Origin of the sequence: Vibrio sp. bablab_jr001 (assembly GCF_016464285.1) — a bacterium.
In the GTDB taxonomy this organism is placed as follows: Bacteria; Pseudomonadota; Gammaproteobacteria; order Enterobacterales; family Vibrionaceae; genus Vibrio; species Vibrio fluvialis.
Genome location: NZ_JACDWZ010000039.1, coordinates 346,030 through 401,734 on the forward strand (window position 1 = coordinate 346,030; position 55,705 = coordinate 401,734).

The window sequence follows — 55,705 nt, forward strand, 5'->3', positions numbered from 1 at the left end:
GGTGACATTTCGCCGATTTCATCGAGCAGAATGGTGCCGCCGTTGGCCTCTTCAAACTTACCGCTTTGCGACGCCAGTGCGCCGGTAAACGCGCCTTTGACGTGACCAAACAGCACCGCTTCCAGCATCGACTCCGGAATGGCGGCGCAGTTGACCGCCACAAACGGACCGTCTGCACGGTTAGATTGTTGGTGCACGTAACGCGCCAGCACTTCTTTACCTGTGCCGGACTCGCCGGTGATGAGTACGCTGGCGCTGGTGCAGGCGGCGCGATGCGCCAGTTGCAGCACCTGCTTACTGCGCCAGGATTCAGCGACGATGTTGGCCATCGGTTTACCAAGCGCTTCCACGCGGCGCAGCAGATTCAATAACTGGTTGGATTCAAACGGACGCAGCAGATAATCGGTCGCGCCCGCTTTCATGGTTTCTGCCGCCAGAATGCCCTGATCCTGATCGACAATCGCAATTGCCACCCCCGCGCCTGCTTGCTTCTGATGACACGCGACCCACTCACGCACGCCCATGTCCGGTAAGTTGGCACTCACCACAGTGATGGCGGCGGGCTCCTGTAATAACGCACTGCGGCCGGTACGTGCATGGCGCACGCGGTAGCCGGCTTCGATCAAAACATCGATGACGGGTTGAGCTAGAAGTTCGTTTGGCTCAACCAACAAAATATCTGACTTCGTCATTACTGAACCTTCATTGAGTCGTTGGTTGGAGGAGTGGCGGCCACCACGCTTTCGTCGTCACGGGCTAAGCGGATCACCACGCGGCGGTTTTGGGCACGGCCGGATTCGGTCTCGTTGCTGGCCACGGGATACCGCGAGCCGTGAGCGCGAATCTGAATTTTGTCAGCCGCGACCCCGAGCTTTTCCAGCACCGCGGCAACTTGATCAGCACGGCTGCGCGATACACTCAGGTTGGCTAAACGCGAACCGACATTGTCGGTGTGGCCGTCAATCAGCAGATGCGTCACCCGTTTGTCACGCTCAACATAAGAGAGCAGGTCACGCAGTGTGCGTTGCTGAGCAGCGCTCAGCGACTGCTGACCCGAAGCAAAATGGAGAGAAGTATCGCGCGCCTCGGTAAAGGTGATCGCCGGCAGTTGTTGCTGACAAGCTTTGAACTGAGTGATGACGTTGTGCACGCGAATGGAAGGCAGCGTGACCCGCTGCGACTCGGAAGGGGTGCTTCCGCTCAGCGACAGTTGTAGCCACTGCCCTTGGTCTATCGCGTGCAGTAACGCATCAATATTGGTCGAAAAAGAGAAGCGGTTGCCTTGGTGGCGAATCCCCTCACTAATCGGGGTCGCCTGCTGCGGCACAATCCACGGCGGAGTAAGCAAAGACAGGTCTGCCTGCTGCCAAGTTACCGGGCTATTATTAAAGCGAAATTCAAAGGATATTTTATTATTTGTGACTGAGCGGAAATAAAACTTCCCATGCGGAACTTCCGTATGCATCAAATTGCAATTAAATACATCACCTTTATATATCCAAGATGACAAATCCATAGGAACTTTTATCTCTTGCTCAGCAAAAGATGGCATAGTTAGAAATAAACCTAAAGCGCAAGAAGTGATTGAACATATTTTTAACACTTGGTGATAGAAATATTTTTTACCTTCTATTGACACTTTTCTGTCATTTAAATATGCCACCGAATTATCATAACTGGCATACATTTTCATATTGATGTCCCAATCTGATTCAATGTCCACCACGTTACAAGCCTTTGTAAATCAAGCAGTAAGCGCGCTGAGACTGATGAATAAACAACCAACTAATACAAAAAGTTATCTTCCGTGACGTCTTCTGCAGCGATTCATTCGCCGTCTTAAACACGAAAAAACAGCCTATAAATTAGGCTGATCATTTTTTATTCATTTATATCTATAATTATTTAGCGACCAACCTAACCGCTTTCGTATTTTTATTGAAGAACTAAATTGGCGGTTCAAATCAACATATGAACTAACGTCACAAAGTTATAATTAGGCACTAAAAATAAATAAAAAATTCTGTGTAGACTGTGCTCCACAAAGAAAACACTCTCTGTCAACGCACGGTAAAATATAAATGGAAAATCAAATCCAGACGCCTATTCCCGAGGTGAAGACCTTAAACGTGGAACTACTAGGAAAGCCGATTCATGTTATTCGGGAAAAACTGGACACCATTATCACCGACTCCTGTAACGGCCTGACCAGCGAGCTGCAGAACTGGCTGACCACGCACCATATCGATGTGGAGCTGGAATCGGTGGAACTGCACAGCCTCAAGCCTTCAGACATCGACAAGAGCTGTATGACCCAGTTTCGTCATCAGGACGGCGGCGCGCTGTTTGTGCGCCTTGAAAGCAGCATGCTGATCAAACTGGCCGATCGCTTTTACGGCGCCAACATTGAACGCAGCCAAAGTGTGCTGACCAGCAGCGACCGCCGACTGCAAGAGCGCATCGGCAAAGTGACCACTCAGTGGGTCGCGCCGCAAGAGATGTGGCAACTGCACGACGGCGACATCGGCAGCGGCGTCGGCCTGAAAGCCGAACTGTCACTTCGTTATGCTGACCAGCGCGGAGTGTTGACGCTGATTTTTGAAAGCCAGTTGGTGCAAACCCTGATTGACCAACTGGATCTGCAACCCAATGCCGAACTGAGTGAGCAATTTCACCGTTCGCTGCAACACGCCCCAGTACGTCTCAATGTACTGCTGAGCAAGAAAACCATGCCACTCAGCGATGTGCTGAATCTGGCACCCAATGACATTCTCCCCATCGACTTACTCTCCACTGTTCCGGTCAGTATCGGTAACGAGCGCCTGTTTTCAGGCCGGGTTGCTGAGCAGGAAGGACAACTGGTGTTGATTTTAAACCAAGATAAGGAATCCCTAAAATGAGTGACGCTCTAGACAATGCAAGCTTTGATGGCGAAGAGCTCAATTTCGATGATTTTCATCTGGAAGATTTGGAAACAGAAACCGTGGTTGAGGCAGCGCCAAAAGTGGAACGTGACCTGAGCTTCTTTCGCAATATTCCGGTCACCGTCACGCTGGAAGTCGCCAGCAAAGAGATCGCGCTCGGCGATCTGATGAAAGCGGGCGAAGGCAGCGTGATTGAACTGGACAAGCTCAACGGCGAGCCACTGGATGTGAAAGTGAACGGCTCGCTGCTGGGTCACGCCGAAGTGGTGGTGGTGAACGACAAGTACGGCCTGCGCCTGATTGACGTGCTCGACAGCGCCCTCACCGCTGTGGGCCAATAACAGGTTTTTGTCATGACTCAACCGCGTTCCCTGCGCTGGATTGGCGCGCTGGCGCTCGTGCTGATGCTGTTTGCATGGCCGTCGCTGGCGGCCGATAACGGCCTGACCCTTTTCACGGTGTCCGACGGCAGCACTCAGGAAGAGTACAGCGTCAAGCTGCAAATTCTGCTGCTGATGACGGCGCTGAGTTTTCTGCCGGCGTTCATTCTGATGGCCACCAGCTTTACCCGCATCATCGTGGTGCTGGCGATTTTGCGTCAGGCGCTCGGCCTGCAACAGAGCCCGCCCAACCGCGTCCTGGTCGGCATTGCGCTGGCGCTGTCGCTGCTCATTATGCGTCCGGTGTGGAGCGATGTGTATGAGCATGCCTTCAAACCGTATGACCAAGGCCAAATTACGCTGATGCAGGCGTTTTCCGTCGCGGAAAAACCGGTGCGCAATTTCATGCTGGCGCAGACACAGCAAAGCTCGCTGGAGCAGATGCTGCGTATCGCTAACGAACCGCTGGATCAGAACGTCGACGACATTTCCTTTGCCGTGGTACTGCCAGCGTTTGTCATCAGTGAGCTGAAAACCGCGTTTCAAATCGGCTTCATGCTGTTCATTCCGTTTCTCATCATCGATCTGGTGGTCGCCAGTGTGTTGATGGCGATGGGGATGATGATGCTCTCGCCACTGATCATCTCGCTGCCGTTCAAACTGGTGGTGTTTGTGCTGGTCGATGGCTGGGCGATGACGGTCGGCACCCTCTCGGCCAGCTTCGCGCAGTAGCGTGACTCGGCACATTTAAGGAACGCTGTATGACTCCAGAAACTGTCGTGACCCTGATTTCCAACGCCGTATGGATGGTGATCCTGATTGTCGGTGTGTTGGTGGTGCCGGGTCTGATTGTCGGCCTCGGCATTGCGATTTTTCAGGCCGCCACCCAGATCAACGAACAGACGCTGAGCTTTCTGCCACGCCTGATGGTGACGTTGCTGATGGTCATCTTTGCCGGTCACTGGATGCTACGCAAGTTCATGGAACTGTTTGATTTTCTGTTCCATAACATTCCGGGGATGATTGGCTGATGGAGCTGAGCTTTGCCGAGATTTCCAGCTGGTTAGGGCAACTGTGGTGGCCCTTTTTCCGTATCGGCGCCGTGTTTGTTTCGATGCCGTTTTTCGGTGACATGCTGATCCCGGTTTGGGTGCGCAGTCTGCTTGCCCTCTCCATCACCGTGATCACCGCGCCTTTGATGCCCGCGATGCCCGCGGTCGATTTGATGTCGATGACGTCGCTGTTTCTCGCGTTTGAACAGGCGGTGTGGGGGCTGATGTTCGGCCTGATTCTGCACATGCTGTTCACCGTATTTACCATGCTCGGCCAGATTGTTTCGCTGCAAATGGGTCTTGGCATGGCGATGATGAACGACCCGGTGAACGGCCTGTCCGTCGCCATTCTCGGCCGCATTTTTCTGGTGTTCACCACCCTGCTGTTTCTGGCATTGGAAGGGCACTTAGTGGTGATTGATGTACTGATCCAGAGCTTTACCGTGTGGCCGGTCGGCTCCGGGATCACCCTATTGTCGCTGCAAGGCATCGTCAATATTTTCAGTTGGATGTTCTCGGCAGCACTCGCGTTAGCGCTGCCAGCCATCGTCTCAATGCTGCTGGCCAACATCAGTTTTGGTGTCATGAACCGCGCCGCCCCCAGCCTGAACGTTTACGCACTCGGCTTTCCGATGACCATGTTACTCGGCCTGTTCAGCGTGTTGATTTCGGTTTCCGGTGTGCCGGGACGCTACGGCTCGCTGGTGCATGACACGCTGCGCTTTCTCCATCAGTTTATGGCGGGGGGCGCATGAGCGATCAAGCTTCGTCTCAGGACAAAACCGAGAAGGCCTCGCCGCAGAAAGTCAAAAAGGCGCGCGAGCAAGGCCAGATTCCCCGTGCCAAAGAGTTCACCACCGCGGTGATTTTTCTCGCCGTGGCCATCTACTTCTACGCCCAGCTGCCCGCCGTCTGGCAATCCATCGCGGGCGTGTTTCGCTATAACCTCTCGCTGACCCGCGCCGATCTCGACAATCCGATGCAGATGATTGAACAGTTGGGTCACAGCCTCGGTATGGTGATTGAGCTGTTGATGCCGATGTTTCTGGTCATCATCGTGGTGACTCTCGCCAGCAGCATGATTCTCGGTGGCTGGCTGTTCCGCCCGGCCAACCTGCTGCCAAAGCTGAGCAAACTCAATCCGATCAGCGGTATCAGCCGCATTTTTTCCACCCGCTCGCTGGTTGAACTGGTGAAATCAACGCTCAAAGTCAGCGTCATTTTCGCCGTGCTGTACGGCTATCTCGATAACCATCTGCAACCCATGCTGGGCATGCAGGGGCTGCCGCTCAATCAGGGCTTTATCCTGATCATGAAAATCCTGTTTGAAGGCTTACTGCTGATGGGCTTTGCCCTGTTGGTGTTTGGTGTGATTGACATTCCTTACCAGCGCTGGGAACACCTCAAAGAGCTCAAAATGACCAAGCAAGAGCTGAAAGAGGAATACAAAAACAACGAAGGCCGCCCGGAAATCAAACAGCGTATTCGCCAGATTCAGCAGCAGTTCGCCCGTCGCCGCATCGACAAAATGGTGCCCAAAGCCGACGTGGTGATCATCAACCCGACCCACTACGCCGTGGCGCTGAAATACGATCCGGCGCTGTCGGACGCGCCGTTTGTGGTCGCCAAAGGGGTGGATGAAACCGCGCTGCACATTCAGCGCCTCGCGCGCGACAACCAGGTGGAAATTATCCACTCGCCGCCGCTCACGCGTTCGATTTACTACACCACTGCCATCGAGCAGGCTGTGCCCAGCCAGCTGTATGTGGCGGTGGCCCATATTCTGACCTACGTCCTGCAGCTGAAAGCGTTTCGCAGTGGCAGCGGTGAACAACCGTTGCCACTGCCACACTTTTCGATTCCGAAACATCTGCAGCACTGATTTGCATTGAATGAAGGACTGATAACCATGCTCAACCGGTTAAAACAATGGCAAAACTCCGGCAAGGGATACCTCGGTATTCCGATTGTGCTGCTGATGGTACTGGCGATGGTCATTCTGCCACTGCCACCGCTCCTGTTGGACGCGCTGTTTACCTTTAACATCGTCCTGGCGATTCTGGTGCTGCTGGTCAGCACGACCGCCAAGCGCCCGCTCGATTTCTCCATCTTCCCGACCATCCTGCTGGTCGCAACGTTGCTGCGCCTGACGCTCAACGTTGCATCAACCCGTATCGTGCTCTTGGAAGGTCACAACGGCGGTGATGCCGCCGGTAAAGTGATTCAGGCGTTCGGTGAAGTGGTGATCGGCGGCAACTACGTAGTCGGTATGGTGGTGTTCATCATCCTGATGATCATCAACTTCGTGGTGATCACCAAAGGTGGCGAACGGATCTCCGAAGTCTCGGCGCGCTTTACACTCGATGCCCTGCCGGGCAAGCAGATGGCGATTGACGCCGACCTCAACGCCGGCCTGATTGACCAAGACACCGCGCGCGATCGTCGCCGCGAAGTGGCGAACGAAGCGGACTTCCACGGCTCGATGGACGGTGCGTCGAAATTTGTGCGCGGTGACGCGGTCGCCGGTTTGATGATTCTGTTCATCAACATCATCGGCGGGATCAGCATTGGCGTATTCGAACATGGCCTGCCTGCCTCAGAAGCGTTTAAAACCTACGCCCTGCTGACCATTGGTGATGGTCTGGTCGCGCAGATCCCATCCTTGCTGCTGGCGACGGCCGCGGCGATTATCGTGACGCGCATTAACGACAGCGACAACGACATGTCGCAGACCATGCACAAGCAACTGCTGGCCACGCCGGCCACGCTGTTTACCGTCGCGGGCATCATGGTGGTGATCGGTATTGTGCCGGGCATGCCACATCTGGCGTTTTTCACCTTTGCGGCGGCGCTGGCCTTTGCCGGTTGGCGGCAGGCCAAAAGCCCGGAGGTCGACACCTCGCTCGATGACGTCGAAGCGATTTCGCAAGCGATGCAAAACGAAGGCGACGCGCCACTCTGCTGGGAAGACATTCCCCACGTGCAGACCTTGTCGCTGGCGCTTGGCTATCGTCTGGTGCATCTGGTCAATAAAGATCACGGCGCGCCGCTGACGCAGCGCATTCGCGGTGTGCGGCGTAACCTCTCCGAGCAGGTTGGCTTTTTGCTGCCGGAAGTGGCGATTCGCGACAACCTGAGCCTCAAGCCCAACCAATACACCATTTCGCTCAATGGCGAACTGGTCGAACAGGGCTTTATCGAACCCGACCGCCTGATGGCGATCGCCGTGGGTGAAACCTATGGCGATATCGACGGCATTCTCGGCAGCGATCCGGCCTACAACCTGCCGGCGGTGTGGATTGAACACCCGCAGAAAGCACGCGCGCTGAACATGGGTTATCAGGTGGTGGATGATGCCACCGTAGTGGCGACCCACATCAGCAAAGTAATGAAAACCCATCTGGCGGAGCTGTTTAACCACGACGATGTCGATGCGATGAATCAGCGCCTGACTGCGCAAGCGCCGAAACTGGCGGAAGCGCTGGCCGCGGCGCTGCGCCCGGCGCAGCAGCTCAAAGTGTACCGTCAGCTGCTGCTCGATCAGGTGCCGCTGAAAGACATCCGCACCATCGCCAACACCATGCTTGAATCGTCGGAAAACACCAAAGACCCGATTCTGCTTGCCGCCGATGTGCGCTGCGCCTTGCGCCGCACGCTGATTAACCTGCTGGCAGGGCAGAAGAACGAGATTCCGGTGTATGCCTTGTCCGACGAACTGGAACAGATGCTGATGACCTCGCTGCATCAGGCGCAGGCGAGCGGCAGTGTGATGCTGGACAGCTTCCCGGTCGAACCGAATATTCTCGGCCAGTTCCAGCAAAACCTGCCGCTGATTAAGCAGCAGTTGAAACAGCAAGGCATGGCACCGATTCTGTTGGTGATGCCGCAACTGCGACCGCTGATTGCCCGCTACGCGCGTACTTTCTCGCACGGGCTGGCGGTACTGTCGTACAACGAAATTCCTGAAAACAAACAGATCAACGTGGTAGGAAACCTTGGCTAATCTCTCATCTCATCAAGCGCTGTACCATTATCTGCGCGACCTTATTGAGCAGCACATCGTCACGGAGGACGACGCGCTGGTGTTTGACGCATTTCAGCGCAACGACATTCGCCACGCCTGTCAGGCAATTCGCGAAGCGCAAAGTGGCGAGGTGGAATATCAGCACCTCACGTTGCGTTTTGGCAGTCAGGGCGAACAGAGCGTGTATCAGTTTGAGCTGTCGGAGCCGATGGCGTTCTGTCTCGATCTCTACAGCCTGTATCTGGCGCTGCGTCAGTCGCGTTTTCAGATGGAAACATTTCATCCGGATCTCATCAGCAACGTGGTCGTGCCGATTCGTGCCGATGCGTTGCTGTGGCCAGCGGGCGCGCTGTTTCTCGACCAGATATTGCAATTTCATCGCGCCGCATTTGCCCACGTGGTGCCATCGGTGCAGATCAACTTTGCCAACCCGCTGCACTCTGGGTTGGATGAACTGGTTGAGCAGGTACGCGAGAACGCGTACGCGCTGTGGTTTGAACTCTACACCGCGGCAGAAAACTTTGAGCAGATTGCGCGCTATAAGCTGGACATGCTCAAGCTCGCGGTGTCGCTGGAGAACAAAGAAGATCGCAGTGCCTTTCTGCCTATCGTGCGCTTTTTGCGTCAGCACCGCTTTAAATGGGTCGCCGGCCGCGTCGCCAGCCAGACCGAACTGAACCAGTACAAACTGCTCGGCGCGAGTTATTACTTCGGTTATTTCAGCGATATTCCGACGTCGCTGTCCTTTAAAACCTTCGATGAAGCGGATAACGACAGCTGGTAACGCCTTGTTGAACCCTCAAAATAGGGTGATTTCTGGAATAGACTTCACCTTATTCCTCCCTATTTCGCCCTTTTCTCAATTTTTTTAAATTTCTGATTAATTCTCGCCAGCAACCATCCGCCTCTAGTTAGTGAGCAGGGAATATCCCGAAGAGCCTGAAGATAGCGACAACCAAGGAGACTAAGATGGCTTTATCTATGCACACTAACTACGCATCGCTAGTTACGCAAAACACTCTGAACAGCACAAACAACCTGATGACTACTGCGATGGAACGTTTGAGCACTGGCCTTCGCATCAACTCTGCAGCGGATGACGCAGCGGGTCTGACTATCGCGAACAAACTGGAAGCACAAACTCGCGGTATGTCAGTAGCGATGCGTAACTCTCAGGACGCTATCTCTATGCTGCAAACAGCAGACGGCGCACTGGAAGAGCTGACTAACATCGCTTACCGCATGAAAGACCTAGCCACTCAAGGCGCGAACGGCACCAACGGTACCACTGAACTGGCAGCGCTGGATTCTGAATACCAAGAGCTGGAAGCAGAAGCAACACGTATCCTGACGCAAACCACTTACGGTGCAGGTCAGCAACTGCTACAAGGCGGCAAACTGGCTGCAGCAGTGGACTTCCAAATCGGTGCGTCAGCAGCAGAAACTCTGACTGTAGATATCTCAACTAACCTAGCGGCAGTTGACTTCACCACAACAGGTGCACTGACAACGAACGCGGCATCAAACGCTGAAATCACTGTGATTGACGGTCTGTTTGACACCATCAACACCGTACGTTCAACACTGGGTGCGAACATCAACCGTCTGGACCACACGATCAACAACCTGGCTAACGTGTCTGAAAACACCGCAGCAGCGAAAGGCCGTATCACTGATGCTGACTTCGCGGTTGAATCGTCAAACATGACGAAGAACCAGATGCTGATGCAAGCAGGTACAACCGTACTGTCTCAGACTAACCAGATTCCTGGCATGGCAATTTCACTGCTGCGCTAAGCACTTACGCCATACAATCTGTACGTTTGTATTTGCCTCCCGCTGGTCGGGAGGCTTTTTTCCGTTTACTTTTTCGTGGCGCCTGTCCTCTTCCTTCCGACAACATAGCCGGCGCCTTTTTTTCTTGCCTTCCCTGACTTAATTTCCTCGCCCAAATGGTCGCATTACCCCTTTGAGAAACCCTTATTTCCAAGGAATTGATTTCTGAGGAAAAGCGGAACTGCCGATGAGGAAACACCGCTTCCGTTTTTCGCCCATTAATTCACTAACCAATTGTTTTACAAACATTTAATCAGTGGCACACATCTTGCGAACTTAGCGACAGGTTTATCAAACCCGATCACGCTACCGCTACGTCAGGTGTGAGCGCAAAGGTAAGCAGACTGAGCAACAGGGAGCGCCCGAATGAGTTCATTAGATCCAATCACCATGGCAACACAGTTGGCTACATACGATGTGCAGCCATTTCAGCAGCGTTTGAACACGCAGTCGTCCCAGTACCAGTCACAATTGACCGCACTGGGCAAAGTGGAAACCGCACTGCGCGCTTTCCGCACGGCGATCACTGAAATGAACAGTTCCACCAGCAGCATCGTGAAAAACAGCGCCACCGTATCGCAAGAGGGTTACTTCTCCGCGACGGCCGACGCCAACGCGCTGGCGGGCAGCTATCAGGTGTTTGTTGAACAAGTTGCGACCGCGCATCAGGTGTCGGCCAGTATGCCTGCGAACCTGGATTCCACCACGCAAGTACCGACCACCGGCACCATGGATTTCACCATCAATGGCACCACGATGACGTTGGATCTCTCGACCCTCGATAGCGACGGTGATGGAATTGCGACGGTGGCGGATTTGGTGTCGGCCATTAACAACGACAGCAACAACCCGGGCGTGAACGCGACACTGGTGCGCTCGAACGGCCAAACCTATTTCATGCTGTCAAGCACCGAAACCGGTGTGGCCAACTCGGTCAACGTTTCCGTCTCCGGCACCGGTCAGACCTGGTTTGAAGATGCCTTTACCAACCTCAACGAGATCAGCGCGCCGCAAGATGCCGTGATTTGGCTTGGCGCCCAAGGCACCGGCCTGCAACTGACCAACAGCAGCAACACCTTTGAAGGCGTGATCAACGGCGTCGACCTGACCGTGACCAAAGCGCAAACCAGTGGCGAAGCGCCACTGAGCCTTTCCGTCGGTGCGGATCAGGAAGGCACCAAAGAGCAGATGAATAAGATCATCGAGGCCTACAACAGCCTGATGAAAACCATCGATTCTTACACCTCGATTGGCGGCGAAGATTCTCAACGCGGTGTGCTGGCGAGCGACCCGACAATTCGCTCAATTGAGAGCCAGCTGAAAACGTTAGTCCGTGGCGAGTTTGAAGGCATGCGCCTGAGCGATCTCGGCATCGAAATCAGCCGCGACGGCACGATGAAAATCGACGCCGACAAGTTTGAAGAAGCGCAGACCACCAATACCGCGGCGCTGGAATCTTTCTTCAACGGCGACGGCAACTTGCTCGACAGCCTGGATTCGCTGCTTGACCCGTACCTGCAATTTTCTAACGGCCTGTTTAAGTCACGTAAAGATGCGCTGCAACAGAACATCAGTCGCATTGAAGACAAACAGACGGCACTCGAGCGCAAATACGACATGGCGTATGACCGCTACCTGAAACAGTTCACTCAAATGAACCAATTAATTACCAAGATGAACCAGACAATGTCGATGTTCGGCTAGGTCTGGCGAGGAGAAGTTTTATGTTAATGGACTCGGGCTACGACTCTTATCAACAAGTCGATTTAGATGCACAAGCCGCCGCCGCGACCCCTCATCAGTTGGTGGTCATGCTCATTGACGGCCTGCTGAACGAGATTGAACGCATTCGCGGCCACATCAGCGTGGGCCGATTAGCAGAAAAAGGCGCGGGCATTAACAAGTGCATGAACATTCTGATCGGCCTCGACAGCGCGCTCGATATGGAGAGTGGTGGCGAGCTGGCGGCCAACCTGCACCAGTTGTACGACTTCTGCCAGGTTGAGCTGTATCAGGCCAGCGTGCAGAACGATGTGGAGCGCCTGAGCACCGTTGAAACAGTCATGGGCAACATAAAAGAAGGATGGATGAATTTTGGTCAATACGCATAAGGTTTCCCCTGAGCGATTCCGCCACCTTTCTCAGCGGATCACCATCGCGACAAAATTACAGGACTGGAGCGCGCTCGCCCGCTACGACAGCGAGCTGCGTGAACTGCTGCAATACCACAAGCCGTTTCTGCGCGACACTCAACTGGCGCCACAAATCGCCAAAGCAAAAGCGGCGCATCAGGCCGCTTTGGAAGCGCTGCAAGCCGCGACCTCTGAGCTGGAATCGGAAATGGCACAGGTCAGCGCGCAGCAAGAGCGCGCCCTTGCCTATCAGCTCGCCATGACCATGGAGGGTTAACATGCAAGCGATGACGTCTTCCTCTAATTACTCGGCAGCGAGCTATGCTTCACCCGGCAAAGCCTCACAGGCTGGTTCATCGTCCGCCAGCGGCAAATCGGATGCGGCGCCGGATATTCATCAGGCGCGTTCGTTTGGCGACGCGGATGCCAGCAGAGCGGCCAGCTTTACGCTTGGCCAGCCTGCCCGGTCGTTGCCGTCATTCAGCGACGAGCAGCCAGAGCCAGAGCTGACGGCTCAACACCAAGATGAACAAGACGAACTGACCGCGCTGGTCGCGCTGCTGAACGCCAATCAACCTATCCCAACGCAGGCTCAGTTGGTCAAAGGGTTTGCCGAGAGCCACAGCGTGAGCGGCATAAACACCGCAAATACTGTCGCGGCGCAGACCCCAAGTGCAAACTCTGCGGCGCCATCGGCAACAGGACAACAGGCAGCGGGGCTACTTAACGCGCAATCTGCCCCGTCCATCACCGAGAGCCAGCCCGTTGCGACCAAAGCGGCGGTCACTCTCGACAGCGCGTTAAACGCGGCGCTCAATCAGGTCATCAACCCGGCATCTGGTGCGGCCAGCAACGGTCAAGCGCAAACTCAGGTTAACGCGTCGAACGCCGCGACCACGGTGGTCAATGCGCCGGAATGGGCCAGCGTGCGCATTGATACCCAAGCGGGCAAATGGGGCGAACAGATGCTGCAAGTACTGCACGATCGCGTCACGCTGCAAGCGCAGCAGAATCTGCAGGAAGCCAAGATCCGCCTCGATCCACCTGATCTCGGCAAGCTGGATTTGGTGGTGCGCGTGGAAGGCGATCGCCTCAGCGTGCAGATCAACGCCAATGCCGCGGCGACCCGTGAAGCGCTGATGCAGGTGTCTGATCGCCTGCGCGCCGAACTGCAAAGCCAGAACTTTGTGCACGTCGATGTCAATGTCGGCTCCGATCAGGGCGGCCAGCGCCAATCATCGTCTCACGATGACGCCGCTGCCAGCACCATTTTCGCGGCGCGCGACTCTGCCGACGAGCCGTTTACCTCTTCTCTGTCTGAGCACTGGCTCAGCACTCACGCCTAAGGTTTCAACGAGGAATAAAGGTTATGACCAAACAGCAACTTATTACCGTGTTTATCATGATGATCATCACCAGCGCCCTCGTCTCTGCGGGAACCGTGTTTGGCGGCATCTGGTATCTCAAGCAGCAGAGCGCGCAGCAAGAGCAACCGTCCGGAGACTGGCTGGCGAACTCGCCGCTGGCGTTTTTAAGCGAAACCAACCAGTCACCGAAAGCGCCGAGCTTTCATTCGCTGGATAAAGTGGTGCTGAGCGTGAAAGGCAAAAATCAGAACCATTTTCTGATGCTGGAAATTGCGGTCGAAACCCGTCATCCGGAACGCATCGCCAACATCGGTGATTACATGCCGGTGGTGCGCAATTCGCTGATCAAACTGTTCAGCGACAAAACCTATGAAGATTTGCAGCAGGACGGCGCGATTGAGCACCTGCAAAACGAGGTCAAGCTGACCATTCTCAACGCCTTTGAGAAGACCGACATTCTGCGCGACATCGATGATGTGCTGCTGACCAAATACGTCGTGCAGTAGGGACGCGCTTATGTTGGATATGCAATACCAGGAAGGGTATGACGTGTCGGACGAGGTTGCCTCGCCGACACTGCCGATCGACGAAAACCGCCTGCTCAGCCAGTATCAACATCTGGTGAAGCGGGTTTCTAACCAACTGAGGGTGCACGCGACCACGCATTGCAGCATCGAAGATATGCAGCAAATTGGCCTGATTGGTCTGCTGGAAGCCGGGCGCCGTTACGGCAACATTGACGACCCGAACTTTCCCGCGTTTGCGGTGTGCCGTATTCGCGGTGCGATTCTCGATGAACTGCGCCGCCTGGACTGGCGGTCACGCAAAACCCGTCAGCAAGCGCACGAGCTCAACGACGTGACCCGCGACCTGACCCGTAAACTGGGCCGTCAGCCGAATGACAACGAAATCATCGCCGCCCTTGGCACCGATGAGCAGGACTACTACGCGCGCCTGAACGCATCACTCGCCGGGGAAATGCAGAGCCTGGATCAGCTGATTGAAAATGGCGTCGAGCAATTTGCCGACGGCCATTACGACGGCATGACGCAGGAGCATATACGCCGCAGTTTAGAACAGGCGCTCGGCCAGCTGTCAAAACGCGACCAACTGCTCCTGACCCTGTTCTATCAACACGAACTCAACTTACACGAAATCGCGCTCGTGCTCGATCTCACGCCGCCTCGCATCTGTCAGCTACACAAACAGGCGCTCAAACAACTCAACCAATATTTGTCCTCTTAGGAGCCACTTATGCAAAAGTTTCTTGGTGCCATCATTGTTCTGATGTGTGTATTCGGCGGTTACGTCTGGGCAGGCGGCAGCCTGACCGCAATTTGGCAACCGGCGGAGTTTCTCATTATCGCCGGGGCGGCGCTCGGCTCGCTGATCATCGGTAACCCGCCACAGGTGCTCAAAGAGATGCGCCGCCAACTGCGCATGATTCTGTCACAACCGAAAAATGAACAGGCGTATTACATGGAGCTGATGGCGGTGCTGCAAGTGCTGCTGGAAACCGTACGCAGCGGCGGATTTAAGTCGCTCGATAAGCACATTGAAAACCCGGAACAGAGCCCGATTTTTGCCCGCTACCCGCTGGTTGCGCGTGACTATCGTCTGGTTTCGTTCATTACCGACAACCTGCGCTTAATGGCGATGGGCCAGATGTCGCCTCATGAACTTGAGGGACTGCTGGAACAAGAAATCGACGCCATTCAGACCGACCTGCTACTGCCATCGCGTTCGATGCAACGCACCGCAGAAGCACTGCCGGGCTTTGGTATTCTGGCGGCGGTAGGCGGCATCATCATCACCATGCAAGCCATCGATGGTTCCATCGCCCTCATCGGCTACCACGTTGCCGCGGCACTGGTGGGCACCTTTATCGGCATCTTTGGCTGTTACTGCTGTCTTGATCCGGCGAGTAACGCCATGGCTCAGCGCGTCAAACGCGACATGTCGGCTTTTGAATGCGTGCGTGCCACTCTGGTGGCCTACGTGGCGAAGAAACCGACACTGCTGGCAATTGACGCAGGGCGTAAACATATTCAGCTAGACATTAAACCAACCTTCAACGACATGGAGAAATGGCTAGCGGAGCAGGAGGGATAATGCAAAAACAGGAGCATGTCGTATTCAAGCGCTCTACCCGCAGTCACGACGAGCCTCACCATGGCGGTGCCTGGAAAGTCGCCATGGCCGATTTTATGATTGCCCTGATGGCACTGTTTCTGGTGCTGTGGGTGATGCAGGTGGTGAATAAAGAAGAGCGTAAAGCGATTGTCGCGCATCTGCACAGCGCCAGCGTGTTCGATCGCAGCTACGGCAACCCGTTTGATACCTCGCAGAGCATCTCTCCTATCGATTTAGCTTCGGAATCGTCGGTACCGAGCAAGCACGATTCCAACCATACCGTGACTTCGTTCTATAACGGCAACGGCAATGGCCCGGAATCGGATGCGATCATTCCCGGTAACTTCGATACCCAGGAACAGCTGACTATTCTGGCCAAAGTGATTGAAGAGATGATGCGCCAGATCAGCGCGCAAGGGAACGTGCACGTTTCCGTGACACCGCAAGGGCTGCGCATTGTGCTGCAGGACGACTACAAACAGCACATGTTCAGTCGTGGCGGAACCGAGCTGACACCTTTTTTTGAAGATCTTCTGCTGGCTCTGGCCCCGGTCTTTCAGCGGGTGGAAAATCCGCTCATCATCAGCGGCCACACCGACTCCACCGCGTTTAAGCAGCGTTTCAGCAATCGGACGAACTGGGAGCTGTCGGCCAACCGTGCCAACATTGCGCGCCAGACGTTGGTGGCCGGCGGCATGCCGGAACAGCGCGTGTTGCAGGTTACCGGCATGTCGGACCGAGCCTTGCTCAACCCGGAAGAGCCGGATGGCAGTGAAAACCGCCGCATTGAACTGTTTGTCCTGACCACGCCAGCTGCGCAGGTGCTGGAGACCTTCTTTGGCAATCAGCAGGACGGTGAGCTGGACAAAGCGCGCGATAAAGCGCAGTTCAATCAGCCAGTGCTGCGTCAGGAAACCATTCAGTATTCAACCCCGGTCGAGACAAAAAAGCAGCCCGACCAACAGTTATAACGCGTACTCTGCCCGAAGCCTGAGCCTCGGGCAGCTTTCCCGGTTCCATGGACTTCTTTATTACCGAGCACGTTATGTATCAGCATCCCGGCGAACATGCCCACAAAGACGGACTGAAAAAAGCCTTTCTCTGGCTGATCGTCATTGATTACTGCCTGCTGGGGCTGTTTTTGCTGCAACTCACCAGCCTGACGCTGCACGCGGGCACCAGCATCAGTCTGCTGCTGATGGTGTACAACATTCTGCTCAGCTTTCTCTGCTTTCAGCGCACCAGCAAGCAGGAATCCTACATCATCTATCCGACGCTCTCGGCGACGCTGCTGGCGTTCATCTGCTTCCTGTATTTCTTTTTTCTGATTTAACCTACGGAGTTATAACCGCTTTCTGACAGCATCCCCCGAAAGTATGACGGCGGACTGACGTGTCTGACATTTCTCTGTTGAATAATACTCATCAACAACAACGTCCACACGAAAACTCGATAGATAAGGATAGATGATGAAAAAAGCGATGTTCGCCCTAAGTGCACTGACTTTCATTTTAGCGGGCTGTGACACGGCTGAGAAAGCGGCAACGCAAACAGAATCTCAACCCGCCGTGGATACACTGCCAACCGCAGTCAGCAACGCAGTTTCAACCGTGACCGACACCGTATCTGCTGCCGCTGGCACAGTTGCAGAAACGGTAGATGCTGGTCATAACGCCTTCAACAGCCTCGATTGGCAAGGTACCTACAAAGGCACGCTGCCTTGCGCCGATTGCGCAGGCATCGATTACACTCTGACGCTGAACGAAGATGAAACCTACACCCTGACTCAGGTGTATCAGGGTAAAGAAGACGGCGGTCAGTTCAGCTCTAACGGTAAATTCCACTGGGATACCAAAGGCAGCGTAATCACACTGGAAGATGGCTCAGAAACGCCTAACCAGTACTTCGTGGGTGAAAACATGCTGATGAAACTCGACATCAACGGCGAGAAAATCACAGGCGACATGGCCGCGTTGTATAACCTGCAAAAGCAGTAAGTCGTGACTGACTCACCTCCCCCTGAAACAACAACGCCAGCATGATGCTGGCGTTGCTTTTTTCTGATGCAGCGCGCTCAGCGCAGCTCGGCCAGATGATCGGCAATGTACTCATCCAGCGAACGCGGCGCTTTGCCGGTGAGAGTGGCAACCGCATCGCTCACGCCAGCCGTCCAGCCTTCGCGCACGGGATAGAAAATCGAGGTCAGAAATTCCGCGTAGTCGGCAGGGACACCCACCGATTTCAGCAGGTCACAGAACGCGCCCTCTTCCATCGCCTGATAAGCCACTGGCTTACCGAGCGCTTCACTGATTTTTTGCGCAGCTTGCGCATAGCTCAGCGCCTCTGGACCGGTCAGGTTGAACGCCTGATTGTCAAAACGATTTGTGGTTAATGCCGCCGCTGCGCTGCTGGCAATATCACGCACATCAATAAAGCTCGATTTGCCTTCCCCTGCCGGAACGCCAATTACGCCTTGGTCGATGCCCGCTTTCCAATAGGTATGGAAGTTATCGGCAAACCAGTTCGGACGCAGGATCACATACGGCACACCGGAGTTTTCCAGCGCGATTTCCACTTGGCGGTAAGGAATGGAATCATCGGCATCCACACCGAGTACGCTTTGGAATACCACCTTCACATTGCGCTCAGCCGCAGCCTGAATCACAGGCTCGAGCAGAGCTTTTGATTCCACATAACCGCCTGGCAGCATCACATAAGCGCGGTCAACGCCGTCGAACGCGGCGTCAAAGGTTGTTGGGTCAGCAATATCAAACACCACACCTTCAGCCGCACCAAACGTTTGACCACTGCGCGACGCAGCTTTGACTTGCTCCCCTTTTGCCAGCAGCTCTGCCACCAGCGGTTGACCAACGTGACCAGAGGCACCCAATACCAATACTTTGTTCATTCTGTTCTCCTAGGTATATTTTGGAAACTATGTAGTTGATAGAAACTTTGTAAACAATCTATACTCCCGAGCTGACGTTGTGAAGAAGGCACTTTTGGGTAACAAGGTGTCCTTGAGGTAACCACCCTGTGGTTTGAGCATAGAGGAAGAATGATGGATTTTGCGTATGACGTTTATGAGAACCGCTGCCCAACCCGCGCGGTATTGGATCGCATTGCCGACAAATGGGCACTGCTGATTTTAGACAAACTGCGCGGCGAACCGGTGCGCTTTAACCACCTCAAACGCGACATCAAAGGCATTTCGCAAAAGGTCTTGTCTCAAACCCTGAAAAAGCTCGAACGCGATGGGTTGGTCAGCCGCACCGTTTTTCCCACCGTACCAGTGACCGTGGAATACGCGTTGACGCCACTCGGCACGACGTTGACTGACGCCGTGGCTGCCCTCGCGCACTGGGCGGAAAGTAATATGGACGCGGTACTGAAGGCACAAAAGAGCTACGATGCCAAACTTGATGGCGAGTAGGATTTCCGCTGAAGGCAAACTCACACCAAACCGACGTTAACGCTTTCTGTGTAAAGGCTTAGAGTAAAGTTTATTTTGCTGTCAGTTGGTCAAACTTACTTTTCACCGCCTAGAATCAAAATGTGATCTCGATTAATAAACCACATAAAAAGTGAGAGTAATTTAACTTGGATTTACGTTTTTGGGGGAGTGACCATGACCGCATCGAAAATGTTTCTAAGAGATTTGCTTGGCCTGATTTTAATCGTTTCAACCGTATTGGCGCTGCTGAGCGTATTGCTGGATTTACTGGCCCTGTTGGCTTACGTCAATCACGAGACACAAGTCGCCACCCTGCTGTTCGATGAATCGTTCTACCTGCTGGTGTTTTTTATCCCGCCCTACTTTATCGCCAAATACATTAATCGTGCGGAGGTAGTGAAAGCGGTGGATGAGTATCAGTTGATGAAGAGTAAGAGTGATGTGATTTGAAGTATTGGTGTTGGTTAGAAAGGTATGTTGGGTTCAACGGGCTAGGTTTGAATTGGATTGAATGGTTTGCATTGAACTGTTTGACGCGTTTTAGCGTCATCGAATCACGAAGCTTGGTTTGTCACGCGCCAGTTACTCTTTGCTGGCACAAAGAGTAACCAGAAAATGCCTTTTGATTTTTGGTTGTGGGCCGGGACAGTTTTAGGCGTTCCCGACGCCGAAAACCTAAAAATTCATCCATGAATTTTTCCCTAGTGGAAAGAGATTCAATAGCAAAGCTGATTTCATTAAGGATACAAAAACAAACCTAGCGGCTGCACTGTAAAGAAAAATCCCAATGCATAGTTAAAATGCCAAGCGTTGGGAATTTCTCTTGAACAGTCTGTTATACGATATGCCACAAGTGAAGCTGCCTATCTTGAGATGATGTTGCAAGGTAGTTTGTTTTTACACCTAGTATCGATGCTATTAACTTCACATTAAAACTCGAAAAATCGATGTCATAATTTTCTTTTGGGTGGGCATATCCTATAGGTTCCCCAGCATATATTGCTTCGTGAGCCAAATCATTTCGTAACCGAGAGAGAAGACTTTTACCATCGATAACTTCAGCCCAAGTGGGTATTTGTATATTGTATTTTTCGGCCAATTTGTTGGGTCTTAAACCATGACTACAAACACTAATACCTGATAACTTAAACAAACCATCAAGAACTTTGTATTGTGCTTCAAATCGATCCCAAGGGTGATTATAGGATTGCCCAAGAAGAAACCAATGTATAACGGCAAACATTCCTTGCCGCTTTTTGGGGTTAGTATCATAAAAGCGAGACAGGTACTCTAAGGCTAGTTCTATGTCCCCATTACGAGGGCTGACCCCTGTTAATTTTCCGACCTTGTAGGCAACTCTGTCGATGTTGTAGTACTCCGCAGGAGACAAGTAAACGCCAAAGAAGAAACCGATCCCTAGAATAAGAAACCTTGCTTTTTGCTCACTATATGGTCGAAATATAATTGAGTGTGTAGCTGGTACAAGATGATAGCTCGATGGCAAAGAAAGCTTCTTTGAGTACTTCTCGCATGGAAGCTTTTTGGCTTCAACAATCGGAGGATATATCCAACCATCACTAATTTCAGCTTCCGTCTCCAACCAGTAAATTGATTCTTCAACATCCCAAAGAGGTCTAATTTCAATACTATCGGAAACATAACGATTACAAGACTTTAGAAAACCAAATTCCACCGTAACCTCCTATCGTATAACGCCCTGTTAAGGGGTGAGCAACGCAATAACGAAGCCACCGCATACCACCTTAAACACCAAACACAACACATAATAAAAATGCCACGCGTTGCGAATCACTCTTAAACAGATTGTTAAGTAACAATTTCTGACTCACCTAACAGGTTATAATTATTATTCTCTTCTAAAGTATCTAATATTTTGACCGTATCAATCTCCTCAAACAAAATCCAAGCATGAGGAAAGTCACTCTCTACATGATTCAACTTGTAAGCACGAATTATAACTTCATCTTTTACCACTAGACCCGATTCTGAAAACTCAAGTTTGAATTCTGAATATAAATTGCTGTCCGACACGAGTATCAGTTCATCGTAAATTATTCTTTCACCAGATATTGCTTTTACCTTGGCTTTTTTAGGTAGCTCCTCTGAATCAGAAACTAAGAACAACTCCCCGATAACATATTCCTCTATATTACTAGATAACTGAGAGATAGGTTTATATTTTCTATCATCTAAATCTCTTTCCATATAGTAAACTAACTGACACATTAAATTATCCTTGTTTTAATATTGACGTTTAAGCATTGCTTGTTCATAACACTTTCTGATCGCTTCGAATCAAACTTATATTGGGTAACACAAATGTATCTACCTTTTCGACCAACAACTGGACCAACTATATAATCATAATCTGGGGAAACACTATAAGAACATGTAGTTTTAGGTTTGGTAGATAATTTATCAAATAACCTTCGCCCCTGCTGTCGATCCAGTGCCTTTTCATTATAAAATTTCTCTAGGTCGAGAACATTTATCTTTACTTCCAGCGTGTTATTAAAATAGTGCATTGCATCATTAGCAGTTCCATAGACTCCTTTAGTCTTATGGTAAGCTCGCCGCTTAGCTAGACGTCGACTGTCTCCTAAGTAAAATCCTTTACCAAACTCACCTCCACCTATACTGACATCAACCTTACAGTTTTGTAAATCCTTTACAATATTAGGATCCGTACCGTGATATAAAGTAATTTCCATTTTATCCTCTTGTTGCTTAACGCCTAATTAAGGTGTGAAGAACGCGCCACAACACTTAATTTGACCACCGTAATCACTAAACTCAACCCAAACCAAAAATGCCAAGCGTGCTGAATCACTCTTAAATGTTTGTTATGCATTATTTATGTTGTCCGTAACCGAGCCATCCCTGTGAAGATAGTGGCAGTTGTTATCTACAATATCTTCAATTGCAGCTTTGGCTGAATGAGGTGACTCAACGACACCTTCAATCGGTGTACGCTGAGAGTAACTTACGTCAACCGAAATAGAATCAAGTTGTACTAAACCCAAACCTTCAACATCTAGGTGGAGATGCGAACAATCAACAACATTATGCCCCTCATGTAAAGAGAAGCTATTTATAATAGAATTTATCGTACCAATCGGATTACCGTCACCATCTAGTAAAGGATGCTCGCCCGAATATGTATACGCCACCTCGAACTTCTCGATGCTATTTCTTTCTAAAGAAGCCTTTCCGCTTTCTCGGTTAAAGTTGAAATCGACATTATCAAAATGTGTCTGCATAGGTAGAATTTTATAATGGATTGAGGTGAGCAGATTGTTAACGAGGACCAGTCTAATATTATTTGCTTGAGCGAGCAGTTTAGCCCCTTTTTGGTATGATGATGTTGTTGCGATTATGCCATTGGCATTGCCAATATCTCTCAATGTTTCCGCAAAATATGTTACTTGCGACTTTTTAATGGCGCTTCTGTAGTTTTTGCATTCAATACATGTCCTATACGTTACACCCGCCAACTTAAACTCCCAGTAAACATCTATCTGGTGCGTAGCGCCACTTTTGCCTGTAATCGTAACATCATGCTTTACGGCGATATTTTCAACACCATCAAACTGAAGCATTCCTTGATGTATTTGAGCTACCAGTAATTCATATTCTGTATTCTGATTCAAAATACCGTCCTTTTATAATGCATAACAGCCGTTATTAAAAAGACCGCACCTATATAACTCTCAAACAAAAACACAGAATCAGTCTATTTAACATCGGACAAAACTACGTACATCATCAACCACTAATACAAACCCGTCAAAATCCAAACCGCCAAAACGTGCCGCAAGTATCAAACCAATGCAACACCAAAGAAACTATCGACTCCACTATCTATAGGGAAAAATTCATGGATGAATTTTTAGGTTTTCGGCGTCGGGAACGCCTAAAACCGTCCCGGCCCACGACAACAAACCCAAGGCACTTTCTGGTTACTCTTTGTGCCAGCAAAGAGTGACTGGAGCGTCACACCGTAAGCCTCCTATTTCCCTAAACCCAAAACGCGACAAACCCCATCCCTACCACCAAACAACAAAACCAACCACCTTTCCCCAAAAACAAAAAAAGACCATCAACCGATGGCCTTCTCCCTTAAACACCCACAAAAAATCAGCAACTCACCGCAATAACGCCACCACCGTATGACGACGCACATTCGCCTGCGCGTTCAGCGCCTGATAAGTCGACGAAAACTGATCCGCTGCCGCATGAAACTGCGTCAGTTTCTCCGTGGTTTGCTCGCTCGACAGCAGACGCGTCTGGCTGCGCAGCGTCTGCATTTGGGTATTGAGTTCGCTGTGGTATTGGCGCGCCTGCTCCAGGCTGGTTTGCGCCTGTGCCAAATGCTGGTTGACCTTGGCAATGCCCTGTTTGATGCCATCACGCGAGCTTAAATCAAAACGCAGCTCGGCAATGCCGTCCGGTTCGGATTTCAGGTTGAGTGTGTTGGCTTGCCCGGCCGGGAAACGGTGGCCTTGCCCTGTCACCATCACCTTTTGCTTCATCTGTTTGTACGCCGACTCTTTGGCTTCAAACACAATGTTGCCATCTTGCGTCACGCTGGCGCGCATTCCGAGCGGGATCAGGCTGCGATCCAACATTTTGACCGTTTTACTGCCATCCGACTGACCATCGAACTGAATCATCACCGAATTGCCTTGCGGGAAATCGAGACGAATCTGCTCAGCTTTCTCTTTGAGGCGATTGACGTTCAGCCCCGGGATCGAAAAGCGACGAATATCAGCGCGGTCGAGTTTCAGATTCAGCTCGTTATCCACCACGCGTTGACCATCAAACTGCGCCTGATCCAGCACCGCTTCAATGGTCATTTTGGAACGAGTTAATGTCTCTTTCAGGTTCGGCACGTTGTCGGCGCCTTGCGTCATCGCCTGCGTCAGACCCCGTTTGATGGTGGTGAGTTCTTTGCCGACAAATTGCAGCGATTTAGAGGCGATTTGCACCGAAGTGGCTTGTTGTTGCCCTTGAGTCAGCAGGACGCCAGAAACAGAATAGGCTGACGTAGTGTCAGCCTGAAGCGCGCGGGTTTGTCTGGCCGGTAAACGGGCCGAATCGGAGGAGCGCGACGGCGTAATGCTGGCCTGCTCCTGTCCGGTCAATCGAATGCCGTGTGGACGAACTTCCACTGTGCTCATTGCCATACTGAAAATTCCTAAATTCGGTCAAACAGCGACAGGTCGTCGATTTTCACATAGCTCGCCTGCGTCGCTTGCAGCGCGGCCATGTAATTGCTCAAACGCACCGAGGCTTCGCCGTAATCCAGCGCCGACAGATCGCTGGTGACTTTGTCGACAAACAGTTTGTTGTCGCCGTGTGCGCTGTCGAGCAGGTCAAGGTTGTTGTGACGGCCACCGATTTCGGTCATCGCCGCCAACACGTTGTTGAGTGTGCTGTCGACGGCGGCTAACGTATTGTCGACTTCGGTACGAAAATTCGCGGTCGGAGCCTCAAACTCACTGATCAACGCATCCAACGTGTTGAGCACATTGCTGCCGCCGCCCAAATCAAGAATGTCCTGCGCGGTCATGTTCGATTCCATGGTCACGCCTTTGGCCACCGTCACCACGCGCTTGTCGCTGTTGCCTTGCAGCACATAGCTGCCGCCGGAGTTATCCAGCGCGGCGGTGCTGGTTGCGGTGCCAGAAAACAGAAAGTGGCCTTCTTCGTCCTGCGCATTGAATGATGACGCAATCGAATCGCGCAGGCTTTTCAGCTCCGTCACGATGCCTTCGCGATCGTCAGTGGTCATGGTACCGTTGGCGCCCCACAACACCCGTTCACGAATGCTTTTCAGGCTTTCGTTGACGGAATCTAAATACACTTCCTGACTCGACAATGTGGTTTTCACGTTGGCGATGTTGGCCTGATACTGCTCAATCGCACTGCCTTCACGGTCAAGGTTCAGCAGTTTGATCGACGCCATCGGATCGTCCGAAAGCTTGGTCAGGCGATCGCCTGTCGACATCTGCTGCATCACTTTGCCAAGGCCGGCGTTGTTGAGCTGCAAGCTTTGCAGCATCATCTGGCTAAATTGGGTATCGCTGATTCTCATGGCCTTTCCTTAGAATAATTGCAGTACGGAATCGAACAGCTGATTCGCGGTGCTGATTACTTTCATGTTGGCGTTGTGTGCGTTGGCAAACGTCATCAGGTTGGCCGCTTCTTCATCGCTGTTGACCGCGCTGATGTTGTCGCGCGCGGCGACCGCCTGTTCGTTCATGCTGTTTTTGGCCTGATAATCAGAATCGGCCTGACGCGCTTTGATGGCCACTTCACCGACCATGCCGGTAAACGCATCGTTGAGCGACAGCGACCCAAAACCGCTGATTGAGAACGCCTGATTACTGATCGCGATCAGCGCCGTCAGGTTGTCGCTGTTACCCGGATTGCCGTCGCCCGACAGTGCCAGTTCGTTCGGCGTGATGTCGGTGATGGTCAGGCTCGATGACGGGTTGGCCGGATCGTAGCTAAACAGCGCCTTACCCGGCAGGCCGTTGAGATCCAGACCCAGCGCCAGTTCGGTATTGAACGAATCGGCCATGGATTGCGCCATGTCGTTGAGCGCCGTCATGTACGGCTTGAGCACGTCGGTTTGATATTCGTTAATCGCGCCCAGCTCACCACCGAGATCGCCCGGAATGGCGAAGCTCTGCTTGCCAAATTCGACTTGCATGGTCGCGAGATAGGCATCGCTCGGATCGGGAATCGCTTTCAGCGTGCCGTGTTCACTGCCCATCACCAGCGGCTGGCCGGATGTCAGGGTCACTTGCATGCTGCCGTCGGCTTGATCGGTGGTTTTCACTTCGACGATCTTCGCCAGTTCGCCCACCAGCGCGTCACGGGTATCCATCAGTTGCGCCGGGTTACCGCCGGTGCCTTTCAGCTCGACGATTTGTTTGTTCACTTCGGCGATGTTGGCCATCACGCTGTTGGCCTGCGCGACGGCGGCCGTGCGCTGATCATTCATGTCTTTGTGTTGGTTGTACATCGACTCGGTCAGCGTGTTGAAACGGCGCGACAGCGCCTCCGCTTCATTGATGATTTGTTGGCGCAGCGGCACCGATTCCGGTTTGGACGTTGCATCGTGCAGCGCCGCAAACAGGTTATCCAGCCCGGCGGAGAGGCTAAAGCCGTCGGCGCCGAGCGTGTTTTCCAGATAACTCATGCTGCTGGTGTAACGCGACGCGTAAGACGCCACGCTGCCGGTCGACCAGGTTTGCTTCACCAAAAACTGATCGGTGACTCGGCGAATACTGGTCACTTCTACCCCCATGCCTGCACTCAGATTGTCGTATTTCGCACCACCGACTGAGGCCATCAGCGCCTGTTGGCGGCTGTATCCCGGCGTATTGATGTTGGCGACGTTCTGCGCCGTCACATCGAGTGCGACACGGTTGGCGTTGAGTCCGCTTAAGGCAATGTTGACGAGGTTCATGTCCGTTATCGCTCCAAAGGTCTAATCAGTGGCTGACTAAAAGCATTCGTCACCGCCACTTTGGTGGTTTCCTGAGAAAGAGAGGCGACCGCATTGGCGGCATTGTTAACTGCATTGGAGGCGGCGCTGCGATTGTGTGATGCCCGTTCCGCCGCCGCGGCCAGTTCAACCACATTGGAGCCCGCACCATCGACCACCGGACTGAGCTGTTTGACCAGCATATCGGCAATGCCGGAGCGCTGCTTTTTCGCCATCTCAATCGCTAACTGGCCGTCGTACATGTCGCGGAATACGCCCTGCTGCTTGCTGTTAAACGGGCTGTCTTCATCGGCCATCACATCGCTGGAACTGCGCATCTGGCGCAGCACCAGTTGAAGAAACATCGCCTCGAACTGACCCGCCACGGTTTCCAGCGCGGCGTGTTTGTCGGCGGCGTTCTTGATGTTCGCCAGCGCGTTGTTGTCGTGATACAGCACTGAATTTACTGAACTGCTGTCGCTTCCCGTATCAATCTTCATCTCAGCTCCTTAGATGACCACTAACTCTGCGTTGAGCGCCCCTGCTTCATGCAAGGCTTGTAAAATCGACATCAAATCGGTCGGTGTTGCCCCGAGGCTGTTGACCGCATTCACGATGGTGTTGAGTTCCGTGCCTTCCGGCCAGATCACCATCTGCGCGTTATCTTCGTTAATGTCGATTTGGGATTGATCGACCACTTGGGTATCACCACTGGCGAACGCGTTCGGCTGGCTGACCTGTTGCGATTCGGTGATACTCACCGTCAGGTTGCCGTGGCTGACCGCCGCCTGGCCGACTTTGACGTTCTTGCCAATCACCACCGTACCGGTGCGCGAGTTGAACACGATGCGGGCTGGCTTGCGGCCTTCCATCACGCTCATCTCTTCCAGCATCGACATCATGGTCACGCGTTGCTGAGTATCTTTCGGTGCGCGCATTTCGACGCGGCCTTTATTGATGGCGACCGCCACTTGCGGGCCAAAGGTGTCATTGATTTCACGCGCGATGTTTTTCGCGGTGGTAAAGCTTGGCTCGCGCAGGTTGAGCGTCACGGTGTCGCGATCGTTAAAGTCGGTCGGGATTTCACGCTCCAGCGTCGCACCATTCGGAATGCGGCCGGATGTCGGTGTGTTGACCGCAATTTTTGAGCCGCTGCGACCTTCGGCCGACACGCCGCCGACCACCACATTACCCTGCGCCACGGCGTACACTTCACCGTCGATACCGCGCAGTGGCGTCAGCAGCAGTGTGCCGCCACGCAGGCTTTTGGCATCACCGATTGAGGAGACCACGATGTTGAGCGTCTGACCCGGACCTGCCATCGGGTCGACGGTCGCGGTCACGCTGACCGAGGCCACGTTACGCAGTTTCGGGTCGGTGGATTCATCAATCTGCACCCCGAACTGGCGCAGCATGTTGGTGATGGATTGCGCGGTGAATTTGACCTGATTGCGATCGCCCTGACCGTCAAGGCCCACCACCAAACCGTAACCCACCAGTTGGTTTTCACGAATCCCCTGCACATCGACCAAATCCATGATCGGAATTTCCACTTCCGCCTTGGCGGTGGTTGCAAGCCCCAGCGTCAGCGCCAGCAAAACCGTGGTGAAGAAGGTGTTGCGTTGTTTCATCAAAATGGCATCCATGGACTGTTGAAGAATTGAGTGAGCCAGCCGGACGCATTGCTGTCTGCCAGTGCGCCGCGGCCTGAATAGGTAATGCGCGCATCGCCGATGCGCTGCGAAGAGACCTGATTGTTGCGGCTGATATCGTCCACCCGCACAATGCCGGTCAGGCGAATGAACTCATCGCCCTGATTGAGGCGAATCCATTTTTCGCCGCGAATACGAATCACGCCGTTGGGCAGCACTTCGCTGACCGTCACGGTGATCGCCCCCTCCAGCTTGTTGCCTTGTGAGCTGGACGCGCTGCCGTCAAAGCTGCGGTCGCCGTCAATCGAGGCCGCCAGTTTGTCAAAGGTTTTGCCGCCGACCACCGGCGCGCTCAGGCCGACACTGGACGTTTTGCCGTACTGGGTATCGGCGCTTTTCTTCGACTGGGTTTCTTCCGCCAACAACACCGTCAGAACATCGCCCACGCGGTAAGCGCGGCGATCCTGAAACAGGGTCATCGCGTATTGATGGCGATAAAGGCTGCCCGACTGGGCGGCAGGCAGAGAGTAGTCCAGCGTTGGCGGGCCGTATTTTTCTTCGTCCGGAGACGGCGGCGTGAATTCGTCCCGTCCGGCACATCCGGCCAGAATCAGCACGCTCAGAAGCCCGACTTTGCTCAACTTTGCCATCACTCTTTCCTTCATCGCTTGATTCATCCTTACACCGACTGCGCTACAAACTTGAGCATGTCATCGGCGGCCGAGACCACTTTGGCGTTCATTTCGTAGGCGCGCTGCGTGGTGATCATGTCGACCATCTCTTCCACCACCTGCACGTTGGAGCCTTCCAGCACACCTTGTTTGATGCTGCCGACGCCATCTTCACCGGCAATCAGCTCATCGGCTGCGCCACTGGCTTCGGTTTCACGGAACAAGTTACCGCCCAGCGCTTCCAGACCGGCCGGGTTGATGAACTTCGCCAGCGTGATCTGACCGAGTTCCTGCGGTGTGGAGTCAGCGGCCGTGGTGATCGTCACCGTGCCATCAACGCCGACTGACAGCGAAATCGCATCGTCCGGTACCTGAATCTGCGGTTGCAGCGGCAGGCCCTGGCTGTTCACCATCAAGCCTTCCGAGTTAACGTGGAACTGGCCGTTTCGGCTGTACATGATTTGGCCGTCTGAGTTTTCAATCTGGAAAAAGCCTTGCCCCATCACCGCCAGATCCAAGTCCTGACCGGTATTTTGCGTGTTGCCCTGAGTGAAGACTTTCTGGGTGCCGACCACGCGTACACCGCTCCCCAACTGAACACCGGTTGGCAGCTCGTTGACCTGATCGACCTGCGCGCCCGGCTGACGCTGAATGCTGTAGAACAGATCTTCAAACACCACGCGGTCACGCTTAAAGCCGACCGTGTTGACGTTCGCCAGGTTGTTGGAAATGGCGGTCATTTTTGTGTCTTGTGCCGCCATCCCGGTTTTGCTTACCCATAATGCTGAATGCATCGGAGTCTCTCCTTATTGGTCGAGCGCTTAACGCGCGCTCATTAATTTGTTTCCGGCTTGCGCCAACGTTTCTGCGGTTTTCATCATGCGGATCTGCATTTCAAAGTTGCGCGTCAGTGACATCACATTCAGCAGTTCATCAATCGCGGAAACGTTACTGCCTTCAATGTGTTCCGGTGCCAGTTGCACGCTGTTGTCCGCCGCGAGCGGTACGCCATCGACCGTATGCAGCAGGCTGTCGCTCTCTTTTTGCAGCTGGTTGTCGTTGGCTTTCACCAGCTTGAGCGTACCGACTTCAATTTCCGCGCCGCCGCCCGGCGGAATGACCGAAATGCGGCCGCGTTCACTCACTTCCACTTTCTGAAAATCCGGCAGAACCAACGCGCCGTTCTCGCCCATGACCGCAAAACCGTTGATGCTCAGCGCGCCGTTCACATCCACCGCGATGTTGCCCGCGCGGGTGTAGGCTTCGCCGCCTTCCGGGGTTTGCACCGTCAGGTAACCGTCGCCCATCACGGCCACATCGAGCGGACGTCCGGTTTTCACCACATCACCGCTGTCGAAACGGGTTGCGGCCGAGTTGGTGACCACCATGGTGCGGCCATCGAACCCCGAACCTTGCAGTGGCACGCTGCGCACGCGTTCCATATCCGCACGAAAACCGGCGGTATCGGCGTTCGATAAGTTGTTCGAACGCACGTGCTGCGCTTTGAGAACCCGGCTCGCGCCGGAGGTGGCGGTAAACAGCAAACTATCCATCGTCGGCTCCGTTAGATCGCGTTAAACAGCGCTTGAGTCAGCTTGTCTTCGGTCGAGATGGTTTTGGCATTGGCCTGATAGTTACGCTGCGCGGTCATCAGGCTCACCAGTTCGCTGGTCAGGTCAACGTTCGATCCTTCCAGTGCGCCCGGCGTCAAATCGCCCAGTGTGCCGGTACCCGGTACGCCGACCGTCGGCGAGCCAGAGCTGAAGCTTTGCGTCCACGCGGTGCCGCTCACTTTGGCCAGACCTTGTGGGTTGGCGAAGTTCGCCAGCACCACCTGACCTTGCAGCTGTGATTCACCGTTGGTGTAGGTGGCGTAAACCATGCCGTTGCCTTCCACTCGTACGCCTGCCAGCTCACCGGAGGTGTAACCGTTCGGGTTGTTGGTGCTGACGCCAAAATCGGCGCCAAACTGGGTACTGCCGGTCAGGCTGACATCAATGCTCATCGCATTGGCGCCTGCGGCCGGAAACGCGACGTTAAAACTGCCGGTGGGTGAGCTCAGTGTGCCGTCGGTATTGAACGTCACTGGCACCGTTGCGCTTGCCGTCGCCGCGCCGTCCACCTGCACGTTTACTTCCCAGGTGTTGTCCGCGGTTTTGGTGAAGTACTGCGTTACTGTGTGGCTGTTGCCCAGCGAATCGTACGCTTTGGAGGTGTAAGAGGAGTTGAATGAATTCGGATCGGCCGGATCAAACGGGTACACCGTTTGGTCAATCGCGTCCGCGCTGGCGTTAAAGTTGGCAACAAACTCCAGTGAGTCGGTCGCTTTGGCGGACAGCGATGAAGTGCTGATCTTGATGTCGCCCACCGAGCCGCTCAACAGATTGTTGTTACCATCCACGCTGTAACCTTGCAGTTTGGCGCCGGTGTTGCCGACCACGTAGTTGTCTTTATCCGTGCCAAACACGCCCGAACGGGTATACAGCGTTTGGCCCATGCTGTCTTTGGTGACGAAAAAGCCGCTGCCGTTGATCGCCAAATCCATGGCACGGCCTGTACCGGTCACGGAGCCATTCTTATCAAAGTTCTGCGAAATCGACGCCACTTCCACGCCGCCCGGCTGCATGCCGTTGTACACCGCAGAGAATTCGGTACGCGCGCCTTTAAAACCGTAAGTCGATGCGTTGGCAATGTTATGGCTGATGGTGTTCAGTTCGGTGTTGGTTGCATCCAAGCCGCTGAGAGCAATATTAAAACTCATAAATTAACCTCTGTTTCCTTGTTTGGGTTTAGGCGCCAAATTGGGTGATTTGATAGAAAGGCACGCTGCCGACACCGGCAATGTTCACCATGGCCGAACCGCCAGTGCTGGGAATGCGCACTTGTTCAACCGTGCCGGCCAGCAGAACATTCGGTGACGACTGACCGTCCTGCACTTCTACGCTGACGGTGTAGTTGCCGGGTTTCAGGCCCAGCGCTTCTGGATCGATGGTGAAATCGACATCGCCCGCCGGATGCGCGCCCAGTGGCAGCTTGGTGGTTTGACCGAACTCATCCGCAATGACCAGATTGACTTGGCTGGACGCATAATCGAGTTCCACTTTTCCGCTTTGCGGCGCGTCGGTGAGTTCAAATTCGTTCCCGGAGACGTAGACCGTCTGACCGACCAGACCCGCGGTCGACAGCACTTGCATGTTGTCGAGCAGCACCATGCTGTTTTGCATCAGGCTCGACATGTTCTCCATGCTCTGCACCTGAGAAAACTGCGCGAGCTGACCCACGTATTCGGTGCCATCCAGCGGGTTCAGCGGATCCTGGTTTTGAATCTGCGCCACCATCAACGAAATGAATTCGTTTTGCAGCGAGGTCGAATCGTTGGCATCTAAACCATTGCTGCTGATGCCCGTGTTGGTGGTGGTTGCGCTGCCGGACGTATCACCCGACAAGGCGGTGTATTGTGCAATGCTCATCAGCTACCCTGCCCCAGTTTGAGCAGCCCTTGCTGCATGCTTTTCACGTTGCTCAGCACTTCAACGTTGGTTTCAAAACTGCGCGTCGCGGACATCATGTCGGCCATTTCCGCCACCACGTCGATATCCGGGTAGTACACGTAGCCATCGCCATCGGCCAGCGGGTTGTGCGGCTCAAAACGCTTTTCCGCCTGACCCGCGCTCTGCACCACGTCGACGATGCGCACTTCCGCACTTGGATACACGTTATCGCCGGTTGCCAGTTGGCTTTTGTTGTACACCGTGGCGAAGACCGGTTTCAGCGCGCGGTAGGCGTCGTCCGGATTGGCCGACACGGCATCGGCGTTCGCCAGGTTACTCGCAACCGTGTTCAGACGAACGGTCTGCGCGGTCATCGCCGAACCGGCAATCGAATAAATATCAGTAAAAGGCATGATTAACGTCCCTCAATCGCTTTCGCTAAGCCGTTGAATTTCATATTGAGAAATGTCAGGCTGGTTTGAAAATCCATGTTGTTCTGCGTGAACTTGGCTTGCTCGACACCCAGCTCAACGGTGTTACCGTTTTTGCTGTTCTGGTAAGGAATCGAATATTGAGATTCCACCTGCCATTCCGGAATGCCCGGATTGACGCCACGGTTACCGGCCGTACTCATGACGGTTTTAAATGTCAGGTCTTTGGCCAGGTATCCCGGGGTGTCAACATTTGCTAGGTTGCTCGCGAGGACTTTGGTACGCTGAACGCGAAAATTCAGTGCCTCCGGGTGAACGCCTAACGCGGTTTCAAATGAAATGGCCATGTCTGTTCCTTACAAGTCGGCTCAAGGTGCGTTTAGACGAAACAAGATGCATGCCATAAAATTATTCAATTAAAAACAATGACTTATAAATCAGAAAGGAAACGCAACTTCCGCCTATCGGAAGCACGATTACGCCAAGGGGAAACGATTTTTTCCTCTGCGCGGAGGAACGTGATGCTGATGCTGGCGCTGCTGTTGGCACTGCCAGTCGCGGCGCAGGAAAATCGCTCAGAAATGCAGATTCGACACGCAGTGCAAGCTTCGCTCGACGAGGAAATCGCTCAGCTTGCCGCGCAGCGCGAATGGCCGCCCTACCAGGCGCAGTGGCAACTCTGGATTCCGGGCGCTGCCAGTCACCTGCCGGAATGTCAGGCGCCGCTGCTCGTCACCGGACGCGATAACCAACTGCTGCCCGTCGGCCATCTCAAACGCATGGTGCGTTGCGAGGAGGGCGATACCGCATGGCGCATTAACGTCACCATCAAAGCGTCGCTCACCCTGCCAGTGGTCGTCACACAAACGGCGCTGGCACGCAGCGGGCGCTTAGAGCCCTCCATGCTGACACTGGAAGACCGCACCCTCACCCGTCAGGATGATTTTTTCACCCGTATCGATGAAGCGAGTGGATTGGAAGTCAACCGCCGCCTGCGCGCCGGACAAATTCTCGATCCGACCTTAGTCAGCAAGCCACTGTTGGTCATCAAGGGCAATCAGGTGGTGATCATCGCCGCGAAAGACGGGGTGAATGCCAGCACCAAAGGCGTCGCCTTGGAAGATGGCGGGCGCGGGGATCAAATCGAAGTACAAAACAGCGCCTCGCAAAGCGTGGTGCACGCCGTGGTGACCGGGCTGAATCAGGTGCACACTCAGTTCTGATTCAGGCTGCAAATTTTGACTGAAGGTAACACTTTTTCATTGTGGCGCTCGAAATCCGCCCCGGATTTCGAGTACAAACTTTCAGTCATTCATTTTTTTGCACAAATTCGCTTTGTGCATTTAACTCTGCCCTGCTCTTGGTCGCCTGTTACCAGTGACGACGAAGATTGAGGACATCAAGCTTATGAAAATTGATAAGGTCTCGGGCGGCCACGTCCCACACACCACATTCCAGCAAGCAAGCAAAAAAACCGTTGCGCCAAGCCAAGCCACGTCTGTGAGCGAGCCCGCGCTGAATGCCAATACCGTGGCACTGGAAAAAGCACAGGCCGAACTGGCGGCACTGCCGGATGTCGATATGGCAAAAGTGGAACAAGTGCGCTCTGCACTGGCGCGCGGCGAGTTAAGCCTCGACAGTAAAGCGCTGTCTCAGGCGCTGATGCAATTCCACACCGGACACGAATAAACCGGCACGCAAGGAGCAGATCATGGCCTCAAACCGCGGACAGCTGATGCAAAGTTTTATGTTCACCATTAGTGAAGACCTGAAGCTTTATCGCCAGTTGCATACGCTGCTGACCGAGCAAAAAGCGCTGTATCTGCAATTTAACGGCGATGCGCTGGGCAAAAACATTCGCCAGCAAGTACCGGTGCTGAACCAACTGCACCGCAATGCGTCGCACCGAACGCAATGCTTACAACGCTTAGCGCTGCCCAACAACGACAAAGGCGTGTTACGCCTGTTCAGTGCGCTACCCGCCAGCTTACGCACACGAATTGAAAAACAATGGCAGGTGCTGAATGTATTGATTCAGCAATGTCAGCGCCTCAATCAGGATAACGGTCTGAGCTCCGCCACGTTCCATGAACTGCTGAGCGAGCTGACCCAACCGTCACCGACCTACGAAGAACGCATCGCCGACGCGATATGAAATTACGCTCCCTGTTACGCCATCAATCCCACTCCAAGTTGTACCGGCTGACAGGGAGCTTCCTTATACTGCTGTTTAGCGCCCACACTACCGCGCTCTCGTTGGATGACGCGATTGCCTCGCAGCGCGCCCTGCTGTCGCCCTATCAGCATCAGATTGAGTCACGTCTGGAGACCTATCAGCCGCTGCTGGCGCATATTTTCAATCAGTTAGACCATAAAAAGCTGCCACAGCAACTGGCGCTGCTGCCGATGCTGGAATCGTCGTTTGACCCGAATGCGATTTCTCACGCCGGCGCGCGCGGATTGTGGCAATTGATGCCGGCCACCGCCCAGCGTTACGGTTTGCAAACCGCCCCGAACGATCAGCGTTTGGATGTGTTCGCCAGCACTGACGCGGCGCTGAACTATCTGGCGTTTTTGCATCGCAAATTCGGCGGCGACTTGGCGTTAACCCTGGCCGCTTACAATGCTGGCGAAGGACGGGTCGCGCGCGCCATTCAACGCGCAGGCAGTCGTGAGTTTCATCGTCTGTCACTGCCCCAAGAAACCCGCCAGTATGTGCATCGCTTTTACGCTCTCACCCAGTTGATTGATGTCACGGCGCTCAACCAGTCCTCGTTCCAACCATTGATGCTGTTTAGCCGCCAACCGGCCATCACCCGTCAGGCACTGATCAATTTGCAACCGCTGCCGCCACTGGTTAAGTTGTAAGGCTTCAAGCAAGCTTGGCGCAAAGTGCGCAATTTCGGTCAGGATCTTCACAGCCCTGAATGCGACCATGGCTTTGTTTTCTCAAACAGGATTAGAAATGTGATGACCCATTCGCTGCATTCGCGCATACAAGGCGTGTGTGACTACATCGATCGCCATCTGGATGACGAGTTGTCGCTTGAACAACTGAGCGCGCTGGCGCACTGTTCCAAGTACCACTTTCACCGCATGTTCAAAGCGCAGATCGGCGTCGGCACCGCCAAGTACCTCACCTTGGCGCGGCTCAAGCGGGCGTCTTACCGACTGGCGTTTGAACCCGGCATCAGCGTACTGAATATCGCGCTGGAAGCTCAGTTCGACAGCCCTGAAGCGTTCGCCCGAGCCTTTGCACGCACGTTTGGTCAGTCTCCGTCCGGTTTTAGAAATCAGCCTGAGTGGCAGCAATGGCACTCGCAATTTCAATTTGAAATCCCCGCAAAAGGAGTCAACCTTGTGGACGTGAACATTATTCATTTTGCCGAAACCCGCATCGCCTACATCGAACATTGTGGTGCCCCCGAGCAGGTGCTCGATACCGCCGCGCAGTTTATTGCCTGGCGGCGCGCCAGTGGCGAATCGCCGGTGACCACCAGCGCTACATACGGCATTCCCTACAGTGATCCCAACGAAACCGAGCCAGCGCTGTTTCGCTTTGATATCGCAGGCAGCGTCAGCCAGCCCATCAAAGACAATGACTACGGCGTGAAAAATGGCGCTATTCCGGCCGGACGCTGCGCAGTGCTGCGCCATCACGGCAGCCATGATGCGATCAGTCAGAGTGTGTACGCGCTGTATCGCGACTGGTTACCGCAAAGCGGTGAAGAGCTACGTGATTACCCATGCTTCTTCCACTATCTGAATCTGATCCACGAAGTGGATGAGTGTGACTTGCAAACCGACATCTATCTGCCGTTGAAATAACTTACATTGAAGCGGCTGACGTTGAAGTGACTGATATTGAAACGAATGGTCAGTTGCTGCTGGATAGAAAAGAAAAAGCCGCCAGAAATGGCGGCTTTCGAATTACTTCTTCTGACGCGCTTCAAACGCAGCCAGTTGCTCGGGTGTCGCTTTCGGCTGATGGTTGGTTTTCCACTCATCGTACGTCATGCCGTACACACGCTCGCGTGCATCGTCGATGTTCAGCTCCAGCCCCATCTCTTTTGCTTCCGACTCATACCATTTGCAGAAACAGTTACGGCAGAAGCCCGCCAGTATCATCAGGTCGATGTTCTGCACATCTTTGTTGTCATCCAGATGCGCCAGCAGACGACGAAATACCGCCGCATCGATTTTGTCCTGTTCTTCCTGAGTCAGATTTTTGTAGTTGAATTCGGCCACGTGACTTTCCTTTCGTTCTTGCCCGGAAGCCCTGAATCAGCGCTGCCGGAGGATTAATATGTCGTTGAGTGCCTCTGTTATATCACGCAGATAGCAAAACGCCCAAGACAGGCTTGGGCGTTTTTGTTCACGTGAGTGGCCATTTAGCCTTGGATACCGACGATCAACCACGGTGCATTTGGTGTGGTCAGGTCGCGTTCCAGATGCCAGATATCTTCGATGTTCTCTTCGATACCTTCGCCTGCATCACGGTAACGACCGCTGAATTGCAGGCTCAGCTGAGCTTTGCTTGCGTCGTAGTCGGCACGCACAATCTCTGCATCGACGTACATCACGTCTGTTTGCGGATCGGTGTCGATCTTCGCGCGCTCGGCTTGCAGATCTTCAAACAAACTTGGTGACACATACTCTTCGATGGTCTCCAGTTGGTTGTGGTTCCACGCACCTTGCAGAATACGGTAGTGCTCACGCGCACCGTTGACAAACGCCACGCGGTCGAAACCTGCTGGGTAGTTGTGCGGAATGTCGCTCTGCATCTGACTGCCGAAACCGCCGCTGTTTTGTGGCTGTTCGAAGTTATGCACGTTCGGCTGCTCAAACGCGTTGCGGTTCATACCGCCAAACGCTGGCTGCTGTTGGTGCTGATTCATGCTGCCCTGCTTGGCGCCAAGCAGGCCGCGCATCAGTTTGAAGATCACAAACGCAATCAAACCGATGATCAGAATATCCATGAACTGGATGCCTTCAAAGGCACCGCCGAAGAAGGCTGCCAACAGGCCACCCGCCAGCAGACCGCCAAGCAGGCCGCCCATCAATCCTTTTTTGGTCGAGCTTTGCGCTGTTTTCGAAGTGTCTTGTTGTTTCAGTGTATTGGTGTTTTGGTTTTGCTGTGTTGGTGCTGGCGCCGTTTTGTAGCTTTTACCAAACGACTTACCACCACCAAATTTTTTGGCAGCGTCCGCCATCGGGGTAAACGCAACAGAAACCATGACCAGAGCAACAAGAGAAAACAGACGTTTCATACTTATCCTTAGCTACTTTACTTATTTGGGCCACACGGCCTACTTTAATACGGGGTCATCATAGCGGCTTCAATTTGACAATCAAACACTTTGCATTTGTCGACATGTATCAGAATATTGCAGGGTTCTGAGTTGACGCTCAATAGCCGGATAACTAGAATATCGAACATCGTTCATTAAGCACACATCATCATGGCAAGACGAAACGACCATACCCGCGAAGAATTGGTCTCTTTAACGCTGAAAACCGTGAAGGAATTTCTGGGTAGCCATTCCTACCACGAACTGAGTCTGCGTAAGATCGCAACCATGATTGGTTATGTTCCTAGCACTCTGGTCAACGTATTCGGCAATTACAATTTGTTACTACTTCATGTGGTCGCACAAACGCTCGACGAGCTTTCCAGCGAAGCCAAAGCGGTCGTCAGCCAGTGTAAAGATCCGGAGCAAGCGTTGTATCAGCTCGCTTACTGCTACCACGATTTCGCTCAGAAGAACCCATACCGTTGGCAGCTGATTTTCGAACACAACATGAACGGTGAAGTGCTGCCAGAATGGCAGGCCGAGCGTATCGACACGATGACCAGCATGCTGGAAGGATTGTTGAAAGTGATTGCGCCGCAACGTTCCGACAGTGAAATCCTGCGCTCCAGCCGCGTGTTGTGGTCGGGCGTACACGGCATTACTCTGCTGAGTGTGGACGACAAGTTCTTTGCCGCCGAACCGATTGATGGCAAAGCGCTGATTGAGGACCTACTCTCTAACTATCTGGCCAACTGGTAATTATTAAGGAAAGGCGATGCCGCAGTCTCAGACGTCGTTGTTAACTCAGCGCCGTTTTCTTCCCTATTTCATCACGCAGTTCTTCGGCGCCTTTAACGACAATATCTTCAAAAATGTATTGCTGCTGCTGGTCGCCTTTGCTGGCAGCGGCGCGCTGCCGGTATCAAGCGATCTGTTCATTAACCTGGCGGCGGGCCTGTTCATTCTTCCGTTTTTCCTGTTTTCCGCTTCCGCTGGTGTTTTGGCCGACAAATACGAAAAGTCGTGGTTTATTCGCCGCGTCAAGTTGCTCGAAATCGCCATTATGTGTATTGGCGCGATCGGTTTTATTACCGAAAGTTACAGCGTGTTACTGCTGATCCTGTTTTTGATGGGTACGCAGTCCGCCTTTTTCGGCCCGGTGAAATACGCCCTGCTGCCACAGCAACTCAAATCCAATGAATTGGTTCCCGGCAACGCGCTGGTGGAAACCGGTACGTTTCTGGCAATTTTGCTCGGCACGTTAGGCGCGGGCGTTATTGCCTCTGCTGACAACGCCCGCCACATCGCTGCTGCCGCAGTGATTATTTTTGCCCTGTGTGGTTACTGGGCAAGCCGTTCGATTCCTGAAGCACCAGCGAGCGCACCGGATCTGATCTTTCGCTGGCGTCCGGTCAGCCAAACTCGTCACACGCTGGCGATTGCGCGCAGCGACCGCATCATTTTTCAATCGATGATGGCGATCAGTTGGTTCTGGTTCCTTGGCGCGGCGTACCTGACACAGTTTCCCAACTTCACCAAAGTCTTTCTTAACGGCACCGAAAGTTCGGTCTCGTTCCTGCTGGCGCTGTTTTCCATCGGGATTGCGATCGGTTCGCTGGCGTGTGACAAGCTCTCCAATCACCGTATCGATGTCGGAATTGTGCCAATCGGCAGTTTTGGTATCAGCCTGTTTGGTTACCTGATGGCAACCAGCATTCCTGACCATTTGCCGATTTTCGGTCAGTTCTCAGAGTTTGTAGCTTACCAGCCGTTGTGGCCGCTGTTCACTTACCTGCTGCTGCTGGGCGCCTCAGGCGGTGTGTTCATCGTGCCGTTGTATGCGTTGATGCAGCAACGTGCAAAAGTCACCGAACGCGCGCAGGTGATTGCCGCGCTGAACATCTACAACTCGCTGTTTATGGTGTGCAGCGCGATTTTGGGCATCATCTGCCTGACGCTGCTCGACCTGACCATTCCTCAGTTGTTTGTGTTGCTCTCGGTCATGAACCTGTTGTTGGCGGCATATCTGTTCTTGCAGGTACCGATTTTTGTGGTGCGCTTTGTGGTGTGGGCCCTGACTCATACGCTCTATCGCGTACGACATAAAAACCTCAACAAGCTGCCAGAACATGGCGGTGCGCTGATAGTGTGCAACCACGTCAGTTATATGGACGCCCTGCTGCTGAGCGGTGCTTGCCCGCGCTTGATTCGCTTTGTGATGGAAGAAGATTACGCCAACCTGCCAGTGTTGCGCCGTTTCCTGAAACGCGCCGGAGTGATCCCCATTTCCGCCAGCAACCGTACTTCGATTCGCCGTGCGTTTGCGGAGGTTGAGCAAGCGCTGCAGGAAGGTCATTTGGTGTGCATTTTCCCGGAAGGCCGCCTGACCGCCGACGGTGAAATGAATGAATTTATGCGCGGGATCGATATCATTCTGCGCCGCAGTCCGGTGCCGGTCATCCCGATGGCGATTAAAGGCTTGTGGGGCAGTTTCTTCAGCCGCTACAACGGCCGAGCCTGTAAAGGCTTGCCACGCCGCTTCTGGTCTCAGATTGAGATAGAAGCCGGTGAAGCGGTCGTCGCTCGCGAAGCCAACACCGAACTAATGTTTGAGAAAGTCGCAGCGCTGCGCGGTGACTGGAAGTAGCCATCATTTAAACAGCTTGAACAAGCGTTCAGTTTTCCTGAACGCTTGTTCAAAACATTAAGACTTTCTGACCTCGAACCTTAGGCTACAATGACTGCCCCCGACTCCGAATAACGATCAAACCGCCACAACATCATGAATTTTCAAGCCAAACACATTCCGTTTGCTCTGGCTCTCGGTGCTTGCCTGACGCCTTTTATTTCTTCACCGACCGCACTGGTACTGGGCTTTTTCCTCGCCACATTAGGTTGGGTGCCAACGCAGTTACCGATCGGCAAAATCACCAAGAAGTTGTTGGCGTATTCCATTGTCGGTTTAGGTTTTGGCATTCCGCTACAGGAAGCGCTGGCAATAACGGGCCAGGGTATCGGCTTGATTCTGGCAACCATCACAGGCACTTTGATTTTCGGCACGTTGATCGCTAAAACGATGGGTCTCAACCGCACCGCCGGGCACTTGATTGCATCCGGTACTGCAATTTGCGGCGGTAGCGCCATCGCTGCGGTTGCACCGGCCATCAATGCCGATGACGATCAGACCGCGTTGGCTCTTGGTACGGTGTTTGTGCTCAATTCGGTGGCGCTGTTTCTGTTTCCGCTGATCGGCCACGCGCTCAATCTGGATCAACATACCTTCGGTACCTGGGCAGCGATTGCGATCCACGATACCTCATCGGTGGTGGGTGCGGCTTCAGCCTACGGTGAGGAAGCGCTGAAAACCGCAACCACACTCAAACTGGCGCGAGCATTATGGATAGTTCCGGTGGCGCTGGTCAGTGCATGGATGTTTCGCAGCCACTCCAAGAAAATCACGATTCCCTACTTCATTGTGTTTTATTGTGCCGCAATTGGTTTTAGCGATGCGCTGCCACAGTTTGATACGCAGTATCAGTTGATCTTCAGCGTCGCCAAGCAGGCATTGGTGGTGTGTCTGTTTCTGATTGGTTGCAGCATTTCGGTGGCGCGTCTGAAAGCGTCCGGCCCAAAGCCGCTGCTGTTTGGGGTGGTATTGTGGGTACTTATATCGACGACGTCTCTGAGTTGGTTACTGACCCGCTAGGCTGTTTAGCATTCCAGGCAAACGCGATAACCAGCAGAAACGCACTCAGCTCAGCAACATTACGCGGCCAACCTGTCAGCGTCAGCGCAAGCACAAGTTGCAGCACAATCGTGGCAATAAGCAGTCCTTTCTTCATCATCGATAGTCCTAAGCGGTTTAAATCTTAGGACTATTATGCCAAGCAGTTATAAGAAGCAAAATTCTGTTTTGGACTAACTCATAACCCGAAAGCGTGTTTGATGGTTCGCCAGCCACTGTTTGAGAGCCTGGCGCGACACTTTAATACCGCTTTCCGTCAGCGCATCGGGCATATCAAAATACGCCACCGGCCACTTAAACTTCTCCAGTTGCCCTTCGCACCATTCATTGCCTAGCTCATCGCTAAACGGCGCGCTGCTTTGCACCACTGCCACCGGACGAGCGCCAAACTCATCATCTTCGACCGGCACGACCATCGCTAGCTGCACATGCGGATGACGATTGAGCACACTCTCAATCTCTTCACAGTGAATGTTCTCGCCGCCGGAGATAAACAGGTTATCGGCACGGCCAATGATCACCAATTGGTCCTGGTCAAAGTAGCCGAGATCTTTACTGTCAAACCAGCCTTGATCGTCGGTAAAGGGATGTAAGAGACCCTTACGATAGTAGCCGCTGGCAAGGGTATCGCCAGCAATGTAAATGCGCTGGTCTTCGACACGTACCGCGCGATGCGCGAGAACGTGCCCGGCGCCCGCTTGACCATCGACCTGTTTCGCGGTCACTGTTGATGCCGCCTCGGTCATGCCATAGCCGAGCCAGGTTTCAATGCCGAGTGCGGCGGCTTGCTGCGCCAGCGTCAGGGGGATATGGCTACCACCGAGCAACACGTGTGTCAGCGTCAGCTTCTGCCCGCTATCGAGTAATCGTTTCAGTTGAGTGGGCACCAGCGACGCGTGCGTGACCCCTTCAATATCCTGCGCCAATTGGCCACCACCAATTTTGAGGCACGCCCCCGCCGCCAGCCAGCGATAAATAATCGCCAGCCCCGAGACATGATAGAGCGGCAAACTGAGCAGCCAGGTGTCATCGGATTGAAATTTAAATTCGGCCAGTAGCCCCTGTGCGGAAGCTAAATGCTGCGCATGAGTATGCGCGACCGCTTTGGGTATGCCGGTGGAACCGGAGGTAAAAATAAGCGTCGCGAGATTATCCCTGTAGTAGGCGCTCCCGGCATGGGTCGACGGGCTGGAAGGCAGTGACAACGCATTCACCTCACCCAACTCATCCAACGTCAGCCCCGCGCTTAGCGCGAGCCAAACATTGGCACGTTGCTCATCACGATACAGCGCCGACAATTTACTGCGCAGCTGCGCCGCTGGTTGTGGCATGGTCAGCGCGCACACCACGCCAAGCTGCATTGCACCCAGCAGCCAAAACAGGGTTTGCGGATGATTTTTCCCCACCAGCGTCAGCACATCGGAGTGCTTAAGACCACTCTCGACAATCGCATTGGCGTATTGCTGCACATGGTGGTTGAGTTCACGCCAAGTGAGCGTGCCCTCTTCAAGACAAAGCGCCACCCGCTCTGGGTGGCGCTGCTGCCAGTGTTGCCACGGGGTCATGCTGACTCCGATTGCCACAGCAGGCTTTGTTCGCTCAAGGTTTGCAGCGGCAATTCGCACTGCGGCCACGGCGTTTCCAGCTGCGCTTTAAACAGACCGATGGTATCCAGACCCGGAATCTCATTCGGCAGTTGCCAGTGTGAGAAACGCGCCAGTTGAGTCAGACCGAGGCTCGATTCAATACTGGAGCTGATGATCGCTTGCAGGCCAAGCGCTTTGGATTTCTCAATCAATGTCAGACAGCGCGACACTGAGCCTATCAGGGTCGGCTTGATGACGATGGTTTTCACCCCAATCAAATCTTCCAAACGGAACTCTTGGCTGCGCACCGCATGTTGCAGGGTTTCATCCCACGCAATGGCAATGCCGGTATCAATCGCAAACGCCAGACTGTCACTCGGTGACTGGCACGGCTCTTCCAGAAACGCGATTCGGCCGCGCAGTGACGGCGCGATATATTGCGCGAACTTAGCGGCTTTCTCTTTACTCCAGGCGCGATTGGCATCGAGACGCAGGTAAAGATCCGGCATCGATTCTAAGAACAGATTGACCAGCATGCCGTCACGAATCGGCTCATACAGGCCGACTTTGACTTTCGCCACTTTCTGTCCCGGCATCGCGTTAAGTTGCGGGATCAGTTCATCCGGGTCGCCGGTACACAGCGGAGCAGCCTGATACTGGCCCTGCTCCGGCAATTCACCCGCCAGCTCCAATTCCGCCATCGAGACGCCAAAAGCCACCGATGGGAACAGCGCATCGTAGTCCAATGCCTGACCTTGAACCCACAGCTCAAGCTGTTCTTTCGCCAGCGCTCCCGCTTCATCGAGCGATTCGAGACTAAAACCTTTTAGCGGCGCGACTTCACCACGCCCAATATTGCCATTTTCCTGAAGTTCAACGATAAAGCCTTCACGTTCCGTCATCTTCTCATCACGAAGAATGACGCCGCTATCCATTGGCAAGCGGTAGCGATACAGTTTTGCACTGCGCATATCTAACTTAACTCTGCTTGTTACTGAAATGCCCTTCCGGTCAAAGTCACCACATTAGTGGTCAATTTGGATTGATTGGGCTCGGAATACTTTTAAACAAAGAGCGGCACCAGACAACCGGGCCGCTCTTCATGATTATGGGTTACGAGGGAACTTGTTGAAGTCCGGTCTGCGTTTCTCGTTGAACGCGTTACGCCCTTCCTGACCTTCGTCAGTCATATAGAACAGCATAGTGGCATTACCCGCCAGTTCTTGCAGGCCAGCCTGACCATCACAGTCCGCGTTCAAGGCCGCTTTCAAGCAGCGCAGCGCCATTGGGCTGTGTTGCAGCACTTCACGGCACCAGCGCACGGTCTCTTTCTCCAGCTCTTCTAGTGGCACCACCGTGTTCACCAGGCCCATATCCAACGCTTCTTTCGCGTCGTAGAAACGGCACAGGAACCAGATTTCACGCGCTTTTTTCTGGCCAACGATACGCGCCATGTAAGAAGCGCCCCAGCCTCCATCAAACGAACCAACTTTAGGACCCGTCTGACCAAACTGCGCATTTTCTGCGGCAATCGTCAGGTCACACATCATATGCAGGACGTGGCCGCCGCCGACCGCCCAGCCAGCAACCGAGGCGATGACCGGTTTCGGACACGTACGGATTTGGCGTTGGAAGTCGAGCACGTTAAGGTGGTGAGTACCAGTTTCGTCTTTGTAACCGCCGTAATCGCCACGAATTTTCTGGTCACCACCAGAACAGAAAGCATCTTCACCGAGGCCGGTCAGAATGATCACGCCGACGCCTTCGTCATAACGTGCATCTGCCAGTGCATGGATCATCTCTTTGACGGTCTGCGGACGAAAAGCGTTGCGAACCTGCGGGCGCGCAATGGTGATTTTCGCAATACCATCTTCCGATTTGTGATAGTGAATATCTTCGTAACTGCCGCCGCAGTCTTGCCAGTTGACCGGAGCGTAAAGTTCTTCTTCTGAAATGCCTACTGTTTTAGCCATGGTGATTCCCATTGTTGTTGTCACCCGCCCGCAAACTGGGCGTGTGTATTAAATCTTGAATAATCCGGGCGAAGGCGGTGGGCTGTTCATGGTGAACATTGTGCCCGGCATCTTCGACCTGACGATAGTTCAGCCCGCTGTGCTCAGCAAGCTGACGAAATTTTTCATCCTTCGCACCGCACACATACCAGACAGGGGTCTGCAATTGCTTCAGGGTTGGCAACAAATACGGCTGTGTGGCCAGAGAAGTGGATAACAGCATATTTGCCACGGCGTGCCCAAGATTAGCACTTCGCTTTGTGATTAAGGTTTGTCTTTGCTCATGGTTTAGTGAACTAAATACCGCTTGCTGATACCAATCGCTCAATACCTGTTCAATCGGCTCTGAGCGAAAACGGGCTGCCCAGTGGCTGTCGTTGTGCCAGCGTGCTTCTCGTTCGACTGTCGATTGTAGGCCAAAGTTTCCACCTTCGATGATGAATCCCTGCACGTTGAGCGCAGCAAATGCGCCGCTCGCTGCGCCAGTCATGGCGAGACGACCACCCAGCGAATAGCCCACTAGCCAGATTGGAGTTTGCGGTGGAACATGAGAAAGAACGGCAGCGGTGATTTGCTGGCAGCAGTCGGCAAAATCGTGACAGGTTTGTTCTTGGCTATCGCCGTGTCCGGGCAGATCAAGCGTAATCCAATCCCAATCTGGCAATGCATTCAACACTGACTGCCAGTCGTCGCCGTTGCCGAGTAAGCCGTGCAGAAACACCAACACTGGCACATCTGCACGCTGTTTACGTGATGAAAAGTGAGAAAATGACGCGCGGCTACAAAGCATGAATCTGCGGCATCAGTTGTTTGATTTGCTGCGCGGCTTGCTGAGGCGGCGTGGTGATCTCCAGCAACAAAGTTCCATTGCCCTGCGCGAGATGGTCATCCACCAGGCTCTGATAGGCGGCCAACGTTTCCGGTCGTGCGTAACGCAACCCAAATTGGGCTGCGGCGTGTTCGAACTGCATGCCATGCGGCATCTGATACAGCGCTTCACGTTGTTGCGCCGGAACGGGCAGCAGATCAAAAATGGCGCCGCCATCGTTATTAGCGACCACAATCACCAGCGGCTGCGGCGTGCTGCGCACCAATGCGAGTGAGTTCATGTCATACAGAAGTGAAGTATCGCCCATCAGCATCAGCATTGGCTGGTTAATGGCACGTTGCACGCCGGCCGCGGTGGCCACCAGGCCATCAATACCGGACGCGCCGCGGTTGGAAAACACTTCCCGCCCGTCGACCGCGCTGAACATATCGACCAGACGCACAATCAAACTGTTTCCGACAAACAGTGCGGCGTGACGCGCACGTTCAGTCAGATCGAGCGCCAGCGCGATTTCCGTCATCGGTTCATTGCTTAAATGCAGTTTGGCGAGTTCCGCGGTGCTATCAGCGTAGCGTTTGAGTTCATCCGCCCAGCCTGCATGAGTGGCGCTGAGCGCACTCCACTTACTCAGTTTGGTTTCAATCCAGTCGGGAATATCACACACCCAATGCTGCTGGGGCAGATGCGACTGATTGTTGCGATCCGGCGCTGGCGAAACATAGCAGTAATGCGCATTGCTGCGGCGCACATGTTGTTCCAGCCAGTGATTGAGGCGCTTTGAAACAATGCGCGAACCAAACTGCACTACCTGTTCACACTCATCCAATAAGGCTTTCGCGGCGCTGTTTTGCAGCCACAAATCAAAATGCGCCCACTCACTGCTGATGCCCGATTGCGGGTCACACAGTAGCGGCCAGCCGAGCTTCTCTGCAAACTGCTGCGCGGCTTTGGCTTCAGCCAGACGCACTGACCCGACGATCACCAAGCCTTTACGGCTGAGCATTTGCGCGTCTTCCGGAAAAGCGTGCGCATCGCTGAATCGGCGTTCACTGTACGGCTGATTCGATTGCTGCCAGTGGCTTACACTGGCCAGATAATCCTGATACAGGCTGGCATCGTTGGCCGAATAAAGCGGTTCAGGGAACGGACAGTTAAACTGCACCGTGCCACCATGCTGCGCTTGTTGACTGAGCGCCTCATCGACCGTAGTCAGCAGCCAGTTCAGTGGCAAACGCACATTCGGGCTGGGCAGATTCACCGCCTGCGTCACGTGCGAAGAGTAAATGCCAATTTGATTGATCGCCTGATTGGCGCCGCAACCGACCAGTTCAACCGGGCGGTCAGCAGTCAGAACGATGAGTTTCTCGCCCGTCAGGCGCGATTCAGCAATCGCAGGCAGTAAGTTGGCAACCGCGGTGCCCGAGGTCACGATCACCGCCACCGGTTTGCCGCTCGCCTTCGCCATACCGAGCGCCATAAAACCCAGGCCGCGTTCGTCGTAGTGCGTGTGCAGCGTCAGGTTGTGATTGGCTGCCGCTTCCAGCGTTAAAGGCGTTGAACGCGAGCCCGGCGCAATACACACCTCGCTCACGCCAAATCGAGTCATCTCTTCCAGCAGTGTCTGACACCAGATGCGGTTCAATACCGCTTGATCCTGACTCATGAGGCCACGCCCAACGGCAGGCGGTCAGTGATGAGACTCAGCAGTGTCGACATTTTCTTGTCCAGCTCCTGCCATTCATGCTCGGCCACCGAGCCCGGTACAATGCCGGCACCGGCAAACAGCTGGACTTCTTTTTCCAGCACTAAGGCGCTGCGAATCGCAACGCAGAATTCCGCTTGTTGATGACTGAAATAACCCATAGAACCTGCATACCAGCCACGAGCGAACGGCTCGTGCTGAGTGATAAAATCGAATGCTGCTTTGCGTGGCAAACCCGCCACCGCCGCGGTCGGCTGAAGTGCACTCAACAGCTGCACGCCATTGATGCCTGTTGCAAGCTGCGCATGAATACGGCGTTTCAGATGCTGCACTTTGCGCAGGCGAACCAAATGCGCCTCCTGCTCCACCGTTACCGCTTCTGAGTAAGGCGTTAAACGCTCAACAATGTCGTCCACCACATACTGGTTTTCGTTGAGGTTTTTACTGTCCTGAGTCAGCCAGTTTGCCAGTTCCATATCCTGCGTCGCATTGTGACCACGACCGATGGTGCCTGCCAACGCTTCCGTTTGTAGCTCTTGCCCTTGACGGAAATAAAGCCGCTCCGGCGTGGAACCCATAAAGCTATGTTTGGTATCCAACGCCAACAGAAAGTGAAAACTGTGGTGATTCTGTTCGTAGCTGGCTTTGAGCAGTTGCGCGGCGCTGATCGGGCGATCGAGCGACAACTTTGTCTGACGCGCCAACACCACTTTCTTAAAGTCGTTGTGCTCAATGCCATCCAATACCTGTTCCACCAGCGTCGCCCAACCTGATTCGGTCGGGACATGCTGCACGTTGGTCACCTCACAGTTCATTACGCGCAGTGGCGCCACGTCCGTCAGCAGCTTATTCAGCGTGGCGAGCGTACGGTGACGTTCGTGACTGACGTTGGCTGCCAGCTTCCATGTCGTGTCAAAACGGATAAGCTCCACCTGAGGCAGAAAGAAAAACGACGACATGCAGCGGCGGTTTTTGTCTGTCTGACCATCAAATGAACGCCCGCCCCACACGCGTTGATCGTCACCCAAAATGGTGTACGCCGGCGCAGGATCGGAGAATGTGTAAAGCTGCCCCAATGCGACCACCTCTTCACGGGTATCACGGGACTGCCAATAGAATTTCGGGAAAACCGGTTGGGCTTCAAGCCAATCGATGAACGCGAATGGTGGCTTCTCTGCCAACTCTTGGGTGAAACGAACGTCGTTATCCCTCGCGTCGTTAATTTGCTCTATCAACCGAGCAATGGCTTGATGAAAGTTCGACAAAGCGACCTCGACTAAACTGAGATTCGATGTAACTGTAGCTACTCTATTGAGAGAACCCACGTAAATCAAGGTTATACCCCATCTTTTGCGTGCTTTTCCTGACCACCATCAGGGGACCTCATTTTTTCCTCTCTATAAACCCTTTCATCACTAGATTTATATTCTAAAAAAAGGCAATCTGTTGTACTTTAATAAAGAAATTCAATTATTTTCTGGGGTAACGCAATGCAAAATATCGGGATGTCGTCAAAACTCGATAATGTCTGCTACGACATTAGAGGACCAGTACTTAAACATGCTAAACGCATGGAAGAAGAAGGGCATAAAATACTAAAGCTCAATATCGGCAACCCGGCCCCATTTGGTTTCGACGCCCCGGACGAAATTCTGGTCGACGTGATCCGTAACCTGCCAACATCACAAGGTTATTGTGATTCCAAAGGTATCTACTCGGCACGTAAAGCTGTCGTTCAGCACTATCAGAAAAAAGGCATCCGCTCTCTGGATGTGGAAGACGTGTACGTGGGTAACGGCGTGTCTGAACTGATCGTGATGGCGATGCAAGCCCTGCTGAACAATGGCGATGAAATGCTGGTTCCGGCTCCGGACTACCCACTGTGGACAGCAGCCGTTGCACTGTCAGGCGGTAAAGCCGTGCACTACCTGTGTGACGAGCAAGCGGACTGGTATCCGGACATTGATGACATCAAGAAAAAGATCACCCCGAAAACCCGCGGCATCGTACTGATTAACCCGAACAACCCGACAGGTGCAGTGTACAGCCGTGATTTTCTGCTGGAAGTGATTGAAGTAGCGCGTCAGCACAAGCTGATCATTTTCGCCGATGAAATCTACGACAAAGTGTTGTACGACGGTGCAACGCATATTTCAGTCGCGACCCTGACCGAAGATGTATTGGTGATGACGTTTAACGGCTTGTCGAAAGCCTACCGCGTGTGCGGTTTCCGTGGCGGCTGGATGTTCCTGACTGGTCCGAAACATCAGGCGCAAGGTTACATCGCGGGTCTGGATATTCTGGCCTCTATGCGTCTGTGTGCCAACGTGCCGATGCAACATGCCATCCAGACAGCGCTGGGCGGCTACCAGAGTATTAATGAACTGATCCTACCGGGCGGTCGTCTGCTCGAGCAACGTGACCGTGCATGGGAAATGATTAACCAGATTCCGGGTGTATCATGCGTGAAGCCAAAAGGCGCGATGTATCTGTTCCCGAAAATTGATACCAAAAAATACAGTATTAAAGATGACCAGAAGATGGTGTTCGACTTCCTGGTTCAGGAAAAAGTGCTTCTGGTTCAAGGCAGTGGCTTCAACTGGCCGAAACCAGACCACTTCCGTATTGTGACCCTGCCACACGTGGAAGATCTGGAAATCGCCATCAGCCGCTTTGAACGATTCCTCAGCACCTACAGTCAATAACACTTTCATCGACTTCCGGTGATCAGTTAGGCTATTCAGGCTCTCTTTTATACACTAGAAGAGAGCCTGATTTTTAGATGAGGATTGCCGAGAGTTATGAAAGAAAGCCATTTTTTTGCCCATCTCGCCCGCATGAAGCTGATCCAGCGCTGGCCGCTGATGCGCTCTGTCTCCAAAGAAAATATCTCTGAACACAGCTTGCAGGTGGCATTTGTCGCCCACGCACTGGCGGTGATCAAAAACAAAAAGTTTGGCGGCACACTGAACCCGGAACGCATTGCCATTCTTGCCATGTACCACGACTCCAGTGAAGTATTGACCGGAGACTTACCGACCCCGGTGAAATACTACAATCCGGATATCGCCAAAGAATATAAGAAAATTGAAGCCGCGGCTGAGCGCCGTTTATTATCGATGTTGCCGGAAGAATTTCAGCAAGATTTCGCGCCATTTCTGGTTCACGAAGCGGCGTATGAAGAAGATGCGGCCATCGTCAAACAAGCCGACTGCATCTGTGCTTACCTCAAATGTCTGGAAGAACTCAGCGCCGGCAATCACGAATTTGCGCTGGCAAAAAAACGCCTCGATGTGACGCTGCAAGAGCGCCATACACCGGAAATGGCCTATTTTCTGGAAACCTTTGCGCCAAGCTTTGAATTAACACTGGACGAAATCAGTTAAGTCGCTGTAAGTTTTATAAAAATGGTCGAGTATCCTTAAGCTGTCTGGCGTTCCAGACAGCACGGAAATGGAACGGGAGCAGTGTATGCAGGTATCCATCAGTCCAGACTGGCAAGAACGCAACAACGACGAACACAAAATTCGCCGCAACGATCACCGCAGTCCGTTTCAACGCGACCGCGCACGCATCCTACACTCTGCGGCATTCCGCCGTCTGCAGGCCAAAACTCAGGTACACGGCACCAGCCTTAACGATTTCCACCGCACTCGCCTAACCCACTCCCTTGAAGCCGCCCAAATCGGTACCGGCATCGTGGCGCAAATCAAACTCAAGCAGCCGGAATTTCGCGACCTGATGCCTTCAGACAGCCTGATTGATTCTTTGTGTCTGGCGCACGACATCGGTCACCCACCTTATGGTCACGGGGGCGAAATCGCGCTGAACTACATGATGCGTGAACACGGCGGCTTTGAAGGCAATGCCCAGACGTTTCGTATCGTCACTTGTTTAGAGCCGTACACCGAGCATCACGGCATGAACCTGTCGCGCCGCACGCTGCTGGGCTTGTTGAAATACCCGGCGCTGTTGAGTCAGACCCGCGCCGAGAAAATACCCGAGTCGGTGCCGCATCAGCGTCAGCTCAAAGCCAAAGACTGGTCGCCAGCCAAAGGCGTGTATGATTGTGACCGCCAAATGTTTGAGTGGGTCTTAGCGCCGCTCACCCCGAACGATCGCGCGCTGCTGAGCCAGATGCGCGGCGAAGCGGAAACGCCGTATAAGCACCAGAAAACCCGCTTTAAATCGCTCGACTGCTCGATCATGGAGCTGGCGGATGACATTGCCTACGGGGTGCACGATCTGGAAGATGCAATAGTGTTGGGTATGGTCACGCAGACGCAATGGCAGCAAGCGGCCGCGAACCTGCTCGCCAACAGCGGTGAATGTTGGTTTGCCGAACACATTGATGAGCTGAGTGGAATGCTGTTTTCCGGCCAGCACCATGTGCGCAAAGACGCCATCGGGGGCATCGTCAATGCGCTGTTGACCAGTATCAGCGTACGTCCGGTGGATGCGCCGTTCGACAGTGATCTGCTGGCATTTAACGCCTATTTGGAACCGAACATGGCCGATGCGCTGGAGATTCTCAAGAACTTCGTCAATCAGTATGTCATTCAGGTGCCGCAAGTACAGCGCTTTGAATACAAGGGCCAGCAGATCATTATGGATTTGTTTGAAGCCCTGGCTGCCGATCCGGAGCGCTTACTGCCACAGGCGACCCGCGAGAAATGGCAAGCGGCGGAACATGCATCCGGCGATGGCATGCGAGTCATTTGTGATTACATCGCGGCGATGACCGATGCTTACGCCCAGCGTTTGCATCAGCAACTGTTCTCCGCGCATGTGCATTACTAAGTGGAGTGAGCGCGATTATTGGTCTTTATTGAGGTAGTTGCGCTCAAACACGCCCGGCGGCATATGTTGAATCTGATACTCGATCATGGCGTCAAAAGTGTTCATCAGCGGCGAAAAATCACTCTCTGGCTGCAAACTTTGCAACAGATGATAACCCGCTTCGACGGTTGAGAGCGCATTGTCACTCGGCGCTTTTCGGATGCGGTAATTGCCGGTGAGATCTTTGGGTAAGTGCAGCGAGGGCAACGCATGCAACTGCGTATTCACCTGCCACATTTTGAACGCTTTTTTCCACGTCCCATCCAGCAGAATCACGCGCAGCGTTTTCCCTGCTTCGGGCTCAAACTCGGCCGAGGATTGCGACTGCTCACTGGGGTACAACACGAAATGTTGCGCGTTTTCATCGGCCAACAGGCGGTTCAGTTCCTCGTGCTGACGAAAATCTTCCCCCACCAGCAAGCGGCTGTTGGGGAGCGACAGGCTCAGAATGCGCGCCGTTCCCATCGGGCGGTGTTCTTCTGTTGGGTGTTGAAGGATGATAAGCTCCACTCGCGAACTTAACGGCACAATCGCATCACAAATGCAGGCTTTGCGTGCTTTTCCACACTCTGAACAATAACGGGACATACTGTGAATCTTTACCTGTGGCTATTTTTAGTCAGTATCGTTTGTTTCGGGCTGCAATTCGAGCCGCTCGCCGGTTGGAGTGCGTGGCAGCTCAGCGGCATTCAACACGGCCAATGGTGGCGCATCCTAACAGGAAATTTCACCCACACCAACTTTGCCCACTTAGGCATGAACCTCGCCGGGTTGTGGATCATCAGTTTTATCTTTAAACCAGCGGCGCGTACGTTGCTGATTCTATTGCTCTCACTCAGCGTGTGGATTGGACTCTGCGTGCTGCTTACCGACATGCGCATCTACGTGGGTCTTTCCGGCACCTTACACGCTCTGTTTGCTTTCTTTGCCCTGCAAGAGGCGCTGCAAGGCCGTCGCAGCAGTTGGCTGTTGGTGCTTGGCGTGGTGGCGAAAGTGGTGTGGGAACAAGCGATTGGCAGCTCGATGGGGACTGAGCAACTGATTCATGCACGTGTGGCGACCGAAGCACATTTGGCGGGTGTGATTGGCGGAGGACTCCTCGCACTGACACTCAAACTATGCGGCTGCAATCGCCTTATAAGTCAGTGATGAGAATACCTAAGGGTGATGTTTAAGAAGAGAAGCGATTACACGATGCCATGTGCAAAAGAGCAGCCGCTTTATATTGCTGATTAATCAACTTAATAACGGCAAGGTTGCCTCCCTTGTCTGGATGATAAGCAGCACTGAGTAACTTGTAACGCTTTTTAAGCACTTCTCGGGTAGTCACATCCTCAAAGAAATTAAAGGAGGTCGTCTCTTGATGATTTGCCAATACAGACTTTAAGCACGCGATACGAAAATGAGCAGCATTAAGCATGACATTCGCTTCCTGAAGTTTGGTTCTTTCCATTTCATAAGCCTGCATCAGTTTTTCCATTCGAGATACATATATTTTTACCATTTGATAGGCTTCTGCTTTTTCGGTTCTAATGCGTGTATTTTTTCGATAATTAACAGATGAACCCACTTTATAAAACAAGAGTGCGATCATTATTATGGTCGGTATTATTAACATAAGGTAAATGCCAATCTGATTTTCCGTAAAATAAAAATTGCCTTCATTGTTGGCGGAAGATGAAAACACCAATAGAAAAATATCCAGCATTTTCATCTTTCAAACCCTTTTCTTATTTAAACAGATTAATACTTAGAAGCGATAACCTAAAGTCAGACGAGACTCTACAAAAACAACATCACTATCCAATTTCGTTGCATCAGTCGCCAGTGTTGCAAAAAGCTGTTTGTACATCAGTGACACACCCACCCCTAAATAAGGTTTGTTGAATGTTTTGTTCACGGAGAAATCTTTAACCTTGGCTTCGATAGTATTAAATCCGATTGTGCCAAACGGTTTAACGGCCCATTGTTCGCCTTCAAAACGGTAACCAATATTAGCCCCTGTGTAGAAACGTTCTGTTTTTAGATCCAATCCCCAATCATCCGAGCTAGTGTTCGTGTAACCACCCGTGATACCAAGAATCTTGTTCATACTGTAGTCAAACTGAATGCCGTAGCCTGTAAACTGGGTTGTATCATCATCGCGATTGTGATCGCTCGTATCGTTGTATGCTTGCCCGACCACTGAAGCGCCAACGCTCAAACCATCGAAGTCAACTTGTTCTGCTTGTGCCGCTCCTGATAGTAGAGTCGCAAGAGTTACAGTGATCAAAGTAAATTTCATCATTTTTATACCTTATCTATTGGTAAAAGCTCAAAGCTCTTAAACTGTGTTTTCATTCAAGTTCTTTACCGTCACGCCTCTATCCATAGCTCTCACTGTGAACACAAAAAACTTAGTTAATGCTGATTTGGCGACGTATCAATAGCTTCTAACCATCATTCCGTATCAGTGATGAAACCTTAACGCCATCACTAGAAAAGGTATTCTAATTAAAATTAATAATTATAATTTACTTAAAAATCAACCTGTTAAATAGATAATTAATTTGTAGTTTCAAAAACAAGTAGAGTGGATAAAGAAGACCTTCATATTTGAGTTAGCGTCACTCAATTTGTCATCAAGACGGTT

64 protein-coding genes (1 of these 64 cut by a window edge) are annotated in these 55,705 nt (G+C 53.0%); 33 read left to right on the forward strand and 31 right to left on the reverse strand.

The annotated features are described in order from the left end of the window. On the reverse strand, positions 1-692 hold the 5' portion of the coding sequence (locus JIG40_RS04295; RefSeq protein ID WP_199464838.1) for a sigma-54 dependent transcriptional regulator. 640 nt of this gene lie to the left of the window's left edge; the window shows 692 of its 1,332 coding nt (coding positions 1-692); the start codon lies at positions 690-692; its stop codon lies off the left edge, out of view. Beyond that, entirely contained in the window at positions 692-1,693 is a 1,002-nt protein-coding gene (locus JIG40_RS04300) for an OmpA family protein (RefSeq protein WP_348541334.1), read from the reverse strand. Before JIG40_RS04300 ends, JIG40_RS04295 begins: the two co-directional genes overlap by 1 nt. Positions 1,694-2,081: 388 nt before the next feature. Between JIG40_RS04300 and JIG40_RS04305 the strand changes: the two genes are divergently transcribed. From JIG40_RS04305 to JIG40_RS04395, 19 genes are all read left to right on the forward strand, one after another. Next, the gene (locus JIG40_RS04305; protein WP_199464839.1) at positions 2,082-2,900 is read left to right on the forward strand and encodes a FliM/FliN family flagellar motor C-terminal domain-containing protein; all 819 of its coding nucleotides are present in this window, start codon (positions 2,082-2,084) and stop codon (positions 2,898-2,900) included. Next, entirely contained in the window at positions 2,897-3,265 is a 369-nt protein-coding gene (gene fliN / locus JIG40_RS04310) for a flagellar motor switch protein FliN (RefSeq protein WP_020329968.1), read from the forward strand. Before JIG40_RS04305 ends, fliN begins: the two co-directional genes overlap by 4 nt. Before the next feature lie 12 nt (positions 3,266-3,277). Then, complete coding sequence (fliP, locus tag JIG40_RS04315) at positions 3,278-4,036, forward strand: flagellar type III secretion system pore protein FliP (protein ID WP_020329967.1); 759 nt, start codon at positions 3,278-3,280, stop codon at positions 4,034-4,036. A 29-nt stretch (positions 4,037-4,065) separates the two neighbouring features. Further along, positions 4,066-4,335, forward strand: a complete 270-nt coding sequence (gene fliQ, locus JIG40_RS04320; protein WP_004725108.1) for a flagellar biosynthesis protein FliQ — start codon at positions 4,066-4,068, stop codon at positions 4,333-4,335. After that, positions 4,335-5,111 carry a flagellar biosynthetic protein FliR gene (fliR, locus tag JIG40_RS04325; protein WP_032080659.1) on the forward strand — a complete coding sequence of 259 codons (777 nt, stop codon included), beginning with the start codon at positions 4,335-4,337 and terminating at the stop codon, positions 5,109-5,111. Before fliQ ends, fliR begins: the two co-directional genes overlap by 1 nt. Next, positions 5,108-6,238, forward strand: a complete 1,131-nt coding sequence (flhB, locus tag JIG40_RS04330; protein ID WP_199464840.1) for a flagellar biosynthesis protein FlhB — start codon at positions 5,108-5,110, stop codon at positions 6,236-6,238. Before fliR ends, flhB begins: the two co-directional genes overlap by 4 nt. A gap of 27 nt (positions 6,239-6,265) precedes the next feature. Continuing rightward, on the forward strand, positions 6,266-8,359 hold the full coding sequence (locus JIG40_RS04335) for a flagellar biosynthesis protein FlhA (RefSeq protein ID WP_199464841.1): 2,094 nt from the start codon (positions 6,266-6,268) through the stop codon (positions 8,357-8,359). Further along, positions 8,352-9,164 (forward strand): EAL domain-containing protein, encoded by an 813-nt coding sequence (locus JIG40_RS04340; protein ID WP_199464842.1) that lies wholly within the window; start codon positions 8,352-8,354, stop codon positions 9,162-9,164. The genes JIG40_RS04335 and JIG40_RS04340 overlap by 8 nt, the downstream gene beginning before the upstream one ends. 185 nt (positions 9,165-9,349) lie before the next feature. After that, entirely contained in the window at positions 9,350-10,177 is an 828-nt protein-coding gene (gene lafA / locus JIG40_RS04345) for a lateral flagellin LafA (protein ID WP_020432054.1), read from the forward strand. Between the two features lie 405 nt (positions 10,178-10,582). After that, positions 10,583-11,920 (forward strand): flagellar filament capping protein FliD, encoded by a 1,338-nt coding sequence (fliD, locus tag JIG40_RS04350; RefSeq protein WP_024373220.1) that lies wholly within the window; start codon positions 10,583-10,585, stop codon positions 11,918-11,920. Between the two features lie 20 nt (positions 11,921-11,940). Then, complete coding sequence (fliS, locus tag JIG40_RS04355; RefSeq protein WP_020329958.1) at positions 11,941-12,327, forward strand: flagellar export chaperone FliS; 387 nt, start codon at positions 11,941-11,943, stop codon at positions 12,325-12,327. Then, a complete protein-coding gene (locus JIG40_RS04360) occupies positions 12,311-12,625 on the forward strand; it encodes a hypothetical protein (protein WP_020329957.1) in 315 nt (104 codons plus the stop codon). Before fliS ends, JIG40_RS04360 begins: the two co-directional genes overlap by 17 nt. Position 12,626: 1 nt before the next feature. Beyond that, positions 12,627-13,694: a flagellar hook-length control protein FliK gene (locus tag JIG40_RS04365; RefSeq protein WP_199464843.1), complete on the forward strand. Its 1,068-nt coding sequence runs from the start codon at positions 12,627-12,629 to the stop codon at positions 13,692-13,694. A 23-nt stretch (positions 13,695-13,717) separates the two neighbouring features. Continuing rightward, on the forward strand, positions 13,718-14,221 hold the full coding sequence (locus JIG40_RS04370; protein WP_020329955.1) for a flagellar basal body-associated FliL family protein: 504 nt from the start codon (positions 13,718-13,720) through the stop codon (positions 14,219-14,221). Positions 14,222-14,231: 10 nt separating this feature from the next. Next, complete coding sequence (locus tag JIG40_RS04375) at positions 14,232-14,960, forward strand: FliA/WhiG family RNA polymerase sigma factor (RefSeq protein WP_020329954.1); 729 nt, start codon at positions 14,232-14,234, stop codon at positions 14,958-14,960. A 9-nt stretch (positions 14,961-14,969) separates the two neighbouring features. After that, positions 14,970-15,827 (forward strand): flagellar motor stator protein MotA, encoded by an 858-nt coding sequence (motA, locus tag JIG40_RS04380; RefSeq protein ID WP_020329951.1) that lies wholly within the window; start codon positions 14,970-14,972, stop codon positions 15,825-15,827. Then, positions 15,827-16,819 (forward strand): flagellar motor protein MotB, encoded by a 993-nt coding sequence (locus JIG40_RS04385; protein ID WP_020329950.1) that lies wholly within the window; start codon positions 15,827-15,829, stop codon positions 16,817-16,819. Before motA ends, JIG40_RS04385 begins: the two co-directional genes overlap by 1 nt. Positions 16,820-16,893: 74 nt before the next feature. Further along, positions 16,894-17,181 (forward strand): hypothetical protein, encoded by a 288-nt coding sequence (locus JIG40_RS04390; protein WP_024373222.1) that lies wholly within the window; start codon positions 16,894-16,896, stop codon positions 17,179-17,181. A gap of 136 nt (positions 17,182-17,317) precedes the next feature. Further along, positions 17,318-17,845, forward strand: a complete 528-nt coding sequence (locus JIG40_RS04395) for a copper resistance protein NlpE (RefSeq protein ID WP_199464844.1) — start codon at positions 17,318-17,320, stop codon at positions 17,843-17,845. A 77-nt stretch (positions 17,846-17,922) separates the two neighbouring features. On the opposite strand, the gene JIG40_RS04400 is transcribed toward JIG40_RS04395, so the two are convergent. After that, complete coding sequence (locus JIG40_RS04400) at positions 17,923-18,756, reverse strand: SDR family oxidoreductase (protein WP_199464845.1); 834 nt, start codon at positions 18,754-18,756, stop codon at positions 17,923-17,925. Positions 18,757-18,909: 153 nt separating this feature from the next. Between JIG40_RS04400 and JIG40_RS04405 the strand changes: the two genes are divergently transcribed. Beyond that, positions 18,910-19,281 (forward strand): helix-turn-helix domain-containing protein, encoded by a 372-nt coding sequence (locus tag JIG40_RS04405; protein ID WP_024373224.1) that lies wholly within the window; start codon positions 18,910-18,912, stop codon positions 19,279-19,281. 195 nt (positions 19,282-19,476) lie between these two features. Further along, complete coding sequence (locus JIG40_RS04410) at positions 19,477-19,752, forward strand: hypothetical protein (protein ID WP_020329945.1); 276 nt, start codon at positions 19,477-19,479, stop codon at positions 19,750-19,752. Positions 19,753-20,137: 385 nt separating this feature from the next. Here JIG40_RS04410 and JIG40_RS04415 read toward each other — a convergent pair whose 3' ends face one another. The 16 genes from JIG40_RS04415 to flgB all read right to left on the reverse strand — a co-directional run bounded on the left by JIG40_RS04415 (position 20,138) and on the right by flgB (position 33,413). Next, complete coding sequence (locus JIG40_RS04415) at positions 20,138-20,995, reverse strand: hypothetical protein (protein WP_199464846.1); 858 nt, start codon at positions 20,993-20,995, stop codon at positions 20,138-20,140. Positions 20,996-21,129: 134 nt separating this feature from the next. Next, positions 21,130-21,549 (reverse strand): hypothetical protein, encoded by a 420-nt coding sequence (locus JIG40_RS04425; protein ID WP_199464848.1) that lies wholly within the window; start codon positions 21,547-21,549, stop codon positions 21,130-21,132. Beyond that, the gene (locus JIG40_RS04430; RefSeq protein WP_199464849.1) at positions 21,549-22,034 is read right to left on the reverse strand and encodes a DUF3990 domain-containing protein; all 486 of its coding nucleotides are present in this window, start codon (positions 22,032-22,034) and stop codon (positions 21,549-21,551) included. The genes JIG40_RS04425 and JIG40_RS04430 overlap by 1 nt, the downstream gene beginning before the upstream one ends. A 132-nt stretch (positions 22,035-22,166) precedes the next feature. Continuing rightward, complete coding sequence (locus JIG40_RS04435; protein WP_199464850.1) at positions 22,167-22,973, reverse strand: restriction endonuclease; 807 nt, start codon at positions 22,971-22,973, stop codon at positions 22,167-22,169. A gap of 495 nt (positions 22,974-23,468) precedes the next feature. Further along, positions 23,469-24,509: a flagellin gene (locus JIG40_RS04440; protein ID WP_199464851.1), complete on the reverse strand. Its 1,041-nt coding sequence runs from the start codon at positions 24,507-24,509 to the stop codon at positions 23,469-23,471. An 11-nt stretch (positions 24,510-24,520) separates the two neighbouring features. Beyond that, the gene (gene flgL, locus JIG40_RS04445) at positions 24,521-25,420 is read right to left on the reverse strand and encodes a flagellar hook-associated protein FlgL (RefSeq protein WP_004725079.1); all 900 of its coding nucleotides are present in this window, start codon (positions 25,418-25,420) and stop codon (positions 24,521-24,523) included. Between the two features lie 9 nt (positions 25,421-25,429). Next, positions 25,430-26,803, reverse strand: a complete 1,374-nt coding sequence (gene flgK, locus JIG40_RS04450) for a flagellar hook-associated protein FlgK (protein WP_004725078.1) — start codon at positions 26,801-26,803, stop codon at positions 25,430-25,432. Between the two features lie 5 nt (positions 26,804-26,808). Continuing rightward, a complete protein-coding gene (locus tag JIG40_RS04455; RefSeq protein ID WP_020329937.1) occupies positions 26,809-27,321 on the reverse strand; it encodes a rod-binding protein in 513 nt (170 codons plus the stop codon). A 9-nt stretch (positions 27,322-27,330) separates the two neighbouring features. Beyond that, on the reverse strand, positions 27,331-28,452 hold the full coding sequence (locus tag JIG40_RS04460; protein WP_004725076.1) for a flagellar basal body P-ring protein FlgI: 1,122 nt from the start codon (positions 28,450-28,452) through the stop codon (positions 27,331-27,333). Then, the gene (gene flgH / locus JIG40_RS04465; RefSeq protein ID WP_020329935.1) at positions 28,452-29,123 is read right to left on the reverse strand and encodes a flagellar basal body L-ring protein FlgH; all 672 of its coding nucleotides are present in this window, start codon (positions 29,121-29,123) and stop codon (positions 28,452-28,454) included. Before flgH ends, JIG40_RS04460 begins: the two co-directional genes overlap by 1 nt. Positions 29,124-29,152: 29 nt before the next feature. Continuing rightward, the gene (flgG, locus tag JIG40_RS04470) at positions 29,153-29,938 is read right to left on the reverse strand and encodes a flagellar basal-body rod protein FlgG (protein WP_004725074.1); all 786 of its coding nucleotides are present in this window, start codon (positions 29,936-29,938) and stop codon (positions 29,153-29,155) included. A gap of 27 nt (positions 29,939-29,965) precedes the next feature. Next, the gene (locus JIG40_RS04475; protein ID WP_020329934.1) at positions 29,966-30,697 is read right to left on the reverse strand and encodes a flagellar basal body rod protein FlgF; all 732 of its coding nucleotides are present in this window, start codon (positions 30,695-30,697) and stop codon (positions 29,966-29,968) included. Between the two features lie 11 nt (positions 30,698-30,708). Then, a complete protein-coding gene (flgE, locus tag JIG40_RS04480; protein WP_014204707.1) occupies positions 30,709-31,905 on the reverse strand; it encodes a flagellar hook protein FlgE in 1,197 nt (398 codons plus the stop codon). A gap of 28 nt (positions 31,906-31,933) precedes the next feature. Continuing rightward, the gene (flgD, locus tag JIG40_RS04485; RefSeq protein WP_024373236.1) at positions 31,934-32,614 is read right to left on the reverse strand and encodes a flagellar hook assembly protein FlgD; all 681 of its coding nucleotides are present in this window, start codon (positions 32,612-32,614) and stop codon (positions 31,934-31,936) included. Further along, positions 32,614-33,048, reverse strand: a complete 435-nt coding sequence (gene flgC, locus JIG40_RS04490; protein WP_004725070.1) for a flagellar basal body rod protein FlgC — start codon at positions 33,046-33,048, stop codon at positions 32,614-32,616. Before flgC ends, flgD begins: the two co-directional genes overlap by 1 nt. Before the next feature lie 2 nt (positions 33,049-33,050). Then, positions 33,051-33,413, reverse strand: coding sequence for a flagellar basal body rod protein FlgB (flgB, locus tag JIG40_RS04495; RefSeq protein ID WP_004725069.1), 363 nt, complete (start codon positions 33,411-33,413; stop codon positions 33,051-33,053). A 174-nt stretch (positions 33,414-33,587) separates the two neighbouring features. Between flgB and flgA the strand changes: the two genes are divergently transcribed. The 5 genes from flgA (at position 33,588) to JIG40_RS04520 (ending at position 36,894) form a co-directional block, all read left to right on the forward strand. Then, positions 33,588-34,289: a flagellar basal body P-ring formation chaperone FlgA gene (gene flgA, locus JIG40_RS04500; protein WP_199464964.1), complete on the forward strand. Its 702-nt coding sequence runs from the start codon at positions 33,588-33,590 to the stop codon at positions 34,287-34,289. Positions 34,290-34,473: 184 nt separating this feature from the next. Beyond that, positions 34,474-34,755 (forward strand): flagellar biosynthesis anti-sigma factor FlgM, encoded by a 282-nt coding sequence (flgM, locus tag JIG40_RS04505; protein WP_020329928.1) that lies wholly within the window; start codon positions 34,474-34,476, stop codon positions 34,753-34,755. Positions 34,756-34,777: 22 nt separating this feature from the next. Continuing rightward, positions 34,778-35,221, forward strand: coding sequence for a flagellar export chaperone FlgN (gene flgN, locus JIG40_RS04510; protein WP_044362026.1), 444 nt, complete (start codon positions 34,778-34,780; stop codon positions 35,219-35,221). Between the two features lie 68 nt (positions 35,222-35,289). Continuing rightward, the gene (locus tag JIG40_RS04515) at positions 35,290-35,934 is read left to right on the forward strand and encodes a lytic transglycosylase domain-containing protein (RefSeq protein WP_165880049.1); all 645 of its coding nucleotides are present in this window, start codon (positions 35,290-35,292) and stop codon (positions 35,932-35,934) included. 102 nt (positions 35,935-36,036) lie between these two features. After that, a complete protein-coding gene (locus JIG40_RS04520) occupies positions 36,037-36,894 on the forward strand; it encodes an AraC family transcriptional regulator (RefSeq protein ID WP_020329926.1) in 858 nt (285 codons plus the stop codon). A 102-nt stretch (positions 36,895-36,996) separates the two neighbouring features. Here the strand turns inward: JIG40_RS04520 and JIG40_RS04525 are convergent, their stop codons facing one another. Both JIG40_RS04525 and JIG40_RS04530 read right to left on the reverse strand, forming a co-directional pair. Next, on the reverse strand, positions 36,997-37,314 hold the full coding sequence (locus JIG40_RS04525) for a DUF1244 domain-containing protein (RefSeq protein ID WP_158142715.1): 318 nt from the start codon (positions 37,312-37,314) through the stop codon (positions 36,997-36,999). Positions 37,315-37,457: 143 nt separating this feature from the next. Next, the gene (locus tag JIG40_RS04530; protein ID WP_047460290.1) at positions 37,458-38,336 is read right to left on the reverse strand and encodes a Tim44 domain-containing protein; all 879 of its coding nucleotides are present in this window, start codon (positions 38,334-38,336) and stop codon (positions 37,458-37,460) included. Between the two features lie 192 nt (positions 38,337-38,528). On the opposite strand from JIG40_RS04530, the gene JIG40_RS04535 reads away from it, so the two are divergent. From JIG40_RS04535 to JIG40_RS04545, 3 genes are all read left to right on the forward strand, one after another. Continuing rightward, a complete protein-coding gene (locus JIG40_RS04535; RefSeq protein WP_199464852.1) occupies positions 38,529-39,119 on the forward strand; it encodes a TetR-like C-terminal domain-containing protein in 591 nt (196 codons plus the stop codon). Positions 39,120-39,135: 16 nt separating this feature from the next. Then, positions 39,136-41,007, forward strand: a complete 1,872-nt coding sequence (locus tag JIG40_RS04540; protein WP_199464853.1) for an MFS transporter — start codon at positions 39,136-39,138, stop codon at positions 41,005-41,007. Between the two features lie 135 nt (positions 41,008-41,142). Further along, entirely contained in the window at positions 41,143-42,066 is a 924-nt protein-coding gene (locus tag JIG40_RS04545; RefSeq protein ID WP_199464854.1) for a putative sulfate exporter family transporter, read from the forward strand. Here the strand turns inward: JIG40_RS04545 and JIG40_RS04550 are convergent. The 7 genes from JIG40_RS04550 to JIG40_RS04580 all read right to left on the reverse strand — a co-directional run bounded on the left by JIG40_RS04550 (position 42,026) and on the right by JIG40_RS04580 (position 49,499). Next, positions 42,026-42,205: a hypothetical protein gene (locus JIG40_RS04550; RefSeq protein WP_158125219.1), complete on the reverse strand. Its 180-nt coding sequence runs from the start codon at positions 42,203-42,205 to the stop codon at positions 42,026-42,028. The two genes, JIG40_RS04545 and JIG40_RS04550, sit on opposite strands and share 41 nt — an antisense overlap. A 73-nt stretch (positions 42,206-42,278) precedes the next feature. After that, positions 42,279-43,670 (reverse strand): o-succinylbenzoate--CoA ligase, encoded by a 1,392-nt coding sequence (menE, locus tag JIG40_RS04555; RefSeq protein WP_206769327.1) that lies wholly within the window; start codon positions 43,668-43,670, stop codon positions 42,279-42,281. Further along, positions 43,667-44,662 carry an o-succinylbenzoate synthase gene (gene menC, locus JIG40_RS04560; protein ID WP_199464856.1) on the reverse strand — a complete coding sequence of 332 codons (996 nt, stop codon included), beginning with the start codon at positions 44,660-44,662 and terminating at the stop codon, positions 43,667-43,669. The genes menE and menC overlap by 4 nt, the downstream gene beginning before the upstream one ends. A gap of 135 nt (positions 44,663-44,797) precedes the next feature. Next, the gene (menB, locus tag JIG40_RS04565; protein WP_061056286.1) at positions 44,798-45,664 is read right to left on the reverse strand and encodes a 1,4-dihydroxy-2-naphthoyl-CoA synthase; all 867 of its coding nucleotides are present in this window, start codon (positions 45,662-45,664) and stop codon (positions 44,798-44,800) included. Then, positions 45,657-46,493: a 2-succinyl-6-hydroxy-2,4-cyclohexadiene-1-carboxylate synthase gene (gene menH / locus JIG40_RS04570; RefSeq protein WP_199464857.1), complete on the reverse strand. Its 837-nt coding sequence runs from the start codon at positions 46,491-46,493 to the stop codon at positions 45,657-45,659. Before menH ends, menB begins: the two co-directional genes overlap by 8 nt. Continuing rightward, a complete protein-coding gene (gene menD / locus JIG40_RS04575; RefSeq protein ID WP_199464858.1) occupies positions 46,483-48,195 on the reverse strand; it encodes a 2-succinyl-5-enolpyruvyl-6-hydroxy-3-cyclohexene-1-carboxylic-acid synthase in 1,713 nt (570 codons plus the stop codon). The genes menH and menD overlap by 11 nt, the downstream gene beginning before the upstream one ends. After that, positions 48,192-49,499, reverse strand: coding sequence for an isochorismate synthase MenF (locus JIG40_RS04580; RefSeq protein WP_055452623.1), 1,308 nt, complete (start codon positions 49,497-49,499; stop codon positions 48,192-48,194). Before JIG40_RS04580 ends, menD begins: the two co-directional genes overlap by 4 nt. Positions 49,500-49,724: 225 nt before the next feature. On the opposite strand from JIG40_RS04580, the gene JIG40_RS04585 reads away from it, so the two are divergent. From JIG40_RS04585 to JIG40_RS04595, 3 genes are all read left to right on the forward strand, one after another. Continuing rightward, positions 49,725-50,939, forward strand: coding sequence for a pyridoxal phosphate-dependent aminotransferase (locus tag JIG40_RS04585; protein ID WP_020329910.1), 1,215 nt, complete (start codon positions 49,725-49,727; stop codon positions 50,937-50,939). A 96-nt stretch (positions 50,940-51,035) separates the two neighbouring features. Next, positions 51,036-51,620, forward strand: coding sequence for a 5'-deoxynucleotidase (gene yfbR / locus JIG40_RS04590; protein WP_024373248.1), 585 nt, complete (start codon positions 51,036-51,038; stop codon positions 51,618-51,620). A gap of 85 nt (positions 51,621-51,705) precedes the next feature. Further along, complete coding sequence (locus tag JIG40_RS04595; protein WP_020329907.1) at positions 51,706-53,034, forward strand: anti-phage deoxyguanosine triphosphatase; 1,329 nt, start codon at positions 51,706-51,708, stop codon at positions 53,032-53,034. Between the two features lie 15 nt (positions 53,035-53,049). Here the strand turns inward: JIG40_RS04595 and JIG40_RS04600 are convergent, their stop codons facing one another. After that, positions 53,050-53,661 (reverse strand): DTW domain-containing protein, encoded by a 612-nt coding sequence (locus tag JIG40_RS04600; RefSeq protein ID WP_024373249.1) that lies wholly within the window; start codon positions 53,659-53,661, stop codon positions 53,050-53,052. A gap of 3 nt (positions 53,662-53,664) precedes the next feature. Between JIG40_RS04600 and rrtA the strand changes: the two genes are divergently transcribed. After that, positions 53,665-54,222 carry a rhombosortase gene (gene rrtA, locus JIG40_RS04605; protein WP_199464859.1) on the forward strand — a complete coding sequence of 186 codons (558 nt, stop codon included), beginning with the start codon at positions 53,665-53,667 and terminating at the stop codon, positions 54,220-54,222. Positions 54,223-54,244: 22 nt separating this feature from the next. Here the strand turns inward: rrtA and JIG40_RS04610 are convergent, their stop codons facing one another. Continuing rightward, positions 54,245-54,787, reverse strand: a complete 543-nt coding sequence (locus JIG40_RS04610; protein WP_038128102.1) for a hypothetical protein — start codon at positions 54,785-54,787, stop codon at positions 54,245-54,247. 36 nt (positions 54,788-54,823) lie between these two features. Next, the gene (locus JIG40_RS04615; RefSeq protein WP_199464860.1) at positions 54,824-55,360 is read right to left on the reverse strand and encodes an outer membrane beta-barrel protein; all 537 of its coding nucleotides are present in this window, start codon (positions 55,358-55,360) and stop codon (positions 54,824-54,826) included. Positions 55,361-55,705: the final 345 nt, after the last annotated feature.

Excerpts from the sequence above, each read along its gene's own strand:
- JIG40_RS04595 (WP_020329907.1), top strand. The coding sequence starts at position 51,706 with ATGCAGGTATCCATCAGTCCAGACTGGCAAGAACGCAACAACGACGAA.
- menC (WP_199464856.1), bottom strand. The coding sequence starts at position 44,662 with ATGCGCAGTGCAAAACTGTATCGCTACCGCTTGCCAATGGATAGCGGC.
- flgG (WP_004725074.1), bottom strand. The coding sequence starts at position 29,938 with ATGCATTCAGCATTATGGGTAAGCAAAACCGGGATGGCGGCACAAGAC.
- fliQ (WP_004725108.1), top strand. The coding sequence starts at position 4,066 with ATGACTCCAGAAACTGTCGTGACCCTGATTTCCAACGCCGTATGGATG.
- JIG40_RS04610 (WP_038128102.1), bottom strand. The coding sequence starts at position 54,787 with ATGAAAATGCTGGATATTTTTCTATTGGTGTTTTCATCTTCCGCCAAC.
- fliD (WP_024373220.1), top strand. The coding sequence starts at position 10,583 with ATGAGTTCATTAGATCCAATCACCATGGCAACACAGTTGGCTACATAC.
- JIG40_RS04545 (WP_199464854.1), top strand. The coding sequence starts at position 41,143 with ATGAATTTTCAAGCCAAACACATTCCGTTTGCTCTGGCTCTCGGTGCT.
- JIG40_RS04385 (WP_020329950.1), top strand. The coding sequence starts at position 15,827 with ATGCAAAAACAGGAGCATGTCGTATTCAAGCGCTCTACCCGCAGTCAC.
- JIG40_RS04460 (WP_004725076.1), bottom strand. The coding sequence starts at position 28,452 with ATGAAACAACGCAACACCTTCTTCACCACGGTTTTGCTGGCGCTGACG.
- JIG40_RS04335 (WP_199464841.1), top strand. The coding sequence starts at position 6,266 with ATGCTCAACCGGTTAAAACAATGGCAAAACTCCGGCAAGGGATACCTC.
- JIG40_RS04410 (WP_020329945.1), top strand. The coding sequence starts at position 19,477 with ATGACCGCATCGAAAATGTTTCTAAGAGATTTGCTTGGCCTGATTTTA.
- JIG40_RS04475 (WP_020329934.1), bottom strand. The coding sequence starts at position 30,697 with ATGGATAGTTTGCTGTTTACCGCCACCTCCGGCGCGAGCCGGGTTCTC.
- JIG40_RS04520 (WP_020329926.1), top strand. The coding sequence starts at position 36,037 with ATGACCCATTCGCTGCATTCGCGCATACAAGGCGTGTGTGACTACATC.
- menH (WP_199464857.1), bottom strand. The coding sequence starts at position 46,493 with ATGCTTTGTAGCCGCGCGTCATTTTCTCACTTTTCATCACGTAAACAG.
- menD (WP_199464858.1), bottom strand. The coding sequence starts at position 48,195 with ATGAGTCAGGATCAAGCGGTATTGAACCGCATCTGGTGTCAGACACTG.
- fliP (WP_020329967.1), top strand. The coding sequence starts at position 3,278 with ATGACTCAACCGCGTTCCCTGCGCTGGATTGGCGCGCTGGCGCTCGTG.
- flgD (WP_024373236.1), bottom strand. The coding sequence starts at position 32,614 with ATGAGCATTGCACAATACACCGCCTTGTCGGGTGATACGTCCGGCAGC.
- flgH (WP_020329935.1), bottom strand. The coding sequence starts at position 29,123 with ATGGCAAAGTTGAGCAAAGTCGGGCTTCTGAGCGTGCTGATTCTGGCC.
- JIG40_RS04305 (WP_199464839.1), top strand. The coding sequence starts at position 2,082 with ATGGAAAATCAAATCCAGACGCCTATTCCCGAGGTGAAGACCTTAAAC.
- JIG40_RS04540 (WP_199464853.1), top strand. The coding sequence starts at position 39,136 with ATGCCGCAGTCTCAGACGTCGTTGTTAACTCAGCGCCGTTTTCTTCCC.
- motA (WP_020329951.1), top strand. The coding sequence starts at position 14,970 with ATGCAAAAGTTTCTTGGTGCCATCATTGTTCTGATGTGTGTATTCGGC.
- flgL (WP_004725079.1), bottom strand. The coding sequence starts at position 25,420 with ATGAGAATCAGCGATACCCAATTTAGCCAGATGATGCTGCAAAGCTTG.
- JIG40_RS04615 (WP_199464860.1), bottom strand. The coding sequence starts at position 55,360 with ATGATGAAATTTACTTTGATCACTGTAACTCTTGCGACTCTACTATCA.
- JIG40_RS04365 (WP_199464843.1), top strand. The coding sequence starts at position 12,627 with ATGCAAGCGATGACGTCTTCCTCTAATTACTCGGCAGCGAGCTATGCT.
- JIG40_RS04440 (WP_199464851.1), bottom strand. The coding sequence starts at position 24,509 with ATGGCAATGAGCACAGTGGAAGTTCGTCCACACGGCATTCGATTGACC.
- menE (WP_206769327.1), bottom strand. The coding sequence starts at position 43,670 with ATGACCCCGTGGCAACACTGGCAGCAGCGCCACCCAGAGCGGGTGGCG.
- JIG40_RS04550 (WP_158125219.1), bottom strand. The coding sequence starts at position 42,205 with ATGATGAAGAAAGGACTGCTTATTGCCACGATTGTGCTGCAACTTGTG.
- flgN (WP_044362026.1), top strand. The coding sequence starts at position 34,778 with ATGGCCTCAAACCGCGGACAGCTGATGCAAAGTTTTATGTTCACCATT.
- JIG40_RS04535 (WP_199464852.1), top strand. The coding sequence starts at position 38,529 with ATGGCAAGACGAAACGACCATACCCGCGAAGAATTGGTCTCTTTAACG.
- flgM (WP_020329928.1), top strand. The coding sequence starts at position 34,474 with ATGAAAATTGATAAGGTCTCGGGCGGCCACGTCCCACACACCACATTC.
- JIG40_RS04375 (WP_020329954.1), top strand. The coding sequence starts at position 14,232 with ATGTTGGATATGCAATACCAGGAAGGGTATGACGTGTCGGACGAGGTT.
- flgA (WP_199464964.1), top strand. The coding sequence starts at position 33,588 with ATGCTGATGCTGGCGCTGCTGTTGGCACTGCCAGTCGCGGCGCAGGAA.
- flgE (WP_014204707.1), bottom strand. The coding sequence starts at position 31,905 with ATGAGTTTTAATATTGCTCTCAGCGGCTTGGATGCAACCAACACCGAA.
- flgB (WP_004725069.1), bottom strand. The coding sequence starts at position 33,413 with ATGGCCATTTCATTTGAAACCGCGTTAGGCGTTCACCCGGAGGCACTG.
- flgC (WP_004725070.1), bottom strand. The coding sequence starts at position 33,048 with ATGCCTTTTACTGATATTTATTCGATTGCCGGTTCGGCGATGACCGCG.
- JIG40_RS04405 (WP_024373224.1), top strand. The coding sequence starts at position 18,910 with ATGGATTTTGCGTATGACGTTTATGAGAACCGCTGCCCAACCCGCGCG.
- fliN (WP_020329968.1), top strand. The coding sequence starts at position 2,897 with ATGAGTGACGCTCTAGACAATGCAAGCTTTGATGGCGAAGAGCTCAAT.
- menB (WP_061056286.1), bottom strand. The coding sequence starts at position 45,664 with ATGGCTAAAACAGTAGGCATTTCAGAAGAAGAACTTTACGCTCCGGTC.
- fliS (WP_020329958.1), top strand. The coding sequence starts at position 11,941 with ATGTTAATGGACTCGGGCTACGACTCTTATCAACAAGTCGATTTAGAT.
- JIG40_RS04395 (WP_199464844.1), top strand. The coding sequence starts at position 17,318 with ATGAAAAAAGCGATGTTCGCCCTAAGTGCACTGACTTTCATTTTAGCG.
- flhB (WP_199464840.1), top strand. The coding sequence starts at position 5,108 with ATGAGCGATCAAGCTTCGTCTCAGGACAAAACCGAGAAGGCCTCGCCG.
- fliR (WP_032080659.1), top strand. The coding sequence starts at position 4,335 with ATGGAGCTGAGCTTTGCCGAGATTTCCAGCTGGTTAGGGCAACTGTGG.
- JIG40_RS04390 (WP_024373222.1), top strand. The coding sequence starts at position 16,894 with ATGTATCAGCATCCCGGCGAACATGCCCACAAAGACGGACTGAAAAAA.
- JIG40_RS04370 (WP_020329955.1), top strand. The coding sequence starts at position 13,718 with ATGACCAAACAGCAACTTATTACCGTGTTTATCATGATGATCATCACC.
- JIG40_RS04300 (WP_348541334.1), bottom strand. The coding sequence starts at position 1,693 with ATGAAAATGTATGCCAGTTATGATAATTCGGTGGCATATTTAAATGAC.
- flgK (WP_004725078.1), bottom strand. The coding sequence starts at position 26,803 with ATGAACCTCGTCAACATTGCCTTAAGCGGACTCAACGCCAACCGTGTC.
- lafA (WP_020432054.1), top strand. The coding sequence starts at position 9,350 with ATGGCTTTATCTATGCACACTAACTACGCATCGCTAGTTACGCAAAAC.
- JIG40_RS04400 (WP_199464845.1), bottom strand. The coding sequence starts at position 18,756 with ATGAACAAAGTATTGGTATTGGGTGCCTCTGGTCACGTTGGTCAACCG.
- JIG40_RS04530 (WP_047460290.1), bottom strand. The coding sequence starts at position 38,336 with ATGAAACGTCTGTTTTCTCTTGTTGCTCTGGTCATGGTTTCTGTTGCG.
- JIG40_RS04425 (WP_199464848.1), bottom strand. The coding sequence starts at position 21,549 with ATGTGTCAGTTAGTTTACTATATGGAAAGAGATTTAGATGATAGAAAA.
- JIG40_RS04585 (WP_020329910.1), top strand. The coding sequence starts at position 49,725 with ATGCAAAATATCGGGATGTCGTCAAAACTCGATAATGTCTGCTACGAC.
- JIG40_RS04430 (WP_199464849.1), bottom strand. The coding sequence starts at position 22,034 with ATGGAAATTACTTTATATCACGGTACGGATCCTAATATTGTAAAGGAT.
- JIG40_RS04455 (WP_020329937.1), bottom strand. The coding sequence starts at position 27,321 with ATGAAGATTGATACGGGAAGCGACAGCAGTTCAGTAAATTCAGTGCTG.
- yfbR (WP_024373248.1), top strand. The coding sequence starts at position 51,036 with ATGAAAGAAAGCCATTTTTTTGCCCATCTCGCCCGCATGAAGCTGATC.
- JIG40_RS04600 (WP_024373249.1), bottom strand. The coding sequence starts at position 53,661 with ATGTCCCGTTATTGTTCAGAGTGTGGAAAAGCACGCAAAGCCTGCATT.